51 protein-coding genes and 5 pseudogenes (2 of these 56 only partly in view) are annotated in these 56,185 nt (G+C 69.3%); 25 read left to right on the top strand and 31 right to left on the bottom strand.

What is annotated here, in order from left to right; translation table 11 throughout:
• The 9 genes and pseudogenes from AB0M56_RS01620 to purD all read right to left on the bottom strand — a co-directional run.
• Nucleotides 1-437, bottom strand: the start of a protein-coding gene (locus AB0M56_RS01620; protein ID WP_364169770.1) for an aminotransferase class I/II-fold pyridoxal phosphate-dependent enzyme. 730 nt of this gene lie to the left of the window's left edge; only the first 437 of its 1,167 coding nucleotides appear in the window; its start codon is at nucleotides 435-437; its stop codon lies beyond the left edge, outside the window.
• Nucleotides 438-481: 44 nt separating this feature from the next.
• Nucleotides 482-697, bottom strand: a pseudogene (locus AB0M56_RS01615) (transglycosylase SLT domain-containing protein); the annotation flags it as partial.
• Between the two features lie 1,704 nt (nucleotides 698-2,401).
• A pseudogene (locus AB0M56_RS01610) lies at nucleotides 2,402-2,626 on the bottom strand (WXG100 family type VII secretion target); the annotation flags it as partial.
• 126 nt (nucleotides 2,627-2,752) lie between these two features.
• On the bottom strand, nucleotides 2,753-3,064 hold the full coding sequence (locus AB0M56_RS01605; protein ID WP_364169767.1) for a hypothetical protein: 312 nt from the start codon (nucleotides 3,062-3,064) through the stop codon (nucleotides 2,753-2,755).
• Nucleotides 3,065-3,207: 143 nt separating this feature from the next.
• Nucleotides 3,208-3,966: an ESX secretion-associated protein EspG gene (locus AB0M56_RS01600; RefSeq protein ID WP_364169765.1), complete on the bottom strand. Its 759-nt coding sequence runs from the start codon at nucleotides 3,964-3,966 to the stop codon at nucleotides 3,208-3,210.
• A complete protein-coding gene (locus tag AB0M56_RS01595) occupies nucleotides 3,963-5,555 on the bottom strand; it encodes a hypothetical protein (protein ID WP_364169763.1) in 1,593 nt (530 codons plus the stop codon). The genes AB0M56_RS01600 and AB0M56_RS01595 overlap by 4 nt, the downstream gene beginning before the upstream one ends.
• An 8-nt stretch (nucleotides 5,556-5,563) precedes the next feature.
• On the bottom strand, nucleotides 5,564-6,115 hold the full coding sequence (locus tag AB0M56_RS01590; protein WP_364170717.1) for a DUF3558 domain-containing protein: 552 nt from the start codon (nucleotides 6,113-6,115) through the stop codon (nucleotides 5,564-5,566).
• 40 nt (nucleotides 6,116-6,155) lie between these two features.
• Complete coding sequence (locus AB0M56_RS01585; RefSeq protein ID WP_364169761.1) at nucleotides 6,156-6,545, bottom strand: PE domain-containing protein; 390 nt, start codon at nucleotides 6,543-6,545, stop codon at nucleotides 6,156-6,158.
• 88 nt (nucleotides 6,546-6,633) lie between these two features.
• Nucleotides 6,634-7,899, bottom strand: a complete 1,266-nt coding sequence (gene purD / locus AB0M56_RS01580) for a phosphoribosylamine--glycine ligase (protein WP_364169759.1) — start codon at nucleotides 7,897-7,899, stop codon at nucleotides 6,634-6,636.
• A 211-nt stretch (nucleotides 7,900-8,110) separates the two neighbouring features.
• Between purD and AB0M56_RS01575 the strand changes: the two genes are divergently transcribed.
• From AB0M56_RS01575 to AB0M56_RS01545, 7 genes and pseudogenes are all read left to right on the top strand, one after another.
• Nucleotides 8,111-9,241: a glycerophosphodiester phosphodiesterase gene (locus tag AB0M56_RS01575; protein ID WP_364169756.1), complete on the top strand. Its 1,131-nt coding sequence runs from the start codon at nucleotides 8,111-8,113 to the stop codon at nucleotides 9,239-9,241.
• A gap of 95 nt (nucleotides 9,242-9,336) precedes the next feature.
• Nucleotides 9,337-10,323, top strand: a complete 987-nt coding sequence (locus tag AB0M56_RS01570; RefSeq protein ID WP_364169753.1) for a serine hydrolase domain-containing protein — start codon at nucleotides 9,337-9,339, stop codon at nucleotides 10,321-10,323.
• A gap of 75 nt (nucleotides 10,324-10,398) precedes the next feature.
• Entirely contained in the window at nucleotides 10,399-11,943 is a 1,545-nt protein-coding gene (locus tag AB0M56_RS01565) for an amino acid permease (protein ID WP_364169750.1), read from the top strand.
• Between the two features lie 370 nt (nucleotides 11,944-12,313).
• Nucleotides 12,314-12,736, top strand: a pseudogene (locus tag AB0M56_RS01560) (alpha/beta fold hydrolase); the annotation flags it as partial.
• Between the two features lie 52 nt (nucleotides 12,737-12,788).
• The gene (locus tag AB0M56_RS01555; protein ID WP_364170756.1) at nucleotides 12,789-13,262 is read left to right on the top strand and encodes a hypothetical protein; all 474 of its coding nucleotides are present in this window, start codon (nucleotides 12,789-12,791) and stop codon (nucleotides 13,260-13,262) included.
• Between the two features lie 15 nt (nucleotides 13,263-13,277).
• Nucleotides 13,278-13,538: pseudogene (locus tag AB0M56_RS01550) on the top strand (alpha/beta hydrolase); the annotation flags it as partial.
• A gap of 37 nt (nucleotides 13,539-13,575) precedes the next feature.
• The gene (locus AB0M56_RS01545; protein WP_364169747.1) at nucleotides 13,576-15,216 is read left to right on the top strand and encodes a Na+/H+ antiporter; all 1,641 of its coding nucleotides are present in this window, start codon (nucleotides 13,576-13,578) and stop codon (nucleotides 15,214-15,216) included.
• A 43-nt stretch (nucleotides 15,217-15,259) separates the two neighbouring features.
• On the opposite strand, the gene AB0M56_RS01540 is transcribed toward AB0M56_RS01545, so the two are convergent.
• On the bottom strand, nucleotides 15,260-16,546 hold the full coding sequence (locus tag AB0M56_RS01540; protein WP_364169744.1) for an adenylosuccinate synthase: 1,287 nt from the start codon (nucleotides 16,544-16,546) through the stop codon (nucleotides 15,260-15,262).
• 74 nt (nucleotides 16,547-16,620) lie between these two features.
• On the opposite strand from AB0M56_RS01540, the gene AB0M56_RS01535 reads away from it, so the two are divergent.
• The 3 genes from AB0M56_RS01535 (at nucleotide 16,621) to AB0M56_RS01525 (ending at nucleotide 18,862) form a co-directional block, all read left to right on the top strand.
• Entirely contained in the window at nucleotides 16,621-17,292 is a 672-nt protein-coding gene (locus tag AB0M56_RS01535; RefSeq protein WP_364169741.1) for a hypothetical protein, read from the top strand.
• Between the two features lie 147 nt (nucleotides 17,293-17,439).
• The gene (locus AB0M56_RS01530; protein ID WP_364169738.1) at nucleotides 17,440-18,078 is read left to right on the top strand and encodes an HNH endonuclease family protein; all 639 of its coding nucleotides are present in this window, start codon (nucleotides 17,440-17,442) and stop codon (nucleotides 18,076-18,078) included.
• 106 nt (nucleotides 18,079-18,184) lie between these two features.
• The gene (locus AB0M56_RS01525) at nucleotides 18,185-18,862 is read left to right on the top strand and encodes a glycosyl hydrolase family 18 protein (RefSeq protein WP_364169735.1); all 678 of its coding nucleotides are present in this window, start codon (nucleotides 18,185-18,187) and stop codon (nucleotides 18,860-18,862) included.
• Between the two features lie 611 nt (nucleotides 18,863-19,473).
• On the opposite strand, the gene AB0M56_RS01520 is transcribed toward AB0M56_RS01525, so the two are convergent.
• Complete coding sequence (locus AB0M56_RS01520) at nucleotides 19,474-20,292, bottom strand: phosphotransferase (protein WP_364169732.1); 819 nt, start codon at nucleotides 20,290-20,292, stop codon at nucleotides 19,474-19,476.
• 173 nt (nucleotides 20,293-20,465) lie between these two features.
• Between AB0M56_RS01520 and AB0M56_RS01515 the strand changes: the two genes are divergently transcribed.
• Nucleotides 20,466-20,939: a MarR family transcriptional regulator gene (locus tag AB0M56_RS01515; protein WP_364169729.1), complete on the top strand. Its 474-nt coding sequence runs from the start codon at nucleotides 20,466-20,468 to the stop codon at nucleotides 20,937-20,939.
• Nucleotides 20,936-21,370: an SRPBCC family protein gene (locus AB0M56_RS01510; protein WP_364169727.1), complete on the top strand. Its 435-nt coding sequence runs from the start codon at nucleotides 20,936-20,938 to the stop codon at nucleotides 21,368-21,370. The genes AB0M56_RS01515 and AB0M56_RS01510 overlap by 4 nt, the downstream gene beginning before the upstream one ends.
• Nucleotide 21,371: 1 nt before the next feature.
• Here AB0M56_RS01510 and AB0M56_RS01505 read toward each other — a convergent pair whose 3' ends face one another.
• The 11 genes from AB0M56_RS01505 to AB0M56_RS01455 all read right to left on the bottom strand — a co-directional run bounded on the left by AB0M56_RS01505 (nucleotide 21,372) and on the right by AB0M56_RS01455 (nucleotide 33,947).
• The gene (locus tag AB0M56_RS01505; protein ID WP_364169725.1) at nucleotides 21,372-23,198 is read right to left on the bottom strand and encodes a GAF domain-containing protein; all 1,827 of its coding nucleotides are present in this window, start codon (nucleotides 23,196-23,198) and stop codon (nucleotides 21,372-21,374) included.
• Nucleotides 23,199-23,249: 51 nt separating this feature from the next.
• Nucleotides 23,250-24,491, bottom strand: coding sequence for a bifunctional 3,4-dihydroxy-2-butanone-4-phosphate synthase/GTP cyclohydrolase II (locus tag AB0M56_RS01500; RefSeq protein ID WP_364169722.1), 1,242 nt, complete (start codon nucleotides 24,489-24,491; stop codon nucleotides 23,250-23,252).
• Nucleotides 24,491-24,976 carry a flavin reductase family protein gene (locus AB0M56_RS01495; protein WP_364169719.1) on the bottom strand — a complete coding sequence of 162 codons (486 nt, stop codon included), beginning with the start codon at nucleotides 24,974-24,976 and terminating at the stop codon, nucleotides 24,491-24,493. The genes AB0M56_RS01500 and AB0M56_RS01495 overlap by 1 nt, the downstream gene beginning before the upstream one ends.
• Nucleotides 24,977-25,063: 87 nt before the next feature.
• Entirely contained in the window at nucleotides 25,064-26,152 is a 1,089-nt protein-coding gene (locus tag AB0M56_RS01490; protein ID WP_364169716.1) for an LLM class flavin-dependent oxidoreductase, read from the bottom strand.
• A 149-nt stretch (nucleotides 26,153-26,301) separates the two neighbouring features.
• On the bottom strand, nucleotides 26,302-27,015 hold the full coding sequence (locus AB0M56_RS01485; protein ID WP_354865161.1) for an SDR family oxidoreductase: 714 nt from the start codon (nucleotides 27,013-27,015) through the stop codon (nucleotides 26,302-26,304).
• Nucleotides 27,012-27,812: an alpha/beta hydrolase gene (locus tag AB0M56_RS01480; RefSeq protein WP_364169713.1), complete on the bottom strand. Its 801-nt coding sequence runs from the start codon at nucleotides 27,810-27,812 to the stop codon at nucleotides 27,012-27,014. Before AB0M56_RS01480 ends, AB0M56_RS01485 begins: the two co-directional genes overlap by 4 nt.
• Before the next feature lie 28 nt (nucleotides 27,813-27,840).
• Nucleotides 27,841-28,959 (bottom strand): LLM class flavin-dependent oxidoreductase, encoded by a 1,119-nt coding sequence (locus AB0M56_RS01475; protein WP_364169710.1) that lies wholly within the window; start codon nucleotides 28,957-28,959, stop codon nucleotides 27,841-27,843.
• Nucleotides 28,956-30,527: a long-chain fatty acid--CoA ligase gene (locus AB0M56_RS01470; RefSeq protein WP_364169707.1), complete on the bottom strand. Its 1,572-nt coding sequence runs from the start codon at nucleotides 30,525-30,527 to the stop codon at nucleotides 28,956-28,958. The genes AB0M56_RS01475 and AB0M56_RS01470 overlap by 4 nt, the downstream gene beginning before the upstream one ends.
• Complete coding sequence (locus tag AB0M56_RS01465) at nucleotides 30,524-31,561, bottom strand: LLM class flavin-dependent oxidoreductase (RefSeq protein WP_364169704.1); 1,038 nt, start codon at nucleotides 31,559-31,561, stop codon at nucleotides 30,524-30,526. Before AB0M56_RS01465 ends, AB0M56_RS01470 begins: the two co-directional genes overlap by 4 nt.
• Nucleotides 31,562-31,665: 104 nt before the next feature.
• Entirely contained in the window at nucleotides 31,666-32,670 is a 1,005-nt protein-coding gene (locus AB0M56_RS01460) for a phosphotransferase family protein (RefSeq protein WP_364169701.1), read from the bottom strand.
• Nucleotides 32,667-33,947 carry an acyl-CoA dehydrogenase family protein gene (locus AB0M56_RS01455; protein ID WP_364169698.1) on the bottom strand — a complete coding sequence of 427 codons (1,281 nt, stop codon included), beginning with the start codon at nucleotides 33,945-33,947 and terminating at the stop codon, nucleotides 32,667-32,669. Before AB0M56_RS01455 ends, AB0M56_RS01460 begins: the two co-directional genes overlap by 4 nt.
• 204 nt (nucleotides 33,948-34,151) lie before the next feature.
• On the opposite strand from AB0M56_RS01455, the pseudogene AB0M56_RS01450 reads away from it, so the two are divergent.
• Nucleotides 34,152-34,498, top strand: a pseudogene (locus tag AB0M56_RS01450) (3,4-dihydroxy-2-butanone-4-phosphate synthase); the annotation flags it as partial.
• Nucleotides 34,499-34,669: 171 nt separating this feature from the next.
• On the opposite strand, the gene AB0M56_RS01445 reads toward AB0M56_RS01450, so the two are convergent.
• Nucleotides 34,670-35,236 carry a hypothetical protein gene (locus tag AB0M56_RS01445; RefSeq protein WP_364170715.1) on the bottom strand — a complete coding sequence of 189 codons (567 nt, stop codon included), beginning with the start codon at nucleotides 35,234-35,236 and terminating at the stop codon, nucleotides 34,670-34,672.
• 243 nt (nucleotides 35,237-35,479) lie between these two features.
• Between AB0M56_RS01445 and AB0M56_RS01440 the strand changes: the two genes are divergently transcribed.
• Entirely contained in the window at nucleotides 35,480-36,799 is a 1,320-nt protein-coding gene (locus tag AB0M56_RS01440) for a PQQ-binding-like beta-propeller repeat protein (protein ID WP_364170713.1), read from the top strand.
• Between the two features lie 33 nt (nucleotides 36,800-36,832).
• Here AB0M56_RS01440 and AB0M56_RS01435 read toward each other — a convergent pair whose 3' ends face one another.
• Nucleotides 36,833-38,728, bottom strand: a complete 1,896-nt coding sequence (locus AB0M56_RS01435) for an FAD/NAD(P)-binding protein (RefSeq protein ID WP_364169697.1) — start codon at nucleotides 38,726-38,728, stop codon at nucleotides 36,833-36,835.
• Between the two features lie 342 nt (nucleotides 38,729-39,070).
• Here AB0M56_RS01435 and AB0M56_RS01430 point away from each other — a divergent pair, with 342 nt between their 5' ends.
• Both AB0M56_RS01430 and AB0M56_RS01425 read left to right on the top strand, forming a co-directional pair.
• A complete protein-coding gene (locus AB0M56_RS01430; RefSeq protein ID WP_364169694.1) occupies nucleotides 39,071-40,330 on the top strand; it encodes an MFS transporter in 1,260 nt (419 codons plus the stop codon).
• 313 nt (nucleotides 40,331-40,643) lie between these two features.
• Nucleotides 40,644-41,831, top strand: coding sequence for a GGDEF domain-containing protein (locus AB0M56_RS01425; protein WP_364169691.1), 1,188 nt, complete (start codon nucleotides 40,644-40,646; stop codon nucleotides 41,829-41,831).
• 44 nt (nucleotides 41,832-41,875) lie between these two features.
• Here AB0M56_RS01425 and AB0M56_RS01420 read toward each other — a convergent pair whose 3' ends face one another.
• The 3 genes from AB0M56_RS01420 to AB0M56_RS01410 all read right to left on the bottom strand — a co-directional run bounded on the left by AB0M56_RS01420 (nucleotide 41,876) and on the right by AB0M56_RS01410 (nucleotide 45,107).
• Nucleotides 41,876-42,520, bottom strand: coding sequence for a TetR/AcrR family transcriptional regulator (locus AB0M56_RS01420; RefSeq protein ID WP_364169688.1), 645 nt, complete (start codon nucleotides 42,518-42,520; stop codon nucleotides 41,876-41,878).
• A gap of 74 nt (nucleotides 42,521-42,594) precedes the next feature.
• The gene (locus AB0M56_RS01415; RefSeq protein ID WP_364170711.1) at nucleotides 42,595-44,526 is read right to left on the bottom strand and encodes an ABC transporter ATP-binding protein; all 1,932 of its coding nucleotides are present in this window, start codon (nucleotides 44,524-44,526) and stop codon (nucleotides 42,595-42,597) included.
• A gap of 14 nt (nucleotides 44,527-44,540) precedes the next feature.
• Nucleotides 44,541-45,107: a TetR/AcrR family transcriptional regulator gene (locus tag AB0M56_RS01410; protein WP_364170710.1), complete on the bottom strand. Its 567-nt coding sequence runs from the start codon at nucleotides 45,105-45,107 to the stop codon at nucleotides 44,541-44,543.
• A 129-nt stretch (nucleotides 45,108-45,236) separates the two neighbouring features.
• Here AB0M56_RS01410 and AB0M56_RS01405 point away from each other — a divergent pair, with 129 nt between their 5' ends.
• The 5 genes from AB0M56_RS01405 to AB0M56_RS01385 all read left to right on the top strand — a co-directional run bounded on the left by AB0M56_RS01405 (nucleotide 45,237) and on the right by AB0M56_RS01385 (nucleotide 47,593).
• Nucleotides 45,237-46,226, top strand: coding sequence for a LuxR C-terminal-related transcriptional regulator (locus AB0M56_RS01405; protein WP_364169686.1), 990 nt, complete (start codon nucleotides 45,237-45,239; stop codon nucleotides 46,224-46,226).
• Between the two features lie 69 nt (nucleotides 46,227-46,295).
• Complete coding sequence (locus tag AB0M56_RS01400; protein WP_364169683.1) at nucleotides 46,296-46,667, top strand: hypothetical protein; 372 nt, start codon at nucleotides 46,296-46,298, stop codon at nucleotides 46,665-46,667.
• A 15-nt stretch (nucleotides 46,668-46,682) separates the two neighbouring features.
• Entirely contained in the window at nucleotides 46,683-47,069 is a 387-nt protein-coding gene (locus AB0M56_RS01395) for a hypothetical protein (protein ID WP_364169680.1), read from the top strand.
• Between the two features lie 12 nt (nucleotides 47,070-47,081).
• The gene (locus AB0M56_RS01390) at nucleotides 47,082-47,264 is read left to right on the top strand and encodes a hypothetical protein (protein WP_364169677.1); all 183 of its coding nucleotides are present in this window, start codon (nucleotides 47,082-47,084) and stop codon (nucleotides 47,262-47,264) included.
• Nucleotides 47,261-47,593 carry a hypothetical protein gene (locus AB0M56_RS01385; RefSeq protein WP_364169674.1) on the top strand — a complete coding sequence of 111 codons (333 nt, stop codon included), beginning with the start codon at nucleotides 47,261-47,263 and terminating at the stop codon, nucleotides 47,591-47,593. The genes AB0M56_RS01390 and AB0M56_RS01385 overlap by 4 nt, the downstream gene beginning before the upstream one ends.
• Nucleotides 47,594-47,641: 48 nt before the next feature.
• Here the strand turns inward: AB0M56_RS01385 and AB0M56_RS01380 are convergent, their stop codons facing one another.
• Genes AB0M56_RS01380 through pdhA form a run of 3 tightly spaced genes read right to left on the bottom strand, consistent with a single transcriptional unit; the run spans nucleotide 47,642 to nucleotide 51,226 of the window.
• Nucleotides 47,642-48,979: a dihydrolipoamide acetyltransferase family protein gene (locus tag AB0M56_RS01380; protein WP_364169672.1), complete on the bottom strand. Its 1,338-nt coding sequence runs from the start codon at nucleotides 48,977-48,979 to the stop codon at nucleotides 47,642-47,644.
• A 16-nt stretch (nucleotides 48,980-48,995) separates the two neighbouring features.
• Entirely contained in the window at nucleotides 48,996-49,988 is a 993-nt protein-coding gene (locus AB0M56_RS01375) for an alpha-ketoacid dehydrogenase subunit beta (RefSeq protein WP_364169669.1), read from the bottom strand.
• Entirely contained in the window at nucleotides 49,988-51,226 is a 1,239-nt protein-coding gene (gene pdhA / locus AB0M56_RS01370) for a pyruvate dehydrogenase (acetyl-transferring) E1 component subunit alpha (RefSeq protein ID WP_364169666.1), read from the bottom strand. Before pdhA ends, AB0M56_RS01375 begins: the two co-directional genes overlap by 1 nt.
• Before the next feature lie 352 nt (nucleotides 51,227-51,578).
• Between pdhA and AB0M56_RS01365 the strand changes: the two genes are divergently transcribed.
• From AB0M56_RS01365 to AB0M56_RS01350, 4 genes are all read left to right on the top strand, one after another.
• Nucleotides 51,579-53,009, top strand: a complete 1,431-nt coding sequence (locus AB0M56_RS01365; protein WP_364169663.1) for a M20/M25/M40 family metallo-hydrolase — start codon at nucleotides 51,579-51,581, stop codon at nucleotides 53,007-53,009.
• Between the two features lie 253 nt (nucleotides 53,010-53,262).
• Nucleotides 53,263-54,186: an ABC transporter substrate-binding protein gene (locus AB0M56_RS01360; protein WP_364170708.1), complete on the top strand. Its 924-nt coding sequence runs from the start codon at nucleotides 53,263-53,265 to the stop codon at nucleotides 54,184-54,186.
• Nucleotides 54,187-54,210: 24 nt separating this feature from the next.
• A complete protein-coding gene (locus AB0M56_RS01355) occupies nucleotides 54,211-55,164 on the top strand; it encodes an amino acid ABC transporter permease (protein ID WP_364169661.1) in 954 nt (317 codons plus the stop codon).
• Nucleotides 55,161-55,934, top strand: a complete 774-nt coding sequence (locus tag AB0M56_RS01350; protein WP_364169658.1) for an amino acid ABC transporter ATP-binding protein — start codon at nucleotides 55,161-55,163, stop codon at nucleotides 55,932-55,934. Before AB0M56_RS01355 ends, AB0M56_RS01350 begins: the two co-directional genes overlap by 4 nt.
• A 71-nt stretch (nucleotides 55,935-56,005) precedes the next feature.
• Here AB0M56_RS01350 and AB0M56_RS01345 read toward each other — a convergent pair whose 3' ends face one another.
• Nucleotides 56,006-56,185: the end of an ESX secretion-associated protein EspG gene (locus tag AB0M56_RS01345; RefSeq protein WP_364169655.1), read on the bottom strand. It continues 567 nt past the right edge of the window; the window shows 180 of its 747 coding nt (coding positions 568-747); the start codon falls outside the window, past its right edge; the stop codon is at nucleotides 56,006-56,008.

Here is a 56,185-nt window from a genome sequence, read left to right as displayed (position 1 = left end):
TCCACGACCTCGCAGCCCAGAACCCTCAGGAGGTTCCGGTACGCCGGGTACCCAGGCCGCGCCATCGCCACCCGCGCCCCGGGGTCGAACGCGCTGAGGAAGCTCAGCAGGAAGCCGCCCGAAGAGCCGGTGGTCATCACGACGTCCTGCGCGGCGACATCGACGTCATACGTCCTGCGGTAATGCCCCGCGACGGCCTCGCGCAGCTCCGGGATGCCGAGCTGCTCGGTGTAGCCCAGCGTGTGCTCGTCCAGCGCCGCTTTCGCCGCCCGCCTCACCGCTCCCGGCGCGGCCGCCGACGGCTGCCCCGCCGCCAGCGACACCAGGTCCCCGTGACTGCGCTGCCTCGCCTGCGCCGCGGACAGCACGTCCATCACGTGGAACGGGGGAACACCGGCCCGCAGAGCGGGCCCACCGAAAGCACCGATGTCGACCATGCGGCCAGGCTAACCCGGGGCCGAGTTGCCGTGCCCACGGCTGGTCAGTACCCGCGGTAGGCCCCACCGTGTGCCATCGCCGCGATACCGGGCACGTTGCCCATCGACCCGTATCGATCGAGCGAGTACCGCACCCCGGCGATGATGTTGTCGACCGGGTTGTAGATGTTGTCGTGCCCCGGGAGCTTGTGCGCCTGGAACGTCGAGTCGATGCACTGCATCAGACCCTTGGACGGGTGCCCGGCGGCCGCGTTGGAGTTCCCGGTGAGGAACACGTGGTCGCCCTCGCGCGCGGTCCAGGTGCCGAGCTCGGTCGTCACGCACCAGACGTCGGCGCGCCCGGCCGGCTCACGGTGCAGGAACGCCCCGGTGACCACCGGGTTGTTCGCCCGCACGGCAGCCTCGCGGCGCCACGTCTCGTGCTCACCCGTGCGATCGGTGATCGACACGCGCGGCCGAGCGCCGGAGAGGTAGACGGCCAGCGTGATCGCCTCGAGCACCTCGCCCGGCGCCTGGTAGATCGTGACCTTCGGCTTGGTGAACCCGGGGCGCAGGTGCCGCGTACCCTCCGCGTCGGTCACGGCTTCCAGCCACGCTTCACGCTGCGCGGTCGACATCGCCAGGACCTGGCGCACGGCTTCGGACTTCGGATTTCCCGCGCGGTGCAACAGGTCCTGCGCGTAGTCGTAGTCGATCCGGAACTGGTGCCGGGGCCCGCAGCCACCGCGGTCGTCGACGTACACCGCGTGCGGCACGTCGTCGAGCAGCTCATGCAGCTTCGCCACCATGTCCTTTTTGGACTGTGCGATCGAGATCGTCGGCCGGTGCCGGCGCGTCTCGACGTGGCCGTCGCCCGCGATCCAGCCGAGGATCGCTGCCTCGCGCACGGTCACGTCGAGCGCCGGCTCCGTGTCGGCGGGCGCGGCGAGCAGAATCCGGTCGCGGCCGCCGACCTCGTCAGTCGTCACGAAGCGGGCTTCGTCGGCGTGGACGTTGCGCTGTGTTTCCGGGACCACGCCGTGGATCTTGCCGCGGTGCACGGCCACCCCGCTGGCGGGCGCCGTGCTCGTGCGCGGCTCCCACCCGCATTCCGGGCAGACAACCGGACCGTCCTTGGCGACCGCGACCCGCGGCAGGTTCAGCCAGCGGTGGTTCGGCGTGGTGGTCGCCGCCCAGCGGGAGCTGGCCAAGGTCACCAACGGCGCGTTCTCGTGGTGGACGACGCGCGTGACCCGGGTCCACTCGCTGCGCCGGGTCTGCGGGTTGTAGCCGATGGTCTCGTCGCCGACCTCGACGTCGTGGTGCTTCAGCAGCCCACGCCGGGTGAGGATGGCCGTGTCCAGCGGCACGCAGTCCCAGTTGTTGATCGCGTTGGGGTTACCGCCCGATTCGTGCTGGATGATCGCCCAGATGTTCTTGACGTCGGCTTCCGTGACGTTCACGCCGTTGGCCTGCAGGATCTTGATGGCCTCGTCGATCCATTCCTGCACGTTGCCCGGCGGCGGGGATCCGGGCGGGCCGCCGCTGGGGCCGAGGCCGCCGCCCCCACCGCCACCGCCGCCTCCTCCGCCGCCCCCACCGCCGTGGTGGGAGGGGGTGTGGAGGCCGCCGGTGCTCTGGGGGACGGTGCCGTCCTTGCCGGGCAGGGGGACCTTGTCGTAGCCGCCCTCGATCTGGGTTTTCATGAGGGTCTGCGACTGGCCGATCATGGTGTTGGCCTGGGTGAGCAGGGTCTGCACTTCGCCGTCGTACTGCGTCGTGAGGTTGTTGATGTCCGTCTTCGCCGTGGCTTTGATCTGCTCGACGGTGGGACTCGGCGCCGGCTTCTTCTCGTCCGCAGCGGTCTTGGCCGCGGCAGCCGCCGCGTTCACGTCCGTCTGGGCCTTCTGGTTGCGGGCGTTCACCGCCTTCTCCGCGTCGCCGAGCTTGCCCTGCGTGACCTTGGTCTTGATGTCGGCGAGGCTCTTCGCCAGGTTCGTCAGGTCGGTCGCCACGTCGCCGAGGTGGGCCTCGACCTTGGCGCCCGCGCTGCGGACCGTGCGGACGTAGTCAAAGAAACTGTCGGCCGCGCCGCCGGACCAGACGCTGCTGTCGAGCGCCTTCGTGGTGTTGTCCAGCGCCTGCGAGTGGTCGGCGGCGTCGGTGGCGGCGCCGCGGAACTGGTCGGCCGCCTTGTTGATGGCGTCCACGTTGAGTTTGGCGACTTGGTCGACCTTGTCCGTGAACGCTTTCCAGTTGTCCGGAGTCCCGGCACCGACCCCATCCAAAGCCACTTGACGCTCCCCCTGCTTTTCGTTCCCCGAGCCCGCTTTATCCTATTTGTCGACGTGGACGGTCAGGTCGCTCTTGCCGACCTCGTCCATTTCGGTCATCAGACCGGCGGCCTTGCGCATGGCGAACGCGAGCGCGTCCATGTGCCGGCCCGCGGCGTCGAACTGGCTGTGCACACCGTTCTTGAACTCACCGACCGCGCTGTGGGCGTCCTGCGAGCCGGGCATCCCGCCGAACGGGCTGTCCTTTTCGTGGTCCATGCCGGTGAGCTTTTCCTTGGACTTCTGGTATTCGTCCTTCAGCTTCTCGACCTGTCGCGCCGCGATGGCCATCGAGTCGACGTCGTAGACAGCCACGGTCCGCTCTCCCCTTCACGAAAACCAACATCCGACCGATCAGACGTGGGCATGACCAGGTCGGTTCCCGGCCCACTTTAAGACCTCCGCCGCACTCCCGGTACGGATCTTCGACGAATCCACCCCGGCGTGCCAGGAACGGTTCACAAACCCGCCTGCAGCTCGTGCACCCGCTCCACCAGCAGCGCGTTGTCCGCGGGCGTGACCGTGGCCCACGTGTGGCCGTCGGAGTCGTCGGTGAGCTGGAAGAGGTAGCGGCCCGCGTCGGTGTCGAAGAAGGCCGTGGGGTGGGGCGAGCGGCGGACGGTGCCGTCGCGGAGGGTGCGTTCGGCGGTGAACTGGCCGCGGGCTTCCTGGCCGAGCAGCATGCCGGCGAGCTCCTGGGCTTCCCACAGGGCGAGGCCGTGATCTTCCAGCACCGTGACCAGGGCTTTCGGGTCGCCGCCGGCTTTGGTGTCGGCGGCGACCAGCGTCGCGTGGGGCACGGACACGCTCTGGCCGACGCCCGCGGACAGCTCCCCGGCGACGGGCACGGCGGCTTCGGCCAGCGCGCCCTCGTCGGCGGGGATGAGCCAGACCTCGTCGCGGTCGACGACGGCGAGCACGGCCTGGCTGCCGCGGCTGACGGCGCGCCCGTGGATCTCGCGGTCGGCCCAGACCCAGACATCGAGGGCGTACTGCGGGCGCGACAGCAGGTGCAGCTGGTCGAACAGCTCGCCCGACGCGCGGCGCCCCCGCGCGAGGCGTCGGCGCGAAAGTCCTTCCCACACCTGTTCGATCAATGCAGCGCGCTCGGAATGGGTGCGGCCCGGCGAGGGCACGCCGAGCGCGGCCGGGCGGCGACCCAGCTCGAGCGACTCCCACAGGACGTCGAACTCGAGCGTCGAGAGCACGAGGTTCACGCGTCGTCGCCGATCACGTCGTCGGAGACCAGGCGGGGGTCGGTGAAGAGGTCCTTGTCGTCGACGCCGAAGCGGCGCACGTGGTCCGCGTCGTCCTCGTTCTGCGTGGCCGCGGGGGCGAGGAACTTCGCGTCGCCAGAGGGCTGCTTGGGCTCGATCTGCTCGGTCTTGCGCAGCGCGATCGCCTCTTCCTCCGGCAACTCCACCGGCAGCGGACGCACCGGTCCCTTCGACGGCGCACCACCGAAACCCCGGTGTGGGCGTTCGCGATCGCCCGCCAGCGCACCGCCGGCCACGCCCGCGCCGAGCGCCGCGGCACCTGCGCCGAGCTCACCGGCCGACGCACCCGGCTGCGGCGGCGCGGCGGGACCGCCCACGCTCTCTTCCGGCACGACGGGTGACTGCGGACCACTGCCGACCATCCGGCCCCGGCTCAACGCCGGGTCGCCACCACCGGTCCCGCCGCCAGTCCCGCCGCCAGCGCCGCGGCCAAGCACAGCGTCAGGCCCGGTCGAACCACCCGCGGCAGCACCTCCGGAACCGGGCCCGGGACCACCGCCAAAACCACCACCGGCACCCGGCCGGCCCTCGAAACCGGCACCGAAACCAGGCCCACCACTGCGAACCGGCCCACTGAACCCAGGCCGTCCAGGCACCTCCGGCTGACCGCCTCCCCGCGGCATTTCCCACCCAGGCGGAGGCGGCGTCGAAGGCCGACCGGAAACGGGCGGAGCAACTGGCGGCACCGGCCGCCCCGGGGCCGAAGCGGGCGCCGTGTACCCAGCCGACCCACCCGATCCACCGGACCCCGCCGACCCACCAGTGGGCGGCGGCACCGCGATCCCGTACGCCGGCGTCGGCGGATCCACCGCCACCCGGTTCGCCACGGGCTGCACCACCGGCGGATCCACGTGCCGCGACTGCACTGACGCCGAAGCCGGCCGCACCCCCCCGTCCGGCGTCACGTCGACCGCCGAACCCGCCAGGTCGAGCACGTTCTTGCGCCCGTCCGGCTGCGTCATCGACAGGGACTGCGGCTGGCTCAACGGTTCCGACGACAGCAGGTTCTCGCCGCTCTGCTGCGCGTACGCGTTCAACGCCTCGAGCGCCTGGCTTCGCGCGTTCTGCGCCGCGTCGACCGCCGTCGCGTGGTCGGTCTCGAAGCCGATGAGGCTCAGCACGGAGTCGCCGAGTGTGTAGCCGCCGGCGCCCTTCATCAGGGTGGCGGGATCGGGCAGCTTGAACTTCGTGCGGTTGAAGGCCTCGCCCTGGGCGAAGAGCAGCTCGGCGGTGTTCGACACCTTCCGCATGGCGTCCTGGGAGAACCCGGCCTGGTCGGTGAACACCTGCCCGGCCGCGCCGCCCGCCTGGCTCTGCCACTCCACGCCGAGCTGCGTCAGCTGCGTGCGCAGCGCCTGGTCGGTCTCGGCGAGCGCGGTCGCGACGGCCTTCAGCGCGTCCACGGCCGTGCCGATGCTGCCGATGCCGTCGCCGTCGGAGAACTTCCGGATCTCGTCCGCGAGGGACGTGTCCGTCCAGCCGTCGAAGCGCTGGTCGCGGATCTTGCCCGCGAGGTCGGAGATCTCCACGCGCCCTCCTAGGTCCGTGTCTTGAGGTACTGCAGCGCCAGGTCGGCCGCCTGCGTCGCCTGGTCGCACAGCTGCTGCTGGGTGAACGCGCCGGCGGTGACCGCAAACGCTTGCGCCGCCAGCGTCTGGCCCTTCGCGACGCCGACGAGCGCCTCGCAGTCCGACGGCGTGCCGGCCGCGCGGTAGTTCGTGAGCGCCGGGTAGCCCTCGACCGCGAACGGCGCCGTGGTCATGCTGTTCTTCCGCCGCGCGCCGGTGAGCCACTCCTGCAGGTCGGCGGTGACGGTGCGCAGGTGGTACGCGTGGAACGGCTCGGCCTTGTCCGCGTCGAACACGCACGTGGGGCCGTCCTGCGGATCCGCGGCCTTGCGCGGCACGGCGTTGACCTGCAGCTCGTCGAGCTGCGCCTGGCCCAGCAGGTCGCACGGGTCCACGCCGGTGAGGGAGAGTTCGGCCGGGCGCGGCGGCAGCTGCGAAGCCTTCGCGGCCTGCGATGCCGAGCTCACCGCGGTCTGCACCGGAACCGCCGTGCCGGCATCTCCGGACGAGCACCCGGCCACGCCTAGCGCGAGCACCGCGACCGCGCTGAAAGACAGAGCGCTAGTGGATGCCGTGCGCACCACGGTCCCCGAACGCCGCAGCCTTGTCGTCCTCGCTCGCCTGGTACGTCTGCGCCGCGCCCCGCAGCTGTTCGCCGAGGCGGCGCAGGTTGGCGACGTACGCGCGCGCTTCGGCCGCGTACGAGTGATCACCTTCCGCGACGATCATGTTCCACGCCGCCACGGAGTTCACGCTCACCGCGTCGGCCGAGGGCGTGTCGATGCGCAGCTCGCCCAGGCGCGTCAGCAGCTTGTCCTCGAGCGCGTTGGCCTGCTCGTCAACGGCCTTCGCCACGTCCAGCAGCTTCTCCGGCGCCACGATGAGGTCCGCGACGCCGGGCGCGGCCGGGACGGACGACGCCAGGTCGGACAGCGGACTGCTTTCCGCCATAACGCTCCCCCTCGGTGATGTCTACGGACAGTGACCGTTCGGCCCCGCTACGAGGCTACCAACCGCCGGGTGATCGGGAGGCGAAAACTCAGGCGTTCACCGGCATGGTGATGTCACCGTTGGCCGCCTTGAGCGCGATGTCGGTGCGGTGGTGCGAGCCCGCGAGATGCACGCGCTCCACCGTCTCGTACGCGTGCTTGCGCGCCGACTTGAGCGACTTGCCGGTGCCGACCACGGACAACACGCGCCCGCCCGCCGACACCACGGCGCCGTCCTCGCGCCGCCGAGTACCCGCGTGGAGCACGCCTTCGATCTCGCCGCCGGTGATCACGTCGCCGGTGCGCGGCTTGCCGGGGTAGCCGTCGGCCGCGATCACGACCGTCACGGCCGCGCCGCCCGACCACTCCAGCGGCGGCTGCTTCGCGAGCTTGCCGGTGGCCGTCGCGTGCATCAGACCGGCCAGCGGCGTACGCAGCAGCGCCAGAACGACCTGGGTCTCCGGGTCGCCGAAGCGGCAGTTGAACTCGATGACCTGCGGGCCCTCGGACGTCAGCGCGAGGCCGGCGTAGAGCAGGCCGGAGAAGGTGGCGCCGCGCGCGTCGAGCTCGTCGACCACGGGCTGCACGATGCGGGCGACCACGTCGTCCACCAGGTCTTCCGGGGCCCACGGCAGCGGAGCGTACGCGCCCATGCCGCCGGTGTTGGGGCCCGCGTCGTCGTCGCCGACGCGTTTGAAGTCCTGCGCGGGCAGCAGCGGGACGACGGTCCGGCCGTCGACGAAGCAGAACAGCGAGGCCTCAGGTCCGTCCAAAAAGGACTCCAGGAGGACGGGGTGGCCACCGTCGAGGAGCATCAGGGCGTGCTTGCGCGCGACCTCGACGTCCTGCGTGACGACCACGCCCTTGCCGGCCGCGAGGCCGTCGTCCTTCACGACCCAGGTGGGGCCGAAGCGCTGCAGCGCGGCGTCGAGGCGCGCCGGCGTGTCCACGACCTCACTGCGCGCGGTAGGGACGTTCGCGGCGGCCATCACGTCCTTGGCGAACGCCTTCGAGCCCTCGATGCGCGCGGCGGTGGCCGACGGTCCGAAGCAGGCGATGCCCGCCTTCCGCACCGCGTCGGCGACGCCCGCGACCAGCGGAACCTCGGGGCCGACCACCACGAGGTCGGCCTTCCACTCGCTCGCCAGGGCAGCGACCGCTTCGGGATCAGCCGGCTCGACACCCATCTGCTCGGCGACCGCGGCCGTCCCGGCATTGCCGGGCGCGCAGGCGAGCGCGGTGACGGCGGGATCGCCGGACACCGCGAGGACGAGTGCATGCTCTCGGGCGCCGGACCCGATTACCAGTACGCGCACGCCGAACAGGGTAACGGGCCCTCCTCGGAGTGGGCATTTCGCCGTCCAAACCGTGTTGTCCGAAAGCGGATTCCATGCACCGTTTACCGGGTTGTCCCCCGTTTGTCCCTCAGGTGCCCCCCGTTCGACAGTTGCGGCCGTGAGGGTGGCGGCGGTACTCGTGGCAAATCCGTCATACGAGGACGGAGCGCCCGGTAGAGAGAGGTCCTCCATGAAGCGCAAACGCGTGGGTGTGCTCGCCCTGTCCGGTCTCGCCCTGCTCGGGGTCGCGAGCCTGGCCATCGGTCCCGCCACGGCGGCCCCGCAGCAGGTGGCGGGCGCGGCGGCGCACCGGCACGATGACCCCGTGATCGTCGGACACCGGGGCGCGCCCGGCTACCGCCCGGAGCACACGCTCGCCTCCTACGAGCTCGCCTTCCGCATGGGCGTGGACTTCGTCGACGTCGACCTCGTGCCGACCAAGGACGGCCGGCTCGTCGCGCGGCACGAGCCGGAGATCGGCGGCACCACGGACGTGGCGGACCACAAGGAGTTCGCCTCGCGCAAGGCCACCAAGGTCATCGACGGCGTCACGATGACCGGCTGGTTCACCGAGGACTTCACGCTCGCGGAGCTCAAGACGCTGCGTGCGAAGGAGCGGATCCCGGAGAACCGCCCGAACAACCAGCTCTACAACGGCCGCTTCCAGATCGCGACCTACCAGGAGGTCATCGACCTCACGCGGCGGCTCGGCAAGGAGCTGCACCGCACGCTGGGCACCTACCCCGAGGTGAAGCACTCGACGTACTTCAAGTCGATCGGCAACCCGACCGAGCCGAAGCTCGTCGCGTTCCTCAACCGCAACGGCCTCAACCGCGCCGACGCGCCGGTGATCATCCAGTCGTTCGAGGTGGCGAACCTCAAGGAGCTGCACAAGCAGGTGCGGGTGCCGCTGCTGCAGCTGACCGAGGCCTCCGGCGCGCCGGCCGACTTCGTGGCCGCCGGTGACAAGCGCACGTACGCCGACATCGTGACGCCGACCGGTCTGCGTGAGGTCGCGAAGTACGCGAAGTACCTCGGCCCGGACAAGGCGCAGGTCATCCCGCGCGACGCTTCGGACAACCTGGGCAAGCCGACCTCGCTGGTCGCCGACGCGCATCGCGTTGGCCTGAAGGTGCAGCCGTACACCTTCCGCAACGAGAACCCGTTCCTGCCGGCGAACCTGCGTTCCTCGGCCGCCCCGACGGCGTTCGGCAACGTGTTCGCGGAGGAGGCGGCGTTCTTCAAGGCCGGCGTGGACGGCTTCTTCGCCGACCAGGCGGACACGGCACTGGAGTCGCTGCACGATTTCCTGGGCCGATGATTTTTCTTTCATAGCAACGCTTTCAGCAGGCCCGTTCACCCGATGGTGGACGGGCCTGCTGTTTATTGTCGGTGCGGGTTCCTAGTGTTGTCGGCATGGTTCTTGGGGAGGAGATCGACCGGCTGGCAGGCGACACCGGGTTTTCCGGCGTCGTGTCCGTCAGCCGAGGCAGCGAGGTGGTGCTCGCGCGTGCGTACGGCTTGGCGCACCGCGGGTACGGCGTACCGAACACAGTGGACACACGGTTCGCGATCGCCAGTGGTACCAAGGGTTTGACCGCCCTTGTCGTGGTGAGCTTGATCGTGGAGGGCTTGCTGACTTTGGGCACGCGGGTGCGTGCCCTGCTGGGCGCGGACCTGCCGTTGATCGACTCTTCGGTCACGGTGGAGCACCTGGTCGCCCACCGCTCCGGCATCGGCGACTACTGCGACGAGGACGCGTTGCCACCGGCGCAACCACAGTCGTTCACGTCGGCGGCGGCGTATTTGCCTGCGCTGGAGGGGTTCCCGCAACGGTTTCCGCCGGGGTCGCAGTTCTCCTACAACAACGGCGGGTTCGCGGTACTGGCTCTGGTGGCGGAACGAGCCGCGGGTGTGCCCTTCGCGGATCTGGTTGCTTCGCGTGTCACTGCCCCCGCCGGGATGGCGCGCACGTCGTTCCTCCGGTCGGACCAGTTGCCCGGCGATGCGGCAACGGGGTACCTGGAAGACGGGCGCACCAACGTGTTCAGCCTGCCCGTGGTGGGCAGTGGTGATGGCGGGATCTACTCGTCGGCCGGAGATTTCGCCGCGTTCTGGGCCGCGCTGCACGACGGTCGGATCGTGCCGCCGGAGTGGGTGGCCCGGATGACGGCCGTGGTGAGCGCCGAGACTTCGACCCGCGAACAACTCCGCTACGGGCTCGGCTTCTGGCTCCCGCCCGACGACACGACGGTGATGCTGGAGGGTTACGACTACGGCGTCTCGTTCCGCAGCGTCTCGCGTCCGTCCGACGGCCTGGTGTTCACGGTTGTTTCCACCACTTCCGAGGGTGCGTGGCCGCTGACCAGGTGGCTCGGAGGGCAGTTCTTGACGGAACCTTGACACCCGCGGACGCACGGGGCTAGCTTCTCCGGAACTTCAAAGGTCTGTCCACATACCTTTCAGGTGGGGTGCCCGATGGATGTCTCCGACCAGCAGACCGCCGAACCCGACCGCCACGACGAGGACAGCGCCCGGCTGCACGCGCTGGGGTATGCGCAGGAGCTCAAGCGCACGATGTCGTCGTTCTCGAACTTCGCGGTGTCGTTCACGATCATCTCGATCCTGTCCGGATGTCTGACGCTGTACGGCTTCGGCATGAAGACCGGCGGGCCCGTGGCGATGATCTGGGGGTGGCCGCTCGTCGGTCTCTTCGTGATCCTCGTGGGGCTCGGCATGGCGGAGGTGTGCTCCAGCTACCCGACGGCCGGTGGTCTGTACTACTGGGCGGCGAAGCTGGCGACGCGCAACGGGCCGGCGTGGTCGTGGTTCACCGGGTGGTTCAACCTGATCGGCCAGATCGCCGTCACGGCGGGCATCGACTTCGGGGCGGCGCTGTTCCTGAACGCGTTCCTCGACCTGCAGTGGGGCTACTCCGCGACGCCCGGGCACACGATCCTGTTGCTGGCGATCATCCTGGTGGTGCACGGGGCGCTCAACACGTTCGGTGTGCGGGTGGTGGCGATCCTCAACAGTGTGAGCGTGTGGTGGCACCTGATCGGGGTGTTGGTGATCGTCGGCGTGCTCGTGTTCGTGCCGGCGAAGCACCAGGAAGCGTCGTTCGTGTTCGGGCACTTCGCCAACGAGACGGGCTGGAGCTCGTCGGTATACGTGTTCGCGCTGGGGTTGCTGCTGGCGCAGTACACGCTGACCGGCTACGACGCGTCGGCGCACATGACGGAGGAGACCAAGAACGCCGCGAAGGCCGGGCCGCGCGGGATCATCAACTCGATCCTCGTGTCGCTCGTCGCGGGGTGGGTGCTGCTGATCGGGCTCACGTTCGCCATCCAGGACTACGACGGGGCCGTCAACTCGGCCACGGGTGTGCCGCCGGCGCAGATCTTCATCGACGCCACCGGCGCGGTCACGGGCAAGTTCCTGCTGCTGATCTGCATCGGCGCGCAGCTGTTCTGCGGCATGGCTTCGGTGACGGCCAACTCACGGATGATCTACGCGTTCGCAAGAGACGGCGCCATTCCCGGCTCGAAGATCTGGCACCGCATCAACAAGCGCACGCAGACGCCGACCAACGCCGTGTGGCTCGCGGCGGGCGGCGCGCTGATCCTCGCGCTGCCGTACCTGTGGAGCGCCACGGCGTACGCGGCGGTCACGTCGATCGCGACCGTCGGGCTGTACGTGGCGTACGTGATCCCCGTGTTCCTGCGGGTGCGGCGCGGCGACAGCTTCGAGAAGGGGCCGTGGAACCTCGGACGCTGGGGCAAGCCGATCGGCATCGTCGCGACGGCGTGGGTCGTGGTGATCTTCGTGCTGTTCATGCTGCCGCAGGGCTCACCCATCACGGTCGACTCCTTCAACTACACGCCGATCGCGTTCCTGATCGTGCTCGGCGGCGCGGCGCTGTGGTGGGTCGTGTCGGCGCGCAAGTGGTTCACGGGCCCGAAGGTGCAGGGATCCGCGGCGGAACTGGAAGCCGTCGAACGGGAGCTCAAAGAACTGGGATAGACCCGGGACCAACCCCGAGGTGGAGGCGGCGCGCGGCGGGCCTGGTGATGATCGAGACGGTGAAACCACACCGGATCGCCGCGCTCGCCGCCGCTGTGACCAGCCTCGGCGCGCTCACCGTCGCACCCGCCGCCGCGGCCACCACGACCCTGTTCTGGGGCACCTGCCCCGCCCCGACTCCCGACGTGTCGAACAACACCGTCCAGCGTGACCCGCGCCAGCAGTTCGCACGCTGGCCGTCCCGCTCGACTACGCCCACCCGCACGGGAAAACCATCATCCTCACGATCTCGCGCATCGCCGGCACGAAACACCGACCGCTGGCCATCGGCCCGGGCGGGCCCGGCGGATCCGGCCTCGACCAGCCGAGCGTGTGGTCGACCACGGCCGTCGGGAAGCGCCTGCTGAGCCAGTACGACCTCATCGGCTTCGACGACCGCGGCATCGGCAACTCGACCCCAGTCCTCTGTGGACTGTCCGACGCCGACCGCGCCCCCGACCTCGCCGACCCGTACCCGACGCCCGGCGGCGACATCGGCACAGGTGTCGCCCACGCCCGCCGCGTCGCCGACACGTGTGCGAAGAACGCCGGCGCCTACCTGCCGTACCTCGACACCAAGAGCGTCGCCCAGGACATGGACCGCATCCGCCAAGCACTGGGCGCGCGGCACCTGAACTACTACGGCACGTCCTACGGCACCTACCGCGGCGCCGTCTACGCGTCGCTGTTCCCGCAGGACACCGGCAAGATCGTGCTCGACAGCAGCACCCCGCCGGAAGGCGTCACAGCCGCGATCCGACTGAAGGGCGAGGGCGTGGAAACGGCGTTTCCCGCGTTCGCCGCAGATGGAGACCCTCACGCTGGTCGGAGTCCTCGCCGGCGCGCTCGGCCTGACCGCGCTCGCCCGGCGCTACAACGTGTCGGCGCCGCTGCTGATCGTCGTGGTCGCACTGGGGTTCGCGCTGATCCGCGTGCGAGCCGCCTACTTCCGCATCACCGCGGCCCTCGACCAGTACCCGCGCACCTTCGACAGCGGCCGCGTCCTCACCGGCAACGACGTGCGCATCGCTGCGCCGCCGTTCCTCGAGAAGCCGGCGACCTACCCCGTCATCGCCAGCCTGATGGCCCTCGGCGACGGCCAGGACCTGCCGTTCGGCACCACCTTCACCCAGCCGATCCCGGACAACCTCGCCAGCGACCAGTACGCCGTCCTCTGCGGTGACGCGCCCGTCTCCCGCAACCTGGCGACGTACGCCGCCGCCGTCCAGCAGGAACGCCAGGCCCACCCCCTCACCAACGGAATGCTCGCCGAGATCTGACCGTGCGCCTTCTGGCCGCGCGATGCCGTGCACCAGCCCGTGCCCATCACGGCGAACGGCCCGCGCAACGTCCTGATGCTCCAGAACCACGCCGACCCCTCCACGGCCTACTCCGGCGCCCTGCGGATGCGCGCCGCTCTCGGCCGCCGCGCGGAGCTGACCACGATCGACGAGGTCGGCCACGGCGTGGACCTCACCAACGCGTGCACCGCCGGCCGGCTCACCGATTTCCTGCTCGAAGATCACCTGCCCGGGCGCGACACGACCTGCCCGTGACCCGTCGTCCGAGATCAACCTGGGTGAAGATGCGGGCATGGAGACCCTCACGCTGGTCGGAGTCCTCGCCGGCGCGCTCGGCCTGACCGCGCTCGCCCGGCGCTACAACGTGTCGGCGCCGCTGCTGATCGTCGTGGTCGCGCTGGGGGTCGCGCTGATCCCCGGCGTGCCACGGATCGAGCTGGAGCCCGAGCTGATCCTCACGGTGGTGCTACCACCGCTGCTCTACTCGACGTCGCTCGACAGCTCGCTCACGCACTTCCGCGCGAATCTCCGCCCGATCATCGGGCTGGGGGTGGTGCTGGTGGTGGTCACGGCCGTGGTCGTCGCGTTCGTGGTGCACCTGCTGCTGCCCGACCTGCCGTGGGCGTCGGCGCTGGTGCTCGGGGCCGTCGTGGCGCCGCCCGACGCCGTGACCGCCGTGGCGATCGGGCGCAAGCTCGGACTGCCGCGCGGGATCATGACCGTGCTGACCGGCGAAAGCCTGGTCAACGACGCCGCCGCGCTCACGCTGTACAAGGTCGCGCTCGCCGCCGTCGCGGGCATGGCCGGGTCGATCGGCCACGGTCTGGGTGTGTTCGCGGTGGCAACGGTGCTCGGCATCGCCGTGGGCCTCGTGGCCGGGTTCGTGGTGGTGTTCATCCGCTCGCGGCTCGAAGACCCGCTGCTGGAGTCGGCGTTCGGGATCATCGTGCCGTTCGCGGCCTACGTGACGGCCGAGCACCTGCACCCGTTCGGCTCGGAGTTCAGCGGTTCGGGCGTGCTCGCCGTGGTCACGGCCGGCCTCTACCTGGGGCAACGGTCGCTGCGCGCGTCCCCGGCCACGCGCATGCAGGACCGGTCCGTGTGGACGTCGATCGACGTGCTGCTCGAAGCGCTGGTGTTCGCGTTGATGGGCCTGCAGCTGCCGTTTGTGCTCGACGGCGCCGATCGCGCGGCCCGCGACAACGGTACCCTCGCGATCGTCGCCATCGTGGTGCTGCTGGTGACGATGGCCGTGCGGATCCCCGCGGTGTTCCTGTCGAGCTACCTGCCGAGAACACTGCGGCTGTTCGGCCGCACGCGAGACTCGGCTTCGTGGCAGGCGCTGGCCGTGGTGTCGTGGACCGGGATGCGCGGTGTGGTCACGCTCGCCGCGGCGTCGGCCGTGCCGTTCGGGACGCCGGGGCGCCCGGAGATCCAGCTGTTCGCGTTCACCGTCGCCATCGGCACGGTGCTGGTCCAGGGCCTCACGTTGCCGCCGTTGATCCGCCGGCTCAAGGTGCAGGACCCGGCCGAGGCCGCGCGCGACCAGTCCGAGGAGCTGGCCGCGCGGGAAGTCGCGCAGAAGGCAGCGCACGCGCGGTTGAAGGAGATCACGCAGGCGGCGATGTCCAAGGCGGACCTGCCGCCGGACCGCATGAAGCGGCTGGAAGAACGTCTGGAACGGCTTGTCGACACCCGCTACCGCTTCGCGCGGGCCGCGATCACGCTGTCCGGCGAGGAGCGCAGCGCCAGCCCCCAGGCCAAGTTCGCGCAGGCCCGGCGTGAGCTGCTGATCACCCAGCGCGCGGCGATGATCGCGGAGAACCGCGCCGGACGCCTCGACGACGAGGTGCTGCGCAAGGTCCTCGTCGAGCTGGACCTCGAAGAGCTCTCCGCCACCAACACCCTCACCAATCGGACGGGCATGGGCTGACGGGCGTTCGTCGAGAACGCCCGTCAGCTGAGCGAAACACCCGTCAGACGAACTCGTGCCGCACGATCGTCTGCTCGCGACCCGGACCCACGCCGATCGCCGAGATCCGCGCACCCGAGAGCTCCTCGAGACGCTCCACATAGGACCGAGCGGTGGCCGGCAGCTCGTCGAACGTCCGGCAGCTCGAGATGTCCTCGAACCAGCCCGGCAGCTCTTCGTACACCGGCACGGCGTGGTGCACGTCGGTCTGCGTCATCGGCATGTCGTGGGTGCGGCGGCCGTCCACGTCGTACCCGACGCACACCGGCACCTTCTCCAGGCCCGACAGCACGTCGAGCTTGGTGAGGAAGTAGTCGGTGATCCCGTTGACGCGCACGGCGTAGCGGGCGATCACGGCGTCGAACCAGCCGGTGCGCCGCGAACGGCCGGTGGTCACGCCGAACTCGCCGCCCTGCTTGCGCAGGTATTCGCCGGCCTCGTCGTCGAGCTCCGTCGGGAACGGGCCCGAGCCGACGCGCGTGGTGTAGGCCTTCAGAATGCCCAGCACGGTGGTGATGCGGCCCGGGCCGATGCCCGAACCCGCGCTCGCGCCGCCCGAAGTCGGGTTCGACGACGTGACGAACGGGTACGTGCCGTGGTCCACGTCGAGCAGCGTGCCCTGCGAACCCTCCAGCAGCACGGTCTCGCCGCGCTCGAGGGCCTGGTTGAGCTGCAGCCGCGTGTCGGCGATGCGGTGCGCGAACTTCTCGCCGGCGGCGAGCACCTCGTCGGCGACCTGGTTCGCGTCGAGCGCCTTGCGGTTGTACACCTTCACCAGCACCTGGTTCTTGAACTCACACGCGGCTTCGACCTTCTGGCGGAAGATCTTCTCGTCGAGCAGGTCCTGCACGCGGACGCCGACGCGGGCGATCTTGTCCTGGTAGCACGGCCCGATGCCACGGCCGGTGGTGCCGATCTTGCGGCTGCCCAGGTAGCGCTCGGTGACTTTGTCGATGGCCACGTGGTACGGCATGATCAAGTGCGCGTCGGCCGAGATCCGCAGCCCGCTCGTGTCGACGCCGCGTTCCTCCAGACCCGCGAGCTCGTCGAGCAGCACGCCCGGGTCGACCACCACACCGTTGCCGATGACGTTGGTCACGCCCGGTGTGAGGATCCCGGACGGGATGAGGTGGAGGGCGAAGTTCTCGCCGTTGGGAAGGACGACGGTGTGGCCGGCGTTGTTGCCGCCCTGATACCGGACGACCCATTGCACGCGGTCACCGAGCAGGTCGGTCGCCTTGCCCTTGCCTTCGTCCCCCCACTGGGCACCGATCAGCACGATCGCCGGCATGTGACACTCCAGGTGTTCGGCAACAGGGAAAGTGTCCCGATGGGACACGGGGTGGCGCTGGGAAATGCCGGTGCATGACTGTAACGGAGGACGTGCGCGTGCGCGGAATCGTGGTGGTCTGCGGTGATGATCCGCACTCGTTCACGGGCCTCCCGGACGTCTCCATCGTCCGCGTTTCAGCGCTTCCGGGCAAGGCGGAAATCGATCCCTTGCTGGGGAAACACGAGCGTCTGATCGTCGCGGGGACCGACGCTGACCTCTCGGCGGTGCTCGTGCGATTGCTGCGTACCGATCGGGTGTCGGGCGTGTCGGTCGGGTTCGTGCCCTCCGAGTCCGGTTCGGCCGTCGCGGCGCTCTGGGGACTGCCCACAGACCCCGTCAAAGCGCTCGAAATCGCCCTCGACGCTTCGGCCTCCGAAGTGCCGCTCGTGCGCGACGACACCGGCGGCATCCTGGCCGGGCGCGCCACTCTGCGTAACGTCCAGGGCCAGGCGTACAGCGACGAGCATCTGGCGTTCGACGGCACCGCGGCCGCCGTCGAGGTGTCCTCGGACGAGAACGGCCTGGTCGCGCGGGTGACGCGCGGGAAGCTCGTGAAGCGCACCGCGGTGTTCCACGGCCGCGCCTTCCAGCTCGGCTGCCTGCCGACCACTTCGCTCGTGAGCGACGGCGTCGCGCACCCGCGAGAGGTCACCAAGCGGACCTGGTACCGCCACACCGAAGACCTGCGCCTGATCCGACCGTGACCGCTTTCATCCGATAGTTCTGCGCCAGGTGGCCTAACAGCACTTTCTGTTCACTGAAGGTCTGTTACATGTCACCCGTAAGTGTTGCTTGCGCCACTTCCGTGGTCGAGGGTGAATCAGTCCCACACTCGACACGGAGGCAGCGATATGCCCACAGCGCGTAGTGTCCGAAACTCCTTGACCGTCCTCGTCGGCGTGACGCTGCTCGGCGGCACGATGGTCGGCATCGCCGACGCGACCCCGCCCGGCATCCCGTCGGCCACGACGGCCAAGAGCGAGCTCGCCGGCCTCACCGTGAAGGCCGACGGCTCGCTGACCGGCTACAGCCGCGACAAGTTCCCGCACTGGATCCAGCAGGGGAACAACTGCGACACCCGTGAGGTCGTGCTCAAGCGCGACGGCACGAACGTCGTCACCAACTCCAGCTGCACCGCCACCTCGGGCAAGTGGGTCTCGCCCTACGACGGCGCGACCTGGACCGCGGCGTCCGATGTGGACATCGACCACGTCGTGCCGCTGGCCGATGCGTGGCGCACCGGTGCTTCGTCGTGGACCACGGCGCAGCGCCAGGCCTACGCCAACGACCTGTCCGACCCGCAGCTGATCGCCGTGACGGACAACGTCAACCAGGAGAAGGGCGACCGGTCGCCGGACCAGTGGAAGCCGCCGTCCACGGGCTACTGGTGCACCTACGCCCGCATGTGGGTCGCGGTGAAGTCGAAGTTCAAGCTCACGGTGAACTCCGCCGAGAAGTCCGCGCTGACGGACATGCTCGGCCGCTGCTGAGATTTCTCGAGGTGTTTCGCGCGGAGCCGGGATCGGTTCTGGGGTCTGGGGTTCGACGGCCGATCACCCCGGTCCGGCCCCGCGCGGAATCCTACGGACGGTGGTGGTGCGAGCACGGTCCGCCACGAAGTTCACGCCGATGTGGCAGGACCTCGGCACCCTGCGCTCGCAGGGCGTCCACACACTGGCCTTCCTCGGCGGCGCGGCGCAGGGCAGCTTCCAGCGGCTCGCTTCGGACTTCGACACCTACTACCCGCCTCTTCGCGCGTTGCTTCGCGACCACTCGCTGTCAGGCATCGACCTGGACATCGAAGAGACGGTGGACAACGCCTCGGTCGTCCGCCTCATCGACGCCCTGCGCACCGACTTCGGCCCGTCCTTCCTCATCACCTTCGCCCCCGTCGCCCCGGAACTGAGCGGCGGCCGCGGCCTCTCGGGCCTGAACTACGACCAGCTCTACCGCGACCGCGGCCCCCAGATCTCCTGGTTCAACACCCAGTTCTACTGCGGCTGGGGCTCCCTGTCCGACACCGCCGGCTACGACGCCATCATCCGCCACGGCGTCGTCCCGGCCGCCAAGGTCGTCGCCGGCACCGTCACCAACCCGGCCAACTGCGGCGGCTACGTCGACCTGCCACACCTGCAGTCGACGATCCGCTCGCTCACCGCGAAGTACCCGGACTTCGGCGGCGTCGACGGCTGGGAGTACTTCAACTCCCTGCCGGGCGGCACGGCCGCGCCTTGGCAGTGGGCGCAGCAGGTCGCGCCGGTTGTGAAGGGCTGATCTGGGGGCCGGTCCCTGGTGGCTGTGTTTGGTTTGCGGCTATGCGCGAGGGCGTCTGGCTGATCGCCGCTGTTACCCCTGTGCCTCGGAGGTTGAGCAACTTCAACGGCTTCGGCTTCAGGCGCTTCCCCGCGGGCTCCGCTTCGCCACGCGGCGGCTCAAAGTGCTCGGCGTCCCGGTCTTCCCCGTCGACCGCCACGGTCTCTGCGAAGTCGACAGCCGGTGCGGTGGGGCGCACGCCGGAGAAGCCTCTGACGGCCAGCCAAACTTCCCTGCCCTGCAAGAGATGTGCGCCACCGCCGGCAGCCAGACAGCCCCCGCCCTCCTCGAGGGGGGCGTCCCCATTCCAGTCTATCTTTGCTGGGCCCCGAAAAGTGGATCGGCCTGAATCTGTGGACAACTCCGGTCGTGAGCGAAGCCCTGTGCACAACTACGCTCGCGCGCAAAGCCCTGTGGACACTTCCCGCTCCAAACGTGCGCTCCGAGCAACTCCGGTTCCGCGAAAGCCTGCACACCTTCGGCGCCAAACGGGCGCGCCGGACAACTCCGGTTCCGAGCAGTGCGTCGGAGCTCTGACAACCCGCGCTCACACTGCCACCGCGGCCGGCCGGCTATGCGAAAGACCGGTCCGCGTCCCGCTCCAGCCACGCGACGATGTGTGCCACGTAACTGTCGACGTTGGCCAAGCGCCTGCCGTTGAGCACTGCCACCAGGTGCTCGACGCCGAACACCGCGTCCCAGACCTGGGCGCGCTGGTAGGTCTTGCCGCCGACGGCTCCGCGGACGTGGTGCCAGCCGTGCCAGGCCATGCAGGCGGCGTCGATCGCCGGGTCGAACGGCAGGGCCAGGTCCCAGTCCAGGACGCCGACCAGTTTGCCGTCCTCGGTCCAGTGGACGTTCTCGCCGCCCAGATCGGCGTGCACGAGCGAATCCGCGACCGGTTCGAGAGCCAGCGCCCGTTCGAGGCGCTGTCGGCCTTCGTCGCGCCACTTCGCGGGGAGGCGGGGGATGACGTCTTGGGCCAGGACGTCCGCCCAACCCTCCCTGCCCGGCGCGTCCAGCGCAGTTCTCAGCTCCGCAGTGAGAGGCAGCTCCCGCAAAGCAACCAGAAGCTCGCCGATCTTCGCCGGATCCCCCTCGCCCTCCGGCAGTCCGGCACCGTCGATCCAGGAGACGGCGACTGCCGCGCGATCGCCGAACATCGTCACCGGTGTCAGCGGTTCCGGTACCGCGAACGGCAGCCCCGCGCTTGCGATCACCCGAAGCAACTCCGTTCGGCGCGGCAAAGCCTCCGCCGCCGACGGGCGCCGGCTGATCCGCACAGCCGCGACACCGGGAAGCAGCACGACATGGTGGATATTGCCGTGGCCGGCCAGGCAAGCCGAGCCGAGGGAAACGCCCGGCATGAGCGCCTCGACGATCTCCAGCAAATCGGCAGCTACCTGGTCATTCACGGCTGAGTCTCTTCCGTCCGTCACTCGTTGGCAGTGAACTCTTAACACCGCGGAAGCGCCTGATCAATCGGCACCCTTGACACCGGAGCCCCGCAGGCGTGTAATCGGTGTCACGACATACATGTCACGCCACCAAACAAGGAGGCCAAGTGCGCAGGGCCGAGCAGCTCCGCTACCTCATCCTCGCGGCGCAGCGGGAAGGCAACCGCCGATTGACGGTGCAACTGGGGGAGATCGGGGTGACGCCGGCGCAGTCGGAGGTGTTGCGGATCCTCGCGGGGCACGGGCCGATGGCGTTGCGGGAGCTCGGGGAGATGCTCGTGTGCGACACCGGGGCGAGTCCGAGCCGGATCGTGGACAGGTTGGTGGGGGCGGGGCTCGTGGAGCGGACCGCGAGTGAGCAGGATCGGCGGCAGGTGCGGTTGGAGCTCACGAAAACGGGGCGCGCCAAGGCTGAGCGGGTCGCCGAGATCGAGGATCAGCTGTACGACCAGCTCGACAAAGCAGCCAAAGGAACCGACGTCGAAGCGTTTGTCGTGTTCCTCAAGAACTTTACCCAGGAATCACCGGCAGGGCGAGCGTTCGAGAACCGTCTTGCCGCCGAAGGAAGGAAAACAAAATGACCTTCGAGCTGACCATGGAAATCGACACACCGCCCAAAGAGGTATTCGAGTTCGTAGCTGATTTCACGACCATGCCACAGTGGTATTCAGCTGTGCAGCGAGTCGACCGGACAGGAGATAACACAGGGATCGGGACACGCTACGAGGTCCACCGGAACCTGCCCGGGGGGCCTGCCCGAAACGAGGTGGCAATAACCGAACTCACCCCCGAAAAAGAAGTCACGTTCACCTCGCTCAGCGGCCCGACACCGTTCGTCTACCGCTACAAAGTCGAGCCGACACGAGGCAAAACCCAGCTCACCCTGGAAGGCACCATCAGCGGAGCCGGGCTCTCCGGCCCGGCCGCACTGCTCGGACCCCTGGCCGAAAAGCTGTTCAAACGAGGAATGCAAGACAACCTCGGCGCCCTCGCCGAAATCCTGCAAAAATAACTCACCAACCGGCCAAATCAAGAATCTGAAAAGCGATCCTCGACTGCAGCAGACAATCCAACGCACCCGGATCCTGCCCGATCAGCTTCCCGATCTTCCCCAGCCGGTACCGGATCGTGTTCTCGTGCACGCCCAGCTCCGATGCAGTGCCCTGAACCCGCCCCTCCGCAGCCACAAAAGCCCGCCACGTCTCCAGCAACGACGAGTCCGCCTCCCGCAACGGGCGGATCGTCTCGTGCGCGAACTGCACGGCCTCCTTCACCCGCCCGCTGGACGCGACGAGCCGGAACAACCCCAGCTCAGTCACTGTCACCACGCCACCGGACCAGCCGAACGACGTGGCCAGCTCATCGATCTCCCGCAATTCCCTGTGTGCCAGGGGGAAATCCTCCGGAGAACGGCACACTCCCGAAATCACCGCGGTCCGCACCCGCAGCCGTGGGCCCACAGCCAAGCGCACCTCGTCGACGGCGGCGCGCAAATCCCGAGGTTCGGAGCCTTCGGGAAGCGAGAGCAATGCCACCACCGCGCCCGGCAAGCTCACCGCGGCGGGTTCCGACACCGACAAAAACGTGGCCAGAGAACGGATCACCAGCTTCCGCCCCACCGAAACACTCACGTTCTGGCTCGCGTTGTCCAACGCGAACCGCACCAGCACGTGCGGCTGAGCCAGATTCACCCCGAACTGCGGCCCCCGCCGTGCCAGCTGCTCGGCATCGCGGGTTCGGTGCAGCAAATCCGACAGGAAGTCCTCCCGCGCCTGCCCCTCGGCCTCCGCCTGGCGACGTTCGGACAGCACCTGCAACGACAGCACCGTCGCCCCGTGTTCGGCGAGCTTCGTGTCCAGTTCCTCCAGCCCGCGCCCGACCTCGACGATCCCGAGGTACCCGCTGGGCTGACCCTCGATGATCAGCCGGCACATCAGGTGCCGGCGCCCGACCCACACGGCGGGCGTCGGCGGCACGATCGTCGACGGGCAGCTCGCGCTCAACGAAGCCAGTGCCTGCTTCACCGACGGCAACTCGCGGATCCGCGCCGCCAGCTCCGGCGGCTGCGTCATCTTCAACCCCGCAGGTGCGGACCACGCCAGCACCTGAAAATCCTCGTTGTACAGCACCACGGGCTTCGCCGAGAGCTCACCGAGCAGCGTCACCACGGTCTGGATGCTCGCGCCGTCGAGCACGGCGTTGGTCAGCTTCTGGTGCACGTCCGCCAGGTACGCCAGCGTGTTCTTCTGCCGCACGACCTCGGCGGCCTTGTTCTTCAGGTGCGCGTTCAGCATGGCCTGCCGCAGGAACAACGCGCCCAGCCGGGCGAACAGCTCCGCGAGCGCCACGTCTTCGTCGGCGTACACGTGGTCCTTCTGCACGTTGTCGACGAAGATCAGGCCGATCACCTTGCCGTCGAACACGAGCGGCACGCCGAGCATCGCGCGCACGTGCCAGTGCTCCATGGTGCGGCGGTGCGGCCGCGGGTCACGCGGCACGTCGGAGATGAGCACGGGCGCGGCCGATTCGATGACCTCGCGGCTGAACCGGTCGCCCTGGATGCCGGCCTCCTGCGCCTGCACGGCGGCCGAGATGTCGCCCTCGCTCTCGCAGTAGCCGGCGGCGCCGCGGAACCGGCCGTCGCCGTCGCGCAGGTACACCGAACAGCGCGTGACGCCCAGCAGGTGGCACAGCTGCTTGCCGAGCAGGCCCAGCAGGTCCTCGAGCCGCGTGGTGGTGATGGCCTCGGTCGTGATCTCGCTGAACGCGGCGATGACCTCACGCTCACGGTGCGACGGGTCCACGGGGCGCACCAGGGACCGAACCGAAGCATCGCGCATGGGATCCGCCTTCACCGTTGAAATCCGGACTCCGTCTGAGGGTGCCTTACCTCACCCGCTCCCGTCCATGCCCGAAGCGAGTACGCCCAGGTCATGGCCCATGCGCTCCTGCTTGGTCCGCAGGTAACGCACGTTGTGCGGCGTCTGTGTCACGGGCAGGCGCACGCGCCCGACGATGTCGAGCGCGTAGCCCTCGAGCCCGCCGTACTTGGCCGGGTTGTTCGTGATGAGCCGCATCCGGCGCACGCCGAGGTCGGTCAGGATCTGGGCGCCGATGCCGTAGCTGCGCGAATCGACCGGCAGGCCTTGCGCGAGATTGGCCTCGACGGTGTCCAGACCCTGCTCCTGCAGCGCGTACGCGTGGATCTTGTGGGCCAGCCCGATCCCGCGGCCCTCGTGGCCACGCAGGTAGATGACCGCCCCGGCCCCCTCGGCGGCAATCTCCCGCAGCGCGTACTCCAGTTGTGCGCCGCAGTCGCACCGCAACGAACCCAGGATGTCGCCGGTGAGGCATTCGCTGTGCACCCTGACCAGGGCACCGGCAGCCGACTGCCCGGCCGCCGCGACGTCGCCGCGCACCAACGCGAGGTGCTCCGTGCCGTCGAGCACGGACCGGTACGCCACCGCGCGGAAGTCGCCGAACGCCGTCGGCATGGCCGCGCTCGCCACGGGCTCCACCAGGCGTTCCGTGGCGCCGCGGTAGCGCACGAGGTCGGCGATCCGCAGCAGCGGCAGGTCGAACCGCGCGGCGAACTCCTCCACCGCGGCGCCCCGCAGCATCGACCCGTCGTCGGCCACGAGCTCGCTGATCACGCCGACGTCACCCGCGCCGGCCATCGCCAGCAGGTCGACGGCCGCCTCCGTGTGCCCGGCCCGCACCAGCACGCCGCCTTCACGCGCCCGCAGCGGGAACACGTGGCCGGGCCGGCGCAGCTCACCGGGTTTGGTGGCCGGGTCCGCCAGCGCCCGCACGGTCGTGGTCCGGTCCGCGGCCGACACGCCCGTGCCGCTCGCCAAGTGGTCGACGCTCACCGTGAACGCCGTGCCGTGCGCGTCGGTGTTGTCCGCGACCATCTGCCGCAGCCGCAACGCGTCCGCGCGCTCGCCGGGCATCGGCGCGCAGACGATCCCCGTGGTGTGCCGCACGAGGAACGCCATCTGCTCAGCGGTCATCGTCCGCGCGGCACCGACGAGGTCGCCTTCGTTCTCGCGGTCGGCGTCGTCGACGACCACGACCAGGCGGCCCTGCGCCAACGCTGCGACAGCGTGCTGCACCTGCTCGCCCGGCGCCATCAGTCGTCCGTCCGCGCGTGGGTGCCGAAGGTGCGCGCGTGGTAGGTCAAGGGCGCCAGCGGTCGCGAGTCCGCCGCCTCCACCAGGCCGAGCGCGACCACGTGGTCACCACCTTCGATGAACTTCTCGACGGCGCACGCCACCCAGCCGGACGAGCCCGCGAGCCGCGGCAGGTCGTCCTCGAGCTCCCAGCTGACGCCGTCGAACTTGGCCATTCCCTTGCGGGCGAAGCGTTTCGCGAGCTCCGCCTGGCCGCTTTCGAGTACATTCAGCCCGAAGCGCCCAGCTCGCCGCACCACCGTCAGCAGGTCCGACGTGCGGTCGAGCGACACGAGCACCATCGGCGGGTCCATCGAGAGCGACGCGAAGGCGCTCACCGTCGTGCCGTGCGGCCGCGTGCCGTCGAGGGCGGTCACCACCGAGACCGGGGTGCACACGCCCGACATCACTTCGCGGAACTGCTCGGCGAATGCCGGTCTGGTCACGGTTTCCATCCAGCTCCAGTCCGAAAGCCCGAAAGCCCGAAGATCCGAGAAGGTGCCGAGGCCCGGAACCCGGGCCACGGCCCGGCCTCACACCCCCGCGGGCGCGCGCGAGGACATCTTGTGCAGCTGCGGCACCACCTTCTCGCCGAACAGCCGCATGCTCGCCTCCGCCTTGTCCAGCGGCAGGCCGCCGAAGCAGAACGCGGCGTTGGCCATCAGCTCGCCACCCTGCTCACGCCGAGCGGCGTACTTCTCCACGATCTCCTCGGGTGTGCCCCAGATGTTCGCGTCGACGTACGCGCTCGCCGCCGTTTCCATGCCCGCCTCGCGGATCATGTCGGCGCCGGCCTGGTAGGCCTCGTAGCCCTTCGTCTCACGCCAGTGCGAACCGGCGAAGTCGTAGTGCTTGATCACCGACAGGAAGTAGCGCGAGATGTGCTCGTGCGCGATGCGCTTAGCCTCTTCAGGGTCTTCGTGGCAGTACACGAAGTCCTGGATCAACGGCGCGCCCGGCTCGGTGCCGTGCTTCTCGCGGTGCAGGCCACGCCAGCGGTCGATCGCCTCGAGGTGCTGCGCGAAGTCGTACTGCATGAACGTCATCATCTGCGCGCCCAGTTCGGCTACGGCCGGGATCGAGTCGGGCGACATCGCGACGCCGAAGATCCGGCCTTCCCACGAGTGCCCGGCCAGTCCGGGGCGGACGGTGACGCGCGGCTGCTTGTAGTACTTGCCGTCGTTCTCGACGTACCCGTTCTGCAGCCCGCGGATGATCATCGCGGCGGCCTCGTCGAAGCGTTCGCGCGACTCGTTCATGTCGACGCGGAAGCCCTCGTACTCCATCTTCGCCAGGCCGCGGCCCATGCCGAGCAGCAGGCGCCCGTTGGACATGTGGTCGAGCATGATGGCCTTCTCCACCACGCGGAGCGGGTCGTTCCAGGGAAGGATGACCGCGCCCGTGCCGAGCTTGATCTTCGACGTGCGCCCGGCGAGGTAGGCCATGATCTGGAGGTTGTCCGGGCACATCGAGTAGTCGTCGAAGTGGTGCTCGGCCGACCAGACGGAGTCGAAGCCGTACTGCTCGCCCAGCACGCCCATCTCGAGCTCGCGCGTGAAGACCTCGTGGTCGCTGACGTCCTCGAACCAGTTCTGGAAGACCAGCAGCATTCCGACGTCCATGGGTGGTTCTCCTTCTTCGTGGGGGTGGTCGGTGTTCTCCGTCTACGGGTGGGGCGTGCCCTGGTTCGCATTCCGACGCTAACCAGGACCGGGCGCGGGAAGAACGCTCTTCGCGTGCGGCTGTTGGAGGTCCACACAAAACGCGCGGGTCAGCCGCCGCCGAACGTGGCGAGCAGACCGCCGTCGACGGGCACGGTCGCGCCCGTCATGTACGTCGAGCGCGCCACGGCCACGATGACCTCGGCGATCTCGGCCGTCGTCCCGATGCGCCCGGCGGGAATCTTGTCCACGATGCTCTTGCGGGCCCGATCGCTGAGCCCCGCGGTCATGTCGGTGTCCACAAAACCCGGGACCACGAGGTTCACGCGCACCCCCCGCGGAGCGAGCTCCACGGCGAGCACCTGCGTCAGCCCCGACAGCCCCGCCTTCGCCGAGCCGTACGCGACGTCGCCGGGAAAGCCGCGCAATCCGACGACCGCGCCGACGTTGACGATCGCCGAACCGCGCGCCAGCTTGGGCACCACCGCGCGGCAGACCTCGAACGCGCCGGTGAGGTTCGTGGCGAGCACCTCGTCCCACGCGGATCTGGCCAGCGCGTCGATGCGGCGGCCGCGGTGCACGCCGGCGCTGTTGACCACCACGTCGATCGAGCCGAACCGCTCGGTCACGGCCTCCACGCAGCGGCGGATCGAGTCCTCGTCGGTCACGTCGCCCTTGACCTCGAGCACGCGGTTCGGCACCGCCGGCGGCGAGGAGCCGGCCGAACGCGCCAGCGACGCCACGTTGTCACCCGCGGCGGCGACGTGGTCGACGACGGCGCGGCCGATCCCGCGCGAACCGCCGGTGACGAGCCAGGTGGTCATCGGTTCAGGAAGCCGGTGAGCTCGGCGAGGTAGGTGTCGCGGTCCTCCAGGAACGGCGCGTGGCCGGCGTTGGGGAATTCGACAAGCCGCGCGTCGGAGCACAGGTCACGCGCGGCTTCGGCGCCGGAGAAGGGCACGAAGGCGTCCTTGCGCCCGTGCAGGAACAGCACGCGAACGCCGAGCCCGCCGAGGATCTTGCGCTGGTCGAGCTCGGCCAAGTCCAGCAGGGACTCGTCACCGATCGGGCCCATCTCCATGAACATCCCCCACAGCCAGGTGAGCGTGTCGGCCGTCTGCGGCTCGGCGCACACGGCTTCCGCGACGCCCTTGAACGTGTTCGCGCGGTCGGCGGCAGCCGCACCCAGCACGGCCTTGACGTCGTCGACCCCGCTGCCGTGCGGCCAGTCCGAAGTGGACGTGTAACGCGGGGTGGCGCCACCGGTCAAGACCACGCCCGAGCAGTTCGAGCCCAGCTTCGCGGCCGCGTCGACAGCGACCGCACCGCCGAGGGACCAGCCGTTGACCACGGGCTCACGCAGGCCGAGGTGCTCCACGAGCCGCACGACATCGGAGCCGAGCGCGGAGATCGTCACGTCGGAGAAATCGTTGTCCGAGCGGCCGCACGCGCGCTGGTCCAGCAGCACGACCTCGTTGCCGTTCGCGCGCAACGCGGGCACGGTCGTGTCCCAGCAGCGTGCGGTCGCGCCCCAGCCGTGGATCAGCACGATCGGGCGGCCCGAGCCCCGGTGGTGCTCGAAGTACACCCGCCGGCCGTCTTCGACCTCTAGGTAGCCCATGGGATCTCGCCTCTCTCCTCGATGAAACTCAATGGATGGCAGCGACTTCGGCGCGCAACGCCCGCGGCACGACCGGCGGCCGGTCACGGAAGCGGGGCAGCACGTGCTCGGCGAACAGTTCCAGCGAGTGCAGCACCTTTTCGTGCGCGAGGCCACCGATGCGCATCCAGCAGATGAGGTGCTGCAGACCGGTTTCCTCGTACAGCGTCTCGATCTCGGCGACCAGCCCGGCCGGGTCACCCACGTAGACCACGCCGCTCTCCCGCAGCCCCTCGAGCGTCGGCCCGCCCGATTCCTCCGACGCGGCAACGAGTTCCGCGTAACGCTCGTAGGTGTGCGGTGCCCGTGGCCCGCTCGGCACGAGGTCGAGCACGTGGCGGTAGTACCAGGACAGCGGTTCGGCGACGTTCGCGAGTGCTTCCTCGGTGGTGTCGGCGAGGTGGACCTGCCAGTTCATCGGGAAGTCGAGCGACAGTGGGTCGCGGCCGCCGGTGATGAGCGAACGCTTGATGTCCACCACCAGCCGGTTGAGCTCCGGCAACGTCATCAACGTCGGCGTGACCAGGAGGTTGTACCCCTGCGCGGCCGCCAGGTGGAACGTCTCCGGACTGATCGACGCGACGTAGATCGGCGGGGTCGGGCGCTGCACCGGCGTGGGCCGGCAGTCGACCTCGGTCAGGTCGAAGTGCTTGCCGTGAAAGGAGAACGGCTCGCCCGCGCGTTTGCTCCACAGGCCGCGCACGATCTCCAGCGCCTCGTCGAACACCTCGCGGCTCACGTCCTGGCGGTCGCCGACGCCCATGTTGTGGAACTCGCCCGGTTGGTACCCGCGGCCGGCGCCGAAATCGAGCCGGCCGTTCGACAGCACGTCGACCATCGCGTAGTCCTCGGCCACGCGTACGGGCCAGTCGAAGGTCAGGTTGCTGACGGCGATGCCGATGCGCATCCGGCTCGTGCGCTCGGCCACCGCGGCGGCCGCGACCTGCGGCGACGGCATCGAGCCGTAGTCGCTGCCGTGGTGCTCGGCGAGCCACACCTCGTCGAACCCGAGCTGCTCGGCGTACGCGATCTGCGCGAGCATCTCCTCATACGCGCGGCGGAAGTCGTGATCGCGGCACTCGAGGACGTAGAAGACGCCGAACTTCATCCGGCACCACCCGCGGCCACCTTCGCGCGCAGCACCTTCTTGTCGATCTTGCCGACGCTCGTGCGCGGCAGCTCCCCGACCACGAGCACACCCTCGGGCAGCCACCAGCGCGGCACGCGTTCACGCAGGTCAGCGAGGATTTCCGCCGACGTGTCCGCACGGCCGGGTTCGAGCACGACGAGCGCGTACGGCCGTTCCTGCCAACGCTCGTGGGCCACGGCGACCACGGCGGCCTCGGCCACGGCGGGGTTGGCCGTGAGCGCCTGCTCCAGCGCGACGGAACTGATCCACTCACCGCCGCTCTTGATCAGGTCCTTGGCGCGGTCGACGATTTCCAGGTACCCGTCCGCGTCGATGGTCGCGATGTCACCGGTGCGCAGCCAGCCGTCGGCGAAGCTGTCGGGGTGCTCGTCGCGGAAGTACCGCGTGGCGACCCACGGCCCGCGGATCAGCAGCTCACCACGCGAAACGCCGTCGTGAGGCCGGTCGGTGCCGTCTTCGCCGACGAGCCGCCAGTGCAGGCCCGGCAGCAGCCGGCCCTGCTTGCGGACGCTACGGCGCCGTTCGGCCGGATCCGTCACGGTCGGCAGTGGCCGCGAGAACGTGCCCATCGGCGAGATCTCCGTCATCCCCCAGCCCTGGAACGACGGGATGCCGAGCCCGTCGAGGGCGCGCAGCAGCTCGTCGGCCGGGGGCGAGCCGCCGAGCACGAGCGCGCGCAGGCTGCTCAGGTCGGCGCCGGTCGCGGCGACGTGACGGACGAGGTCGGCCGCGACGGTCGGCACCATGCCGGTGTAGGTCACGCGCTCGGCCTCGACGATCGTCGCGATCTCGGCCGGCACCGGGTGGGGCCCGGGCAGCACCTGTTTCGCGCCCGTCATGAGCGCGGCGAACGGGATGCCCCACGCGTTGGCGTGGAACATCGGCACGACGTGGAGCACGGTGTCGCGCTCGCTGATCGCGTGGCCGTCGGCGAGGCAGGCGGCGAAGGTGTGCAGGTAGAGCGACCGGTGCGAGTAGCCGACGCCCTTCGGGGGACCCGTGGTGCCGGAGGTGTAGCAGAGCGCGGCGAGATCGTTTTCGTCGATCTGCGGCGGGTTCTCCAGCGGCGGCCCCTCGGCTACGACGTCCTCATAGGTGAGTACCCCAGGCGCGGAGCCGTCGGTGGCGACGACAAGCAGCTCCGGCCGCTCCGCCCGAGCCGCCTCCAGCCGGGGCAGCAGCGACAGGTCGGCGAACACCACAACGTCCTCGGCGTGGCCCAGCACGTACGCGATCTCTGTCGGCTCGAGCCGCAGGTTCACCGTGTGCAGCACGGCGCCCGCGAGCGGCACGGCGAAGTACAGCTCGAGGTGGCGGTGGTGGTTCCAGGCGAGGGTGGCGACCCGGTCACCGGGCCGCACCCCCAGCCTGACCAGGGCTCCGGCGAGCGCGACGACGCGTTCGTGGAAGTCCCGGTTGGTGTAACGGTGCGTCTCGGCACCGTCGCCGTACTCCACGATCTCCTGGGCGGGGAAGAACTCCCGCGCACGGTGCAGGAGGTCGGTGAGCACGAGCGGCTGGTTCACCCCGCCACCCCCGCCTTCTCGCCCAGCCGCTCCCGCACCTGCGGCACGACCTTCGTGACGAGCAGCTCGATGCGCGCCGAACCGCTGTCCACGGGCTCGCCCGGCAGCTGCGCCCAGAAGTGCACGTCCTTGATCTGCGGCTTGTCCTTCAGCAGCGTGGTCAGCTCGTCGACGGCCGTGGCCACGTCCCACAGCTGGAACGCGCCGCCTTCGACGATCTGGTCCGCGTTCTCGAACTTCGGCACCACGTCGGGCGGACCGAACGCGCCCCACTCGATGTAGTTGTTGAGCTGGTACAACGCGTACTGCCCGATCCGCGCCCACTCGCGCTCCGGGTCCTCGGCGATCACGGCCCACTGGCCGGCGAAGATCTGGCCGTCGGCCGAGGACTTGCCCACGCGGTCCAGCGCGTCCAAATAGGACTGCTGATGCACGTTCTGGGTGCTGAGGAACCCGTCGGAGATGCGGGCCGCGCGCTCGATCGCCGGGTCGGCCATCGCGCCCACGAGCAGCTTCGGGAGGACCTCCGGCTTCGGCGTGATCCGCACCGACGGCAGCGAGAACCGCTTGCCCTCGAACGGTTTCTCCTCACCCGACCACGCCTGGCGGATGACCGCGACGCTCTCTTCGAGCAGGCTCGGCCGGTGCTTGAGGTTGCGGTCGAACGCCGCGAACTCCGGCGCCCAGTAACCCTGGCCGAGCCCGAGGTCGAAGCGGCCGCCGGTGAGCAGCGACAGCGTCGCGGCGTCCTCGGCGAGGCGCACGGGGTTGTGCAGCGGCGCGATCACGAGGTTCGTGCCGATGCGCATGGTCTTCGTGCGCTCGCCGATCGCCGCGGCCAGCGTGTACGGCGAGGGCGTGTAGCCGTCCTCGCAGAAGTGGTGCTCGGTCAGCCAGACCGAGCCGATCCCGACACTCTCCGCCCACGCGAGCTGGTCCAGCGCCTCGCGGTACAGCGTGGAAAAGGGCCGGAACCACTGCTCGGGATTGCGAAAGTCGTACCAGAGCCCGAAATTGACGCTTTGCTCGGTCACGCCGTCTCCTTTGTCGACGTAGCGGCTGGTTGTCTCCCACCGTGCTCAGCCGGCCGGCGGCAGGCCAGCCCCGATCGCGCGGGCCGTTGTGGCTCGCTCCAACGTCACGGCGTCACCCCCGCCGTGTCGAGGGCCTCGTCGAGGAGCGCGGGCACGTCGTGCTCCAGCGCGGCGGCGTAGGCGCTGGCGAGTTCTCCAGTGAGGAACTGCGACCACGCGGCCTCGACGATCGCGGCGAGCTTGAACAGCGCGAGGCACTGGTAGTAGCGGATCTGCGGGAGCTCGCGGCCGACGAGGTGCTCGTAGCGCTGGAGCAGGTGCTCGCGCGGCGGCGCGCCGGGGGCCCGGGAGACGCCCTGGATGGCAGGCATCGCACTACCGCGGCCACCCCACAACGCGAGCAGCAACCCCAGGTCGAGCAGGGGATCGCCGATCGTGGCCATCTCCCAGTCGATCACGGCCTTCAGACGCGGTTCGTGCACGGAGAACAGGCAGTTGTCGAGGTGGAAATCGCCGTGCAGCAGCGCGGGCTCACTCGGCTCCGGCTTGTTCTGCTCCAGCCACGCGGCGATCTTCGGCATCGCCGGCAGCGGTCGCCGCGCGATGCCTTCCCACTGCCGGTACCAGCGCTCGACCTGCCGATCGAGGAAGTTCTCCGGCCGCCCGAACCCGGTCAGCCCGGCGGCTTGCCAGTCGAGCGTGTGGACGGCGGCGAGCGCGTCGACGACCTCGTCGGCCACCTGCGCCAGGTCCTGCGCGGGGTAGGGCAGCGTGCCCGTGATCGACACCGAATCGGCCACGTGCTCCATCACCAGGAACGGCGCCAGCGTCTGCTTGGGGTCCTCGCACAACGCGATGGGCTTCGGTGCGGGGACTGCCGTGGGGGCGAGCGCGGTCAGCAGCCGGTGCTCCCGCGCGACGCTGTGCGCCGACGCCGACAACGCGTGATCGGGCGGCCGGCGCAGGACGTAACTGGTGCCGTCGCCGGTGAGCAGGCACGTCTCGTTGGAGTTCCCGCCGGTCAGTTTCCGCAGCTCCCACGGCCCGGGGTCGCCCGTGTGCGCGGTGAGCCAGCCGGCCAGCGGCCGGTCCAGCAGCCGTGTGCTCACTGGGCCGCCGTGAACTCTTCGAGCCGGTCGCGGAACTTCTCCAGCGCCGCGGCCCGCCGCGTCGGGATGTGCTCCGTCGGCACCTTCGCCGGCTGGTACTGCTTGAGCAGCCGCCGCGCGACGGTCACGCGGTGCACCTCGTCCGGGCCGTCGTAGATGCGCGCCGCGCGGGCCCAGCGGTACATCTGCTCCAGCGGCATGTCCGTGGAGAAGCCGAGCGAGCCGTGGACCTGGATGGCGCGGTCGATCACGTCGTGCAGCACCGTGGCGCCGTGGTACTTGATCATCGCGATCTCGGTGCGCGCGGCCTGCGCGCCGACCTGGTCGATCCGCCACGCCGTCTGCAGCGTCAACAGCCGCGCGGACTCGATCTGCGCGGCGCTGTCGGCGACCCAGTTCTGCACCGTCTGCTTGTCCGCGAGCGGTCCCCCGTGGACGTCGATGCTCACCGCGCGTTCGCACAACATGTCGAACGCCCGCCGGCACACGCCCACCCACCGCATGCAGTGGTGGATCCGCCCGGGTCCGAGCCGCTTCTGCGCCAACGCGAACGCCTCACCGCGCTCACCCAGCAGGTTCTCCTTCGGCACGCGGACGCCTTCGTAGGCGACCTCGCAGTGCGACCAGATGGCGTTCTTGTGGTCCGGGTCGTTCATCAGCCCGATCTCGCGCGTCGTGATCCCCCGCGCGGTGGTGGGCACGATCAGCATCGACATCCGGTGGTACGGATCGGCGTCGGGCTCCGTCACGGCCATCACGATGTGGAAATCCGCCCGCGACGCGTTGCCGACGAACCACTTCGCGCCGTCGAGCACCCACTCGTCGCCTTCGAGCCGCCCCGCGGTCGTGAACTGCCGCGGGTCAGACCCGGTGCCCTGCTCCGTCATGGAGAACGCCGAGAGCAGCTCGCCGTCGAGCAGAGGCCGCATCCAGCGCGTCTTTTGCTCCTCGGTCCCCGCGATCGCCAGCAGCTCCGCGTTGCCCGAGTCCGGCGCCTGGCACCCGAAGACGTAGGGCGCGTACTCGCTGGTCCCGAGGATCTCGTGCAACAGGCCGAGCTTCAGCTGCCCGTAGCCCTGGCCGCCGAGCTCGGGCCCCAGGTGCGCAGCCCACAGGCCGTTGTCCTTCACCGCCTGCTGCAACGGCGTCGCGACCCGCCGGAACCCCGCGTGGTCCAGCCCCAGCACCTCCAGCGGGTAGATCTCGGCGCGCACGAACTCCCGCGCCCAGTCCAGCTTCGCCGCGAACTCCGGTTCCGTGGAGAAGTCCCAGGTCATCTGCCGCCCTTCCGGTTCGCCGTACGCCCCTCACGCTAGGAAGGGCGCGGCGGGCGAACCAGCCGGGCGACGGCGGGCCGTTGTGGATTTCCACAGCGGCTGCTCCACACGGCGCAATCGAGGGTCACCCGACGGGAGCCGGTACCCGACGGTGGAGTGGCTCGTCCCGGTGATCGGGACATCGCGACCTTGAAGTCGGCGGCCATGATCCCCGCACAACTTCGCCCTTCGTCCGGGTTGGACACCGTCGCCGCCGCGCTCCTGGACCTCCGGTCCGGCCGGTGATCGTCGTCGACGACGAAGACCGCGAAAACGAGGGCGACCTCGTCATGGCCGCCGAACACGCCACACCCCAGGCCCTCGCCTTCTACCTGCGCCACACCAGCGGCCTGGTCTGCGCGCCGATGACTCCGGAGATCGCGGACCGATTGCTGCTGCCGCCGATGGTGCAGGCCAACGAAGACCCCGCGGGCACTGCCTACACCGTGTCGGTCGACGCCGCCGCCGGCATCGAATCCGGCATCTCCGCGGCAGACCGCGCACACACCATCACGCGGTCGGCTCAGCGGGTCAGGCAGCTTCCGTGCCAACCTGACCACCATCAGCGCCACCGCCGCACGCGACTCCGCGGCGCTCGCCCTCCTCGCGCACCACGCCACCGACCTGTACATCGCCGCGATGACCGTGGACCAGCTGCGGCGGCCGGCTCGTCGGACTCCGGCTCAGTCCGTGACGAACCACTGGCCGCCGCGGTACTCCAGGGTGGCGTCACCGAGATCGCTGTCGGTGAACTTCACGCTGGCCCGCACCGCGGCGGCCGGGATCTCGACCTTCGTGGAGCTCGACTCGGTGACGCGGCCCCGGTCGACGGTCGCGCTGCGCAGGGCCTGCTTCTGGGTCGTGGAGATCATCTGGAACGTGATCGGGAACGTCTTCTCACACGGTCCCCAGCCCTCGTCCTGAGCCTTTTTGGCGGCCGGTGCCGCGATCTCGCACGTCGTGGCGAGGTCCTCCTTGCCGACCGCGTGCAGGAAGGTCTCGTAGCGCGCGATCGCGCCGGCGGTGGACTTCTCCGAGGTCGCCGGCTGCGACGACGTGGCCGACGACGAGGTGGCCGGCTGCGTCGAGCTCAACGGCGGCGCGGACGGGGTAGCCGCGGGCGGGCTGCTCGACAAAACCGGAGCCGGGCTCGACGCAGCCGGTGCCGCCGAGCCGGCGACGCCGCTCGAGCATCCGGCGATCAGCAGGGCAGCGCCCGTGGTCAGGACGAGAAGTGCACGAGCGGACATGAGGGCACCTTTCGGATCAGGAAGAACATCCGGAGGGTAAGGGACCGCGGACAGCCGGTGGGGCGGAATCGGAAAGCCCCGACGAATCCGCACCCGGAGGCGGGTTTCGCCGTCAGATCTTCGCCGACACACGGCCATGACCAGGAAATAGTGACACATTCGTGTGAACTGACACATGGCGCGCATCCGCTCGGCTATGGTGCGGCGGTCGAAGCAGTGGACCTTGGGGGAAGGCAGGCGCACATGCGACGAGCTCTGGTCATCGTGGTGTGTTTGGGGACAGCGCTCACGGTCGCCGGTTGCGGCGGCGGCACGAACGACGGCACCGCTTCGGCGTCGTCCGGATCGACACCCGCCGCGCAGCAACCGGCGTCCACCGAGCCCGCGGCCAAGACCGCCGATCCACCGACCGCGTTCGACGCCGGCGCCGGCGTCGGCCTGCCCGCCGAGGCACTGCGCGCCAACGTGGCCGGCAACGTCGTGTCGACGTTCACGACCTTGCGCGACCGCACCGCCTACATCATCACGCCGACCGCGCTCAACGCGGTGGATGTGCTGACCGGCCGGCAGAAGTGGACCGTCGCGGTCGCCGGCAAACCCGGCGACCCGTACAACCAGAGCACGCCGTTCGTGAACGAGACCGGACCGCGCCCACCGGCGGTCGGCGACAAGCTCGCGGTCGGCGCCGTTCCGGTCCTCATGCCGGAACAAGGCACCACCCCGTCCTACATCACGCTGTCGGTGGTCGCCGCCGACAAGGAAACCGGCACCAAGGCCTGGCAAGCGGACATCAAGGTGTCCGACGACCAGTACGCCGACGCCGGCAACGCCGTCACCCAGGTCGTCGCCGTCACCGACAAGGCCGTCGTCGCGAGCTACAGCCAGGACGAGGACCACGTCACTGCCGCGCTCGACCCGGCCACCGGCAAAACCCTGTGGCAGCGCAAGGACTACGTGGCCGGCAGCCTCCACGGCGACGTCTTGGTCGGCACCGACTTCAACGTGCCCGAGAACTCCTCGATGACCCAGGCCACCGCGCTCGACCTGCTCACCGGACAGCAGAAGTGGATCGGTGCGCGCGAGTCCTACGGGCTCACGATGGTCCAGGCCGATCCGGCGCTCGTCGTGGCCAACCGCACCGACTACGGCTCCGGCCATTCCTTCCTGCTGTTCCTCGACCCTGCCACCGGCGCCGAGAAGGCCAAGATCGAAGGCGCGCACGGCTTCGGCTCCCAGGCCTACGGCGACTGCCTCTACGACCAGCAGTCCGTGCTGACGTGCGAGGAAGACGGCGTGCTCACCGGCTACGACGCCAAGACCGCCGCCAAGCTGTGGAGCCTGCCGGACCAGGCCGCCAACCGCGTCGCGCCCAGCGTCACCGTCGCCTGGCACGGCGCCCTGTACGGCAAAACCCAAGGCGGCCAGCCGATCGTGCTGGACGCCAAAACCGGCAAGGACCGGTCCACCGACGGCGTCGGTGCCGCGCCCGTCATGGTCAGCGCGTACGCCGGCATCGCCGCAGACGAGGACGGCGCACCCAAGGCGTATCCGGTCAAGAAGTGATCGGTCCGGCCACCGCGCCGGCCTTCGCGGTGGTCAGGCCTCCGGTTCCAGCTGCAGCAGTTCCCTTGCCAGCGCGTCGTTCTGACGGAACATGATCGCGTTCGTCCGCGGGCGCGTGAACGCTCCCGGCGAGCGGATGCTCGTGTGCACGCCCATGGCGAAGCGGCGCGGGTGCGCGGTACCGGCGGCGTCGAGCAGGCGGGAGTCCGTGATGCGCGTGGCGATGCGGCCCGACGGCTGGTCGTCACCCAGGGCGTCGGGGACGGTTTCCTCGGTCAGGGTCCCGGCGTCGCGCATCTGGCGCAGCAGCGTGTCGAACACGCGCGGCACGCTCGCTTCCGGCAGCCGCGCCTCGATCAACGTCCGGGCTCGCACCACGTCGGGAAAGCTCGAACTCGACGCGGCGAATTCCCCGGTGTTTTCGTCCGCCGACACCAGCAAATCCGCGCCCAGGAACGAAACCAGGCCGGCGTCGGCCAACGCGAGCATTTCCTCCAGCCGGCGCGGCGGCGGCCCGCTGGCGTAGTAGGAAAAGAACCCGTGGAACCAGCCGTCCATATCGGCAACCTGCGAGGCCGCCGAAAGCCGACCCGTCATGAGCAACGCCGGGAGCTGCCCGACCACCGACAACAAGGCCATGAACGCCCCGAGATCCGCGCTGAATCGCTGGTCCGCGCGGCGCGAAAGGTCGACTTCCACGTACTCCCGGACGGCCTTTCCGAATTCCTCTGCGGATTCGAAATGCTCGCCACCGAACGGCCGGTCCAGCCGGTCCAGATCAAGCCGATCCTCTTCGGCAGGAACCGCGGAAACAACCAGTGCGTCCATTTCGGACGTCCCCCACGCCAGATCCGCGAACCGATCCGCGAACACGGCGAAATCCATCAGAACGCGATCCGGGTGCCCGGTGAAGAGCTCTGTGTAATACGCCCACGCCAGCTCCTTCGCGATCAACGGCCACACGTCCGTGCGGAAGCTGATCGGTCCCGGCCGGGCGCACAGCGCCTCGATCGCGTACGAATCGAAGAACCTGGGCAGCTGCAACGGTTTCCCGCGCAACCGGTACCCCGTTTTCGCGTGGTAGGGCACCCCGCGCCGCGAGCCGACGTGCAGCACGGGCTCCGCGCCGCTCGGGTGGTAGCGCAGGCCGCCGCCCGGCAGATCCTCGAAGCGGCCGCCGCGGCCCTCCGTGAGCAGGAGCATGAGGTCGACGAACGCGAGCCCGAAGCCGCGCACCAGTACGGGCTCGCCGGCCGGCACGGCGGAGTAGTCGACGTCGGCGGTGTAGCCCGCCGGGTAGTACGCCAGGTCGTGCCGCTCGGCGAAAGCCGCCAGCGCGCTCTCGCCCGGGTCCGGCGTCGCGTCGAGGTGGCCGACAGTCAGGAGCACGGCGTCGGCCGCCACCTCGGAGCCATCGGCCAGGCGCACGCGCTGCGGCGGCCCGTCGTCGATCGCGACGGCCGAGCTCGCGTGCTCCACGACCTCGATCCCCGGTGGCAGCTCGGCGAGCACCTTCTCGTAGAACCACCTCAAGTACAGGCTCTGCAGCCGCCGCGTGGGGAAGTCCGTGCCGGCGAGCGCGTCGAACTCCGCACGCAGGTCGTCGGGCACCGGGAAGGACAAAGAGCCCGAACGCACCTCGCGGGCCCACTCGATGAGCGACGGCCCGGGCGCGACCGGTCCCGCCATGCGCACCGAGTCGTCCGTGTACATCGTGACGTCCTCGGGCATGGAGTTCATGCGCAGCAGCGGCGACTGCTCGTAGCGCCACACGCGGCCCGGCCCCACGGGGAACGGGTCGATCAGGTGCACCACGAAGCGCCGGTCGCCGAGCAGTTCGGGTGCGTTGACGGAGAGCCGCTCCAGGACGCCGACCCCGCGAGGTCCGGCGCCCACGACGGCGAGCGTGAACGTCGGGTGATCGGCCACGGACTCGAAGCTACGCCGTGAGGCGGCCACGGAGTGGCGCTCCCACAGTGCGGACACCGGTGCAACTGCACTACGCAGGGCGGCATCCGGGCGAGTGTGGCGCAGGCCACAGCACGCTACCCTCGTGATCTTGGCCGTACCCGGCGCTATGGTCTGGACACTCGGAGAACTGTCTGTGACCCGTTGGATACCGGCGAAAGAACCTAGAGATTCACCAACAGTCACGAGACACTGACCTTGGCTACTCACGTTTTGTGATTGGCTCGTGACCACGAGGTCCTAAGGTCACCGCCTGATCACCGTGCGGAACCGTCCGCACACGAATGTCGGGGAGAAGCACGCATGACGGCAGCACCGGGACGGGTGACGTTCCGCGAGGTCTTCGGGGTCGCCGAGTTCCGCGCGATGTGGTTCGGCGAGCTGCTGTCGATCGCCGGCGACCAGCTGGCCCGCGTCGCGCTGTCCGTGCTGGTCTACGCCACCACGCAGTCGGCCACGCTCACCGGCCTCACCTACGCGCTGACGTTCTTCCCGTCCCTGCTCGGCGGCATCTTCCTCACCGGCATCGCCGACCGCTTCTCCCGGCGCACGGTGATGGTGGCCGTCGACTTCGCGCGGGCCGCGCTGATCCTGCTGGTGGCCATCCCCGGGCTGCCGTTCTGGGTCCTGTGTGTGCTCGTCGGCTGCGTCTCACTGCTGAACCCGCCGTTCAAGGCGTCCCAGCTGGCTCTCCTGCCGCAGGTGCTCGAAGGCGACCGGTTCGTGGTCGGCATGGGCATCCGCAGCATGACGGTGCAGTCGGCGCAGCTGCTCGGTTTCGCCGGGGGTGGCGCGCTGCTGCTGGCGGTCGACCCGCGGCTGGCGCTGGTCCTCGACGCCGGCACGTTCGTGCTCTCGGCCCTGTTCGTCCGCTTCGGCGTGAAGCCGCGCCCGGCGGCCGCGACCGGGGAGAAGCGCAAGCCGTTCCTCGCGTCGCTGAGCGCGGGCGGCAAGGTCGGCTTCGCGAGCTCGGCGCTGCGTTCGCTGATGCTGTTCACCTGGCTGGCCGGCCTGATGCCGGTGTACGAGGGCATCGCGGCGCCCTACGTCGCGTCGTCCGGCGGGGGCCCCGAAGTGATCGGCCTGCTGCTGGCCGCCGATCCGGTGGGCAGCGTGATCTTCACCTTCATCTATACGCGCTGGGTGCCCGCCGAGGTGCGGCCGAAGCTGATCGGGCCGATGACGGCGCTCGCCGCGATCCCGCTCCTGCTCTGCTTCCTGCAGCCGGGGCCCGTCGCGTCGATCATCCTGTTCGTGATCTCCGGTGGGTTCGGCACGATCGCGTTGCTGCAGGCCACGGCCTCGCTGACCGTCGCGGTGCCGGACGAGACCCGGGCGCAGACGATGGGCCTGTCCAACACGGGCCTGACGACCACGATGGGCGTGGTTCCCCTGATCGGCGGAGTGATCGCCGACCGCCTGACCGCCCAGACGACTGTCGGGATCTTCGGGTTCGTCGGACTCTTGATTACGATTCCGCTAACGATCATGTGGCAGCGGACGTTCACCGGCCGGACGAGCGAGGGTACGGCGAAGGAAGCCACACGCGCCGAGCATGCGTGACATGCTCCGCGCGTGGGCTCTGACCTGCGCGACCTTGCGGTGCTGCTACGCGGTCACTGGTCCTTGCTACGCATAGCTGGTCACCCTTCATCCGGCGTGTTCGGGAAAAAGGTACACACCTAAGGCCCTTGTGGACAGGCGGCAAACGGCCCGAAACTGTGCGTGAGGAGAGTGTCACCGGACATTCGCGCAAGGGTTTGGGGGGAAAATGGTCACATCGGGGGAACGGTCTGGGCAGGGCGCGGTCGCTGCGGTCAAGGGGTGGGCGCTGTGGTCGCGGCCGCGACGGTGGATCGCCGTCACGCTCACGAGCATGGTCGTCGCCGTGGTCCTGGCGGTCGTGAGCAGCGTGCTGGTCCCGGTCACCGCGGCCCAGCTGGAGCTGTTCGCGCTGATCACAGGCCTGGCCGTCGCCCAGACCGAGATCACCCGGCAGATCGAGCGCCAGCGTCGGATGCTCAGCCGGGGCCCGCACATCAACGTGACCTCCGTGTGGCTGCTGCCCGCCGCGCTGCTGGTGCCGCCGCAGCTCGTGGCCGCGCTGGCCGTTCTGCTCTACGTCTACCTCGCGTTCCGGAGCTGGAACGGCACCCGTCCGGGTGAAGCGCACCGCGTCGCAGCGAACGCGACGACGATGATCCTGTCCGGTTTCGGCGCCGCGCTCGCCGGTGACCTCACGGGCAGCCAGGGTGTCGCGATGGTCGCCGCCGCCGCGCTCGGCTACTTCGTCGTGAACACCGCGCTGACCGGCCTCGGCCTGTACCTCGCCGACCCGGCGAAGGCAACCCCCGCGTCCTGCCTCGGCACCATGGACGACAACCTCCTCGAGACGTCGATCCTGTGCGTCGGCGGCCTGCTGACGATGGTGCTCACCAACGAGCCGCTGCTGTCGGTGCTGGTGATCCTGCCCCTGTACGTGCTGCAGCGCTCGGTGCTGATCAAGCGCCTCGAAGAGCTCGCGACCACGGACCAGAAGACGCAGCTGCTCAACGCCACCACCTGGCAGGACGGCGCGCAGCGCGAGATCTCCCGCGCCGAGCGCGAGAACGGCAGCTTCGGTGCGCTGATGATCGACCTCGACCACTTCAAGTCCATCAACGACACCTTCGGCCACCTCGCGGGCGACGACGTGCTCAAGGCCGTCGCGGCCGCCGTCAAGCAGGAGACGCGCGCCCACGACCTGGTCGGCCGCTTCGGCGGTGAGGAGTTCGTGGCGCTGCTGCCCTCGACGTCGAAGGAAGACGCGATCATCACGGCGGAGCGCATCCGCCAGCGGATCAGCGAACTCGTGATCCAGACGCACACCAACGAAGGCGAGGCCGTCGCGATCTCCGAGCGCACGGCGTCGATCGGCGTCGCGTCGTTCCCCATGGACGGCACGAGCGTCGACGAGGTCATGGCTTCCGCCGACGCCGCCGTGTATGCGGCGAAGCACGGCGGCCGCAACCGGGTGATCGGCGCGGTTTCTTCGCCGGTCCGGGAGCTCGCGGCCGTCGCGTAGCTCGGCACGGGGTCCGGCCGGCTTCCTCCCCCGAGCCGGCCGGACTACCGCAGCCGTTCGATCACATCCGCCGCCTGGGTCTGCAGCCTCAGCACCCCACCGACGGTGAACTCCGTGAGCAGGTCCACCAACGCGTCCTGGGCCGGCGGGTCACCTTCCCAGGACACTTGGACCAACGCTTCGGTCATCGCGAAGTACAGCGTCACCAGCGCTTTGTCGGCCCGCCCCGAGTCCACCCCGTACGTCGCCCACCGCTTGCGGCTCGCCTCCGCGTAGATCACGGCCAGCCGCTCCCGCAGCCTCGTCAGCGCCGGATTCCCCGCCCGCTCGGCCTCTCTGAGGACAGGAAACGAGTGCGGGTCCTCCTCGACGAACCGGAACATGTTGGCGTAATTCGCCCTCGCCCACGCGCGCAGATCCGGCTCCGACGCATCCCTCGCCGGCGCCCCGATCGCCTCGAACGCCCTCTCCTCAGCGGCCCCGACCACCTCGGCGAACAGGTTCTTCCGCTCCCCGAACTGCTCGTAGACCGCTTGCCGCGACACCCCCGCGGCCCTCGCGATCTCCTCGATCGTCGCCGCCTCGAACCCATGCCGCGCGACGGCCTCCGTGGCCGCCCGCACGACCCGGTCGCGTTGCTCCGCCACGGGCAACTTCCGCGGCCTCCCACGCTGCGCGTGGCTCGACATCGGTGTGTTCACCTCGCGTATTTCCTCGTCCTTCATTCCAGCGTGGGGACTTCGCCGGCCCGACCCCGTGCTCATCACACCAGATAGGCCTGCGCCTGCAACGTGAACAGCTCGGCGTACCCCGCCTGGGCCGCCATCAGCTCCTCGTGCGTGCCGTACTCGGCGACCTTGCCGTGGTCCAGCAGGAGGATGCGTTCGGCTTGGCGGACCGTGGAGAAGCGGTGCGAGATGTACAGCGTCGTGCGGCCGGCCGCGAGGGACCGCAGGCGCGTGAACAGGTCGTGTTCGGCCTGGGCGTCGAGGGCGGACGTCGGTTCGTCGAGGATCAGGATCGGGGCCTCGCGCTGGAAGGCGCGGGCGAGGGCGATCTTCTGCCACTCGCCGCCGGACAGCGAGACGCCCTGGTCGAACCATCGGCCCAGAGGCGAGTCATAGCCGGACGGCAGGCGTTCGATGCGTTCGTCGGCGCCGGCGCGGCGGGCGGAGTCCTCGATGTGGGGGCGGTCTTCGAGCCGGTGGAGGTCGCCAAGGCCGATGTTCTCGGCCGCCGTTCCTTGGTACGTGACGTAGTCCTGGAACATCGCGCTGATCTGGGTGCGCAACTCGTCCGGGTCGTACGAGCGGATGTCGACGCCGTCGAGCAGGATGCGGCCGCCGGTCGGGTCGTACAGCCGACACAACAGCTTGAACAGGGTCGACTTGCCCGCGCCGTTGCGGCCGACCACCGCCACCGTCTCGCCCGGCCGGATCTCGAACGAAACCCCGTCCAGGGCCGGTTCCTCGGCGCCCGGGTAGCTGAAGCTCACCGACTCGAAGCGGATGTGTCCCTCCACAGTGGAGGGCAAGGGCCGCGGCGAGGCGGGCGCCACGATCTCCGGCTCCGTGTCCAGGAACCGGTACAACGTGTCCAGGTACAGATTGTTCTCGTACATCCCCGAAAACGCCGTGAACAAGCCCGAAACCGACGCCTGCACCGACGTCGCCGCGGCCGTGTACAGCGCCAGGTCACCCAGCGTCAGGCGCCCACCGACGGCCTCCATAGCGATGTACAGCGCGATCGCCGAGCCGGACAGCGTCGACAGCAGCCCCCACGACGTCGAGCTCACGTTGCGGCGAACCGTCAGGCGCCGTTGCCGCTCGTACGACACGAGGCCGAGCCGCCGGAACCGCTCCACGAAGTACGGCCCGAGGCCGAACAGCTTGGTCTCCTTCGCGTACGTATCCGTCGTGACCAGCGAAGACAGGTAATCCATCCGCCGCTTGATCGGCGACATCAGGAACGTCAGCCAGAACGCGCGCGATCCGTACTTCGACTGCGAGATGAACGCCGGGATCGGCGCGAGCAGCGCCACCAGCGCCAGCAACGGACTGATCGACACCAGCAGCGCGATCATGCTCGAGAACGTGATCGCCGTGCGCACCAGCCCCAGCGCCGAGTTCATCATCGACAACGGCCGGGTCGGCGCCTCCTGCGCGGCCTGGCGCAGCATGTCATACGACGTGGAGCCCTCGAAGTACGCCAGCTGCAGCTTGCTCGCGTGGTCCATGACCTGGTGCCGGATCGTCAGCGTCATCCGCTCTTGCAAGAGCGTCTGCGCGATCGACGTGATCGCGCTGCTGATCGCGGTCGCGGCCAGCACGCCGAACTGGAACAGCGTGATCCACACGATGTCGTCGATCGAGCCCTTGTGCTGGATGGCGGCGACCACGGCGTCCAGCAGCAGCTTCGCGATGTACGCCGTGGCGGTCGGCAGGAGGCCGGACAGCAGCGTGACCAGCGCCAGCAGGATGGTGAGCGTCGGGCTGGCCTGCCAGGTCAGCCGCACGACCTTCGGCAGGCCGCGGACGGTGCCGGACACCGACGTCTTCATCCGCATGAACCGCGACTTCAGGTCTTTCGGCTGGTCCGGCTGCGGGGGTTCCGGGATGTCGACCGGCCCCGTCAGGCCGCTGTCGGGCACCGTCTGCGCCGGTCTGCGCCGGCCGCCGGGCCGTCCGCCCGGCATGAATCCGCCTGGGATCACGCGGACACCGCGCCGTGCAGGAAAACGTCGATCAGCTCGGTGGTCTTCGGCGCATCGGGCAGCGCCCGGCCGTGCGTGAACAGCATGCTCACGAACAGCGCGGCGGCCTTGTCCACAGGCAGCCGCAGCCGGTCGGCGTCCGGGACGAACAGCTCCCGCACGGCGCGATGCATCGCCTCGAACGACTTGCGCCGGCTGTCACCGCTCGGCGGCTTGCGGTTGCGCATCTCTTCCGGCTGCGTCCGGCCGGCCCGGGCCGCGCCCATCACGGCACCCAGCCGCTGCAGGTGCGCGGTCAGCGCTTCGACGGCTTCCACCAGCCGTTTCTCCAACGGCAGCTCACTGGGGATCTCCCCGATCATCTCCAACGCCTCCGCCGGGTCGAGCGCGGCTTCCACACACGCGTCGAACAGCTCGTCCTTGTCGGTGAACACGCGGAAGATGGTGCCCTCGCCGATGCCGGCCGCCCGGGCGATCTGCGCGGTGGTGACCCCCCGGCCGTGTTCCACGACCAGCGGGAGCACCGCGCGCACGATCATCCGGCGGCGGTCGTCGGGCGCCATCCCCGGCGCACGTTTCCTCGTCTCCATGCGGACCAAGCTACGGAGTGAGTGCTCACTCCGTCAACTCGGTAACGCGGCGCGACCTGTTGTCGACTTAGGGACGCACATCCGCCGACCCGAGGAGCGCCGGTGCGCGGCAAGCCATTCGACGAGCCCACAGTGGGACGCCTGCGCCAGGCGCGCGAGGTCCTGTCGGCCGAGGCCGAGAAGAGCCACCACGCGCTGTACGCGAAGCTGCGCGAGATCGTCAGTGGCGCGCTGCGGCTCGACGCGTTCTTCGTCGGTCTGTTCCGCGACGCCGGCCACGTGCTCTACGCCTACCAGTACGACGGCGCCGAGTACGCGCTCCCGGGCGTCCGGCCGGTCAACCCCGAAGGCCCGACGGGCTGGGTGCGCGCCCACAACCGCTCCTACGCCTACCGCACCGACGGCGGCGCCATCCTCAACCGCGGCATCCCTTGGGGCGACAAGGAACGCCGCTCGGCCGACGCGCTCGTCGTCCCGATGCGCCGCACGCACACCGGCGAGGTGATCGGCGTCGTCTCGGCCCAGACCTACACCGCCGACAGCTACGGCGACGCCGAGCTCGCCGCACTGGAGTGGCTCGCCGAGGTGGTCGCCCGGATCCTGTCGGCCGAGGACGAGGACCGCGAGCTCCTGGCCCAGCTCGACGACGGGCACCGGCCGGCCGCCGAGCGCGTGCTCGGGCAGACGGTGTCGGCTCTGGTCGTGGAGCGGGTCGCCGTGGTCTGGCAGGCGGCGGCGCAGCTCGCGAGCGAACTGGAGTCGGAGGGCCACCGGCTCGGCGCACGGGCGCGTGACCTGGTGCGCGAGTGCGAGCGGCTGCAGATGGACTCGGCGGAGATCGAGTTCGCCGGTTATCGAGAGGCCGCGGCGCGGTTCGACTCGCTGAGCCGGCGAGAGCGTGACGTCGTCGAGCTGATGAGCCTGAGCGACGGCGAAATCGCCGCACAGCTGTACGTCGCCCGCTCCACGGTGAAGACCCACGTGCGCAGCATCCTGCGCAAGTACGGCGCCAAAAGCCGTTCGACGGTCGTCGAGGAGGTCTCCACCTACCTCGGTTACGCCCGTGAGCGAGGCGGCTCATCCTCGGGATGAACAGGGGCCGCCATATTTTTCCTCCTCGCGCCGAGAGAATCGTTGTGGTATCGCGGATAACATGGTTCCGTGCGCGTGGAAAACGGCTCCGTGTGGAGTGTTCTGCTCGAATTTCTCATCGCCCTCTGGTGGTTCTTCGTCGCGATCGGAATTGCCAAGTTCATCGTTGTTCCGCTCATAAAGTGGTTGCTCATCTCCGCATTCGAATCACTCAAAGGTGCCTCGGGTGCGGGCCGGGCGCTGCGCCGGCTGCTGGCCTTGCCCATCACGGGTTTGCTGAGCAGGCAACGCAAAGCCCGCGGTGGTCACCGAGACAGCCGGCTCGACCTGTTCGTCGTGGACTTGGTTTTCGGCGTGGCGGTGAGCGGCCTTCTCCAGGGGATCCTGCTGACCGCGGTGTCAACCATCGTGGTTGTCGTCATTTGTTTTCTGGTTTTCTGAACGGAGCGGTGAATCTTGGCGGGCAACGAGTTGGTGCCGAGCGGCCGGAATGTGGCGTTCGAAGTGCAGGACACGAATGGCAATCTGCCGGCGAGCGGGAACGCCGATCTCGCGGAGGTCGTCGTCGGCGCGATCGCCCACGCGCTCGGCTTCCCGACTGCCGCGCTCGTGCGTTCGGTCGTGGTGGTGGTCGCGCGGACCTACTCCGAGATCAAAGTGGAGCTGCAGGGCCAGCGGGTGGACCGGCGGATCAAGCTCCAAACGATGACCATCGAGCAGTTCTACACCGCCATGGCGCGCGTGGACGCCGATCCCTACTGGCACCCGGAAGCGAAAGCGACGCTCGCCGAGGCCCTGGCGGCGGAGATGAAGCAGGAAATCGCCAGGCTGCTGCGGAGCTAGAGAGGAACTGCGATGTCCGAATTGATCAGGAGGACCGGGGCCGAGGTCGAGCGGGGGCCGCTGGAGAAGGCGGTGGAGCTCGCGGCGACCGCGCACCGCAAGGTCGTGGTCAAGCGCCAGGAGATCCGCGTGGCGCTCAACATCGCCGAGGTGACCGCGGAAGCCGAGATCATGGCCGACCGGCGGCGGCGATGACCGGCACGGAAGAGCTGGAGGGGCTCGTGCGCACGGTCGTGGAGCAGCCGGCCGCGGTGCGGCTGCGACAGCTGCTGGCCGAAGGACTCATCACCGCGTCCGACCGGGACCTGTTCCTGGTGTCGGCTCAGAAGTACCGGGAAGCCGCGTTCGCGCAGTACGCCGACTTCGATCCGGCGGTCCGCCACGAGCTGGTGAAGGCGCTGCTCGTCGACTACCAGCAGGAACTCGGCCGCCTGCTGGACGAAATGGCGGCGCGCCGCCGTCCGCCGACGGCGATCGAAGCCAGCGGTGGGGTCCTGCGCGGCCTGTGGCGCAGGATCCGGTGAACCGGTTGCGGCCCGGAAACCACCGGGCCGCAACCGTGCCGGAACGGATCAGTACGTGATCGCCACGGCCGGGTCGGCGAGCAGCGCGCCGACGTCGGCGAGGAACTCCGAGCCCTGCTGGCCGTCGACCACGCGGTGGTCGAAGCTCAGCGACAGCTGCATCACCTTGCGGACCTTGATCTCGCCGTCCACGACCCAGGGGGTGTCGCGGATCGCGCCGACCGCCAGGATCGCCGACTCGCCCGGGTTGATGATGGGCGTGCCGGTGTCGACGCCGAAGACGCCGACGTTGGTGATCGTGAACGTGCCGTTGACCATCGCCGCGGGCGTGGTCTTGCCCTCGCGCGCCACGTCGGTGAGCTCGGTCAGCGCGACGGCCAGCTGCTTGAGCGACATGGCGTCGGCGTCGAAGATCTTCGGCACCACGAGCCCGCGCGGGGTCGCCGCGGCGATGCCCAGGTGCACGTAGTCCTTGTAGACGATCTCCTGCGCCGCCTCGTCCCACACCGCGTTGACGTCGGGCGTGCGCTTCGCCGCGAGGCACACGGCCTTGGCGGCGAACGCAAGCGGCGTGAGCTTCACGCCGCTGAACTCACGCGACTTCTTGAGCTTCTCGCGCAGCTCCATCATCGGCGTGACGTCGACGGTCAGGAACTCCGTGACGTGCGGTGCCGTGTAGGCGCTCTGGACCATCGCCGCGGCGGTGGCCTTGCGGACGCCCTTGATCGAGACGCGACGTTCGCGGGTGGCAGCGTCGTAACTGGTGTCCCCAGTGGACGCCACGGCGGCTGCCGGGGCAGAGCCGTTGGCCGCGCGCTCGACGTCTTCACGCGTGATGACGCCACCGTCGGCGGTGCCGGTGAGCGCGTAGAGGTCGATGCCGAGGTCCTTGGCGAGCTTGCGCACCGGCGGCTTGGCCAGCGGCACGTAACCACCAGCAGGAGCCACCGGAGCCGGAGCCACCGGAGCCACCGGAGCGGAAGCCATCGGCGCGGGGGCCGGCGGAGCAGCAACAGCCACCGCAGCGGCCTTACGCGCCCGCCGTTTCGTCTCCACCGCTTTGGAGCCGTAGCCGACCAGCGGCTTCATCTCCTCCTCGGCCGCAGCTTCCGGAGCAGCGGCCGGCGCCGCCTTCCCGTCCGGATCCACGTCCAAGGTCAGCAACGGAGCCCCGACCTCGACCGTCTGCCCCACCTCGACGAGCAGCTCGGTGATCACCCCGGCCCACGGGATCGGCAGCTCGACAGCGGCCTTGGCGGTCTCGACCTCGACCACGATCTGGTTGACCGTGACCGCGTCGCCCGGCTTCACGTGCCAGGCGAGGATGTCGGCCTCGGTCAGCCCCTCTGCCGTGTCCGACAGGGGGAACTGTTTGTACTCAGGCATTTCAGCGAGTTCCCCCTTACCAGTTCAGCGAGCGGTCGACGGCGTGCAGCACCCGGTCCAGGTCGGGGAGGTAGTGCTCCTCGAGCTTGGCCGGCGGGTACGGCGTGTCGAAACCGGCGACGCGCAGGACGGGGGACTCGAGGGAGTAGAAGCACTCCTGCTGCACGCGGGCCGCGATCTCCGAGGTCAGCGAGGACTCGGACGGCGCCTCGCTCACGGCGATCAGCCGGCCGGTCTTGCGCACCGACTCGAACACCGGGCCCAGGTCGAGCGGCGAGAGCGTGCGCAGGTCGATGACCTCGAGCGACTTGCCCTCGTCCTCGGCGGCCGCGGCGGCGTCGAGCGCCACCTTCACCGACGGACCGTAAGCGACGACGGTCGCGGTGGTCCCCTCGCGCACCACGCGCGAGCCGAACACGCGGCCCGGCGAGGTGTCGGTGTCGACCTCCATCTTCAGCGCGCCCGAGTGGTAGAGCTTCTTGGGCTCGAAGAAGAGGATCGGGTCGTCGGAGCGGATGGCCTCCTGGATACCCCAGTAGGCGTCGACCGCGTTGGAGACCGAGACGACCTTCAGGCCGGCGATGTGCGAGAACAGCGACTCGGGCGACTCCGAGTGGTGCTCCACCGCGCCGATCCCGCCGCCGAACGGCACCCGGATCACCACGGGCATCTTGATCTTGCCCTGCGTGCGGTAGTGCAGCTTCGCCAGCTGCGAAGAGATCTGGTCGAACCCGGGGAAGATGAACCCCTCGAACTGGATCTCGCACACGGGCCGGAACCCGCGCACGGCCAAGCCCACGGCGGTGCCGATGATGCCCGACTCGGCCAGCGGCGTGTCGAGCACGCGCTGCTCGCCGAAGTCCTTCTGCAGGCCGTCGGTGATGCGGAAGACGCCGCCGAGCTTGCCGACGTCCTCACCCATGATCAGGACCTTCGGGTCCTCTTCCATCGCGCGGCGCAGGCCGAGGTTGATGGCCTTGCCGATCGTGAGCTTCTGCGGTTCGGCCATCAGTGCTCACCCCCGTGCCGAACGCTCGAGCCCGCAAGCGACTCTTCGGCAGCGAAACCGTCCAAGTAGGACAGGAACTCTTCCCGCTCCGCGTCGAGAACCGGCGACGGCTCGGCGTAGACGTTGGCGAAGATCCGCTCGGGCGGCGGCTCCGGCATGTTGAACGTGTAGTCGCGAAGCTGCGTCGCGAACTCGTCGGCTTCGGCCTGAACCTGGTCGAAGAAGTCGTGGTCCGCACCGCCGCCGCGCGCGAGGTAGGCCCGCACGCGCTCGATCGGGTCCTTGAGCTTCCACTCCTCCAGCTCGTCCGAGAGCCGGTAGCGGGTGGGGTCGTCGGTGGTGGTGTGGGCGTCCATCCGGTAGGTGAAGGCCTCGATCAGCACCGGGCCGTTGCCGTGCCGGCACTCCTCCAGCGCCCACCGGGTGACGGCGAGGCAGGCGAGCACGTCGTTGCCGTCCACGCGGATGCCGGGGAAGCCGTAGCCGCGGGCGCGCTGGTACAGCGGCAGGCGCGACTGGCGCTCGGTCGGCTCGGAGATGGCCCACTGGTTGTTCTGGCAGAAGAAGACGAGCGGCGCGTCGTAGACGGCGGCCCAGACGAAGCCTTCGTGCACGTCGCCCTGCGAAGTGGCGCCGTCGCCGAAGTAGCAGATCGTGGCTTCACCGTCGTCGTCGCCGACTTTGCCCTCGAACTTCTGCCCCATCGCGTACCCGGCGGCGTTGAGCACCTGGTTGCCGATGACGATCGTGTACGGGTGGAAACGGTGTGCGGCGAAGTCCCAGCCGCCCTGGTCCGTGCACCGGAAGATGCCGAGCAGCTCACGCAGGTCCACGCCACGCGTGTACGCGACACCGTGCTCGCGGTAGCTCGGGAACGCCATGTCCGTGGGCTTCAGCGCGCGGCCGGAGCCGATCTGCGCGGCCTCCTGGCCCAGCAGCGGGACCCAGATCCCCAGCTGCCCCTGGCGCTGCATCGCGTTGGCCTCGCGGTCGGCGCGGCGCACCAGCACCATGTCGCGGTACAGGTTGCGCAGGACCTCGTCGTCGACGTCCGCGACGTACTTGTCGAACCGCGGCGACGGGATTCGCTGACCTTCGGGGGTGAGCAGCTGAGTCAGCTCAGCGCCACCTTCGCTCGTTGCTCGCAGACCCGCGATCACCTGTTCGGGCGAGGGCTTGGCCGCTACGGCGGCGGGCCCGTCTCCAGGTTCGGGGTGCGTCCACTGTTCGGACGGCATGCGCAGTATCTCCTCGGTGTCGGCGCCGCGGTGGCCGCTTGTGGCGGCCACAGCGACTGCACCGGCGGGGACCTACGCCCCGGATTCGGGGCGGCTGGCCACCGTCGGCGTTGACGGTTCTCGCCGCCATCCTGGCACGAAGCCGCGCGTGATGGTGAACCGCGGATGCTGATTTGTTGCTGAGATCCGGGCGCCTGAACAGGCAAAACGCTGGGAGATCCGAGTATGGGACGGATGATGATCGGGAATCCGCACCGCTGCCCACCAGGCGTCACCGGTCGGGCACCGGTCGCGTCCGGGTGGCGGGTTTCACGACCTCGACGGCGGTCGTGACGTCGGTCACCGTGGCAGGATGGCCGGCGTGGAACAGAAATCCGTACGTGAAACCGTCGTCTCGACGTGGATCAACGACGTCGTGCCGAGCCTGTCCGGTCTCGTCGCGATCCCGGCGTTGTCCCCGGCGTTCGACGCGGACTGGGCCGCGAGCGGTCACCTCGCCGCGGCCGTCGAACACGTGAAGACGTTCATCGCCGGGCGTGACCTGCCGGGCGTGTCGATCGAGGTCGTGCAGCTCGAGGGGCGTTCCCCGCTGCTGTTCGTGGACGTGCCCGCCACCGCGGGCGCCACGGACAAGCCGACCGTGCTGATGTACGGCCACCTCGACAAGCAGCCCCCGGTCGGCGGCTGGTCCGAGGGCCTCGACCCGTGGACGCCGGTGATCCGCGACGGCCGCCTCTACGGCCGCGGCTCCGTCGACGACGGCTACTCCGGCTACGCGGCCGTGTCCGCGCTGGAGGCCGTGCACGCGGCCGGCGGCGAGCACGCGCGCACCGTGGTGCTGCTGGAGACGGGTGAGGAGTCGGGCAGCCCCGACCTGCCCGCGTATGTCGAGCACCTGAGCTCGCGCCTGGGCGAGGTCGGCCTCGTCGTCTGCCTCGACGCGGGCGGCATGGACTACGAGCGGCTGTGGCTGACCACGAGCCTGCGCGGCATGCTGCACCTCACCGTCACCGTGCAGCTCCTCGCGACGGCCCAGCACTCCGGCCTGGCCAGCGGCGTGGTCGCTTCGTCGTTCCGCGTGCTGCGGCAGCTGCTGGAGCGCATCGAGAGCGGCGAGACCGGCGAGATCAAGCTCGCGGAGCTCAACGTCGAGGTGCCGGCGAGCCGGCTGGCCGAGATCGAGGCCGTGGCCGAGGTGGCGCCCGAGAAGCTGCGGACCGCGTTCCCGCTGGTCAGCGGCGGTCGGACGATGTCAGAAGACGCGCTGGAGCTGCTGCTGAACAACTACTGGCGGCCCACGTTGTCGATCATCGGCGCCGACGGCTTCCCGCTGCCCGCCAACGCCGGCAACGTGCTGCGCGAGAGCACCACGCTCACGCTGAGCTTCCGCCTGCCGCCCACGGCCGAGGCGGCTCCGGCACTTGAAGCCGTGAAGCGCGTGCTGACCACGGACGTGCCGTACGGCGCTTCGGTGACCATCCATGAAGACGCGCAGGCCGAGAACGGCTGGAACGCGCCCGAGGAGGCGCCGTGGCTCACCACGGCGCTGCGCCGCGTGAGCGACGAGGTGTTCGGCCGGCCGCACCGCGCCGCCGGCATGGGCGGGTCGATCCCGTTCATGGGCCTGCTGGGCGAGAAGTACCCGCAAGCACAGTTCCTGGTCACGGGCGCGTGCGGCGCCGACTCGAACATCCACGTGCCGGACGAGTGGCTGAACCTGGACTACGCGCAGCAGGTCACGGAGGCCGTCGCGCACATCTTGGACGCGCACGCACGGAGCTGAGGTTGTGGCGAAAAGTCCCGGCGCCGGTTGGTCGGTGCCGGGGCTTTCCCCACCGCGGGTGCTCCACAGTAGACGCCCTGTGGTTTGGACCACACACGTTTCGCGTCTCAGCTGATACCGGGAGTCACGACTGCGTAGGGTGAAACTGCGCCGTAACGTACAGGTGCTGTGCTTACCCGCTTTCGAGTGGCAATATGCGTGCTCTCGACAGTTGAGAACTACGAGGAGTGACGAAGTGGCCCGAGGACACCAGATGAAGGCGCTCGCCCTTCTCCCGGCTTTCGCGCTGGTCGGCCTGACCATCGCCTGCGGCGCGGGCGGCAGTGGCGCGGGCGATGCGGGAAGTGCAAGCTCGTCGGCGGCGGCTCCTGGGGGCTCGTCGGACATCCCAGCCGCGGCCAAGGACGACAAGCTCGCCGCGATGGTGCCGGCTTCGGTCACCAGCGACGGCAAGATCCTGGTCGGTCAGGACCAGAGCTATCCGCCCAACGAGTTCCAGGACGAGAGCGGCAAGGTCACCGGGTTCGACGTCGACCTGGGCACCGCGATCGGGCAGAAGCTGGGGCTGAAGATGGAGTTCCAGAACTCCGCCTTCGACGGCATCATCCCCGGCATCCAGGCCGGCAAGTACGAGCTCGCGATGTCGTCGTTCAGCATCAACCCCGAGCGGCTGCAGACGGTCGACATGGTCAGCTACTACAAGGCCGGCACGTCGCTCGCCGTCCTGAAGGGCAACCCGGACGGCCTGAACCTTGACGACCTTTGCGGCAAGAAGATGGGCGTGCAGAAGGGCACCACGCAGGTCGACGACCTGCAGACGCGCTCCGACGCCTGCGTGAAGGCCGGCAAGCCCGCCATCGACGTCACGCAGCTGCAGGCCCAGACCGACGTGAACCTGGCGCTGACCGCCAAGCGCGTGCAGGGCGAGCTCGCCGACTCCCCGGTGATCGACTACGCCGTGAAGCAGACTGGCGGCGCGCTGGAGGTCCTCGGCGCGCCGTACGACACGGCGCCGTACGGCATCGTGCTCAAGAAGGACAGCGGCGACTACACGAAGGCCGTGCAGCAGGCCGTGCAGGCGCTGATCGACGACGGCACGTACAAGAAGATCCTCGACAAGTGGGGCCTGTCCGGTGCGGGCGCGGTCACCACTTCGGAGATCAACCCGGCGTCCTGAGGTCGCAGATAGGACGTAGTTCTCGTGTCCAGTAACTTCGACGCGCCTCCGACCGTGGAGGCGCCGGTCGACACCACGCCCATCAAGGCCGTCCCAGTGCGCCACTACGGGCGCTGGGCGGCCGGGGTGATCATTCTGTTCCTGGCGTTCATCGTCGTGCGCAGCGTTGTCACCAACGTCAACCTGGACTGGCCGACGGTGTGGGCCTACATGTTCAACGACCGTGTACTGCGCGGTCTGCAGAACACGTTGATCCTCACGGTCATCTCGATGGCCATCGGCATCGTCGGTGGCGTGCTGCTCGCGGTGATGCGCCTTTCGCCGAACCCGTTGATGAAGGGTGCGGCGGGAATCTACGTCTGGTTGTTCCGCGGCACCCCGCTGATCACGCAGCTGGTGTTCTGGAACTTCCTGGCCTTCGCGTACCCGCGGCTCGGCCTTGGCATCCCGTTCGGCCCCGAGTTCGTTTCGTGGGACACCAACACGCTGATCAACCAGTTCACGGCGTCGCTACTCGGCCTCGGCCTGAACGAGGCCGCGTACATGGCGGAGATCGTGCGCGGTGGTATCCAGTCGATCGACGCCGGCCAGCTCGAAGCGTCGTCGGCCCTGGGGATGAAGCGCACGACCACGTTGCGGCGCATCATCCTTCCGCAGGCGATGCGCGTGATCATCCCGCCGACGGGCAACGAGACGATCTCGATGCTCAAGACCACCTCGCTGGTCGTCGTGATCGGGTACTTCGAGTTGATGGTCGCGGTACAGACCATCTACGCGCAGAACTTCAAGACCATTCCGCTGCTGCTGGTGGCGGTGATCTGGTACCTGATCATGACGTCGATCCTCACCGTCGCCCAGTACTTCATCGAACGCCATTTCGCTCGCGGGACCACGCGCGGGAATACTGACAAGAACAGGTGGGGCACTCGGATGTTCGGGTTCCGCGTCGGGCGCCAGGGCAGCGGAGGTGTCGGATGACCGCGGTCGTTTCCGCACAGAAGATCTGCAAGAGCTTCGGTTCACTGGACGTGCTGAAAGGCATCGACCTCGAAGTCCACGAACGCGAAGTGTTGTGCCTCATCGGCCCTTCAGGCTCGGGCAAGTCCACCCTCCTGCGCTGCATCAACCACCTCGAGAAAATCGACGCAGGACGTTTGTACGTCGACGGTGTCCTGGTCGGCTACCGGCAGCGAGGCGACAAACTCCACGAGCTGCGGGAAAAAGAGGTCGCCTTCCAGCGCAAGGACATCGGCATGGTGTTCCAGCGCTTCAACCTCTTCCCCCACATGACAGCGCTGGAAAACGTCATGGAGGCCCCGGTCCAGGTCCGCCGCGAACCCCGCTCCGTGGTCCGCCAGCGCGCCCTGGAACTCCTCGAGCGCGTCGGCCTGGCCGACAAAGCGGGCTCCTACCCGGCCCAGCTCTCCGGCGGCCAGCAACAACGCGTCGCCATCGCCCGCGCGCTGGCCATGCAACCCAAACTGATGCTCTTCGACGAGCCCACGTCCGCCCTGGACCCGGAACTCGTCGGCGACGTCCTGGGCGTCATGCGCCAACTCGCCAAAGACGGCATGACCATGGTCGTGGTCACCCACGAAATGCAGTTCGCCCGCGAGGTGGCCGACAAGGTCCTCTTCATGGACGGCGGCGTGGTCGTCGAGGCCGGCCCACCCGCCCAGGTGATCGGCAACCCGCAACACCAGCGCACCAAGGAATTCTTGGCTCGCGTTTTGAGCCCGAACGCTTGATAGCCGGTTGTGGCCGCTTCCCCATGGGGAGGCGGCCACACTGCTGTTCCAGGGTCAGCGCGCGGGAACCTTCAGCGTCTGCCGCGCAGCTCGTGCTCCAGCTGCTGCACCTTCTTCACGAGGTCCTGCTGCCCCGCTCCCGCCAGGCTGATCCACCCCGACTTGTCCACACCGAACAGAATCCGCCCCTGCTCGGTGTCGATCCATCCCGGCGGATTCTCATTCCGCAAGCGCTTTCCCCGACTGTCCCG

It is taken from the genome of Amycolatopsis sp. NPDC051372, assembly GCF_040682095.1.
In the GTDB taxonomy this organism is placed as follows: domain Bacteria; phylum Actinomycetota; class Actinomycetes; order Mycobacteriales; family Pseudonocardiaceae; genus Amycolatopsis.
Note: the sequence above shows the minus strand (reverse complement) of the source record. Positions and strands in the feature narration are given on the sequence as shown.

Bases quoted from the DNA above. Each gene is read 5' to 3' on its own strand.
- AB0M56_RS01510 (WP_364169727.1), top strand. From the start codon at position 20,936: ATGACCTTCGAGCTGACCATGGAAATCGACACACCGCCCAAAGAGGTA.
- AB0M56_RS01440 (WP_364170713.1), top strand. From the start codon at position 35,480: ATGCGACGAGCTCTGGTCATCGTGGTGTGTTTGGGGACAGCGCTCACG.
- AB0M56_RS01505 (WP_364169725.1), bottom strand. From the start codon at position 23,198: ATGCGCGATGCTTCGGTTCGGTCCCTGGTGCGCCCCGTGGACCCGTCG.
- AB0M56_RS01545 (WP_364169747.1), top strand. From the start codon at position 13,576: ATGGAGACCCTCACGCTGGTCGGAGTCCTCGCCGGCGCGCTCGGCCTG.
- AB0M56_RS01585 (WP_364169761.1), bottom strand. From the start codon at position 6,545: ATGGCGGAAAGCAGTCCGCTGTCCGACCTGGCGTCGTCCGTCCCGGCC.
- AB0M56_RS01385 (WP_364169674.1), top strand. From the start codon at position 47,261: ATGACCGGCACGGAAGAGCTGGAGGGGCTCGTGCGCACGGTCGTGGAG.
- AB0M56_RS01485 (WP_354865161.1), bottom strand. From the start codon at position 27,015: ATGACCACCTGGCTCGTCACCGGCGGTTCGCGCGGGATCGGCCGCGCC.
- AB0M56_RS01475 (WP_364169710.1), bottom strand. From the start codon at position 28,959: ATGAAGTTCGGCGTCTTCTACGTCCTCGAGTGCCGCGATCACGACTTC.
- AB0M56_RS01350 (WP_364169658.1), top strand. From the start codon at position 55,161: ATGACCGCGGTCGTTTCCGCACAGAAGATCTGCAAGAGCTTCGGTTCA.
- AB0M56_RS01360 (WP_364170708.1), top strand. From the start codon at position 53,263: ATGAAGGCGCTCGCCCTTCTCCCGGCTTTCGCGCTGGTCGGCCTGACC.
- AB0M56_RS01375 (WP_364169669.1), bottom strand. From the start codon at position 49,988: ATGGCCGAACCGCAGAAGCTCACGATCGGCAAGGCCATCAACCTCGGC.
- AB0M56_RS01480 (WP_364169713.1), bottom strand. From the start codon at position 27,812: ATGGGCTACCTAGAGGTCGAAGACGGCCGGCGGGTGTACTTCGAGCAC.
- AB0M56_RS01420 (WP_364169688.1), bottom strand. From the start codon at position 42,520: ATGTCGAGCCACGCGCAGCGTGGGAGGCCGCGGAAGTTGCCCGTGGCG.
- AB0M56_RS01415 (WP_364170711.1), bottom strand. From the start codon at position 44,526: ATGCCGGGCGGACGGCCCGGCGGCCGGCGCAGACCGGCGCAGACGGTG.
- AB0M56_RS01445 (WP_364170715.1), bottom strand. From the start codon at position 35,236: ATGTCCGCTCGTGCACTTCTCGTCCTGACCACGGGCGCTGCCCTGCTG.
- AB0M56_RS01575 (WP_364169756.1), top strand. From the start codon at position 8,111: ATGAAGCGCAAACGCGTGGGTGTGCTCGCCCTGTCCGGTCTCGCCCTG.
- AB0M56_RS01530 (WP_364169738.1), top strand. From the start codon at position 17,440: ATGCCCACAGCGCGTAGTGTCCGAAACTCCTTGACCGTCCTCGTCGGC.
- pdhA (WP_364169666.1), bottom strand. From the start codon at position 51,226: ATGCCGTCCGAACAGTGGACGCACCCCGAACCTGGAGACGGGCCCGCC.
- AB0M56_RS01410 (WP_364170710.1), bottom strand. From the start codon at position 45,107: ATGGCGCCCGACGACCGCCGCCGGATGATCGTGCGCGCGGTGCTCCCG.
- AB0M56_RS01540 (WP_364169744.1), bottom strand. From the start codon at position 16,546: ATGCCGGCGATCGTGCTGATCGGTGCCCAGTGGGGGGACGAAGGCAAG.
- AB0M56_RS01380 (WP_364169672.1), bottom strand. From the start codon at position 48,979: ATGCCTGAGTACAAACAGTTCCCCCTGTCGGACACGGCAGAGGGGCTG.
- AB0M56_RS01365 (WP_364169663.1), top strand. From the start codon at position 51,579: ATGGCCGGCGTGGAACAGAAATCCGTACGTGAAACCGTCGTCTCGACG.
- AB0M56_RS01430 (WP_364169694.1), top strand. From the start codon at position 39,071: ATGACGGCAGCACCGGGACGGGTGACGTTCCGCGAGGTCTTCGGGGTC.
- AB0M56_RS01570 (WP_364169753.1), top strand. From the start codon at position 9,337: ATGGTTCTTGGGGAGGAGATCGACCGGCTGGCAGGCGACACCGGGTTT.
- AB0M56_RS01425 (WP_364169691.1), top strand. From the start codon at position 40,644: ATGGTCGTCGCCGTGGTCCTGGCGGTCGTGAGCAGCGTGCTGGTCCCG.
- AB0M56_RS01455 (WP_364169698.1), bottom strand. From the start codon at position 33,947: ATGACCTGGGACTTCTCCACGGAACCGGAGTTCGCGGCGAAGCTGGAC.
- AB0M56_RS01490 (WP_364169716.1), bottom strand. From the start codon at position 26,152: ATGGACGTCGGAATGCTGCTGGTCTTCCAGAACTGGTTCGAGGACGTC.
- AB0M56_RS01565 (WP_364169750.1), top strand. From the start codon at position 10,399: ATGGATGTCTCCGACCAGCAGACCGCCGAACCCGACCGCCACGACGAG.
- AB0M56_RS01390 (WP_364169677.1), top strand. From the start codon at position 47,082: ATGTCCGAATTGATCAGGAGGACCGGGGCCGAGGTCGAGCGGGGGCCG.
- AB0M56_RS01535 (WP_364169741.1), top strand. From the start codon at position 16,621: ATGACTGTAACGGAGGACGTGCGCGTGCGCGGAATCGTGGTGGTCTGC.
- AB0M56_RS01500 (WP_364169722.1), bottom strand. From the start codon at position 24,491: ATGGCGCCGGGCGAGCAGGTGCAGCACGCTGTCGCAGCGTTGGCGCAG.
- AB0M56_RS01555 (WP_364170756.1), top strand. From the start codon at position 12,789: ATGGAGACCCTCACGCTGGTCGGAGTCCTCGCCGGCGCGCTCGGCCTG.